Annotated in this window: 54 protein-coding genes, 1 pseudogene and 1 riboswitch; of the genes and pseudogenes, 22 read left to right on the top strand and 33 right to left on the bottom strand. The window is 61.3% G+C overall.

The window, feature by feature from the left end; all coding sequences use genetic code 11:
• Positions 1-105, top strand: a pseudogene (locus tag HJB83_RS30435) (IS110 family transposase); the annotation flags it as partial.
• Between the two features lie 100 nt (positions 106-205).
• Here HJB83_RS30435 and HJB83_RS30440 read toward each other — a convergent pair.
• Entirely contained in the window at positions 206-628 is a 423-nt protein-coding gene (locus HJB83_RS30440) for a TIGR02594 family protein (protein ID WP_207580916.1), read from the bottom strand.
• 638 nt (positions 629-1,266) lie between these two features.
• Between HJB83_RS30440 and HJB83_RS30445 the strand changes: the two genes are divergently transcribed.
• A complete protein-coding gene (locus HJB83_RS30445; RefSeq protein ID WP_221116770.1) occupies positions 1,267-3,168 on the top strand; it encodes a potassium transporter Kup in 1,902 nt (633 codons plus the stop codon).
• A gap of 68 nt (positions 3,169-3,236) precedes the next feature.
• Here HJB83_RS30445 and HJB83_RS30450 read toward each other — a convergent pair whose 3' ends face one another.
• Both HJB83_RS30450 and HJB83_RS30455 read right to left on the bottom strand, forming a co-directional pair.
• Positions 3,237-4,817: a Na+/H+ antiporter gene (locus HJB83_RS30450; RefSeq protein ID WP_221133133.1), complete on the bottom strand. Its 1,581-nt coding sequence runs from the start codon at positions 4,815-4,817 to the stop codon at positions 3,237-3,239.
• 15 nt (positions 4,818-4,832) lie between these two features.
• Complete coding sequence (locus tag HJB83_RS30455; RefSeq protein WP_207580918.1) at positions 4,833-5,069, bottom strand: hypothetical protein; 237 nt, start codon at positions 5,067-5,069, stop codon at positions 4,833-4,835.
• Between the two features lie 75 nt (positions 5,070-5,144).
• Here HJB83_RS30455 and HJB83_RS30460 point away from each other — a divergent pair, with 75 nt between their 5' ends.
• Together HJB83_RS30460 and HJB83_RS30465 are read left to right on the top strand one after the other, a co-directional pair.
• Positions 5,145-5,921, top strand: a complete 777-nt coding sequence (locus tag HJB83_RS30460; RefSeq protein WP_207580919.1) for a protocatechuate 3,4-dioxygenase — start codon at positions 5,145-5,147, stop codon at positions 5,919-5,921.
• A 191-nt stretch (positions 5,922-6,112) separates the two neighbouring features.
• Positions 6,113-6,391, top strand: coding sequence for a nodulation protein (locus tag HJB83_RS30465; protein WP_207584333.1), 279 nt, complete (start codon positions 6,113-6,115; stop codon positions 6,389-6,391).
• A gap of 24 nt (positions 6,392-6,415) precedes the next feature.
• Here the strand turns inward: HJB83_RS30465 and HJB83_RS30470 are convergent, their stop codons facing one another.
• The 8 genes from HJB83_RS30470 to HJB83_RS30505 all read right to left on the bottom strand — a co-directional run bounded on the left by HJB83_RS30470 (position 6,416) and on the right by HJB83_RS30505 (position 16,940).
• Positions 6,416-7,906 carry a right-handed parallel beta-helix repeat-containing protein gene (locus tag HJB83_RS30470; RefSeq protein ID WP_221133134.1) on the bottom strand — a complete coding sequence of 497 codons (1,491 nt, stop codon included), beginning with the start codon at positions 7,904-7,906 and terminating at the stop codon, positions 6,416-6,418.
• A gap of 554 nt (positions 7,907-8,460) precedes the next feature.
• The gene (locus HJB83_RS30475; protein ID WP_207580921.1) at positions 8,461-9,948 is read right to left on the bottom strand and encodes a right-handed parallel beta-helix repeat-containing protein; all 1,488 of its coding nucleotides are present in this window, start codon (positions 9,946-9,948) and stop codon (positions 8,461-8,463) included.
• Positions 9,949-10,257: 309 nt separating this feature from the next.
• Positions 10,258-11,466 carry an ABC transporter permease gene (locus HJB83_RS30480; RefSeq protein ID WP_221116767.1) on the bottom strand — a complete coding sequence of 403 codons (1,209 nt, stop codon included), beginning with the start codon at positions 11,464-11,466 and terminating at the stop codon, positions 10,258-10,260.
• Between the two features lie 4 nt (positions 11,467-11,470).
• Complete coding sequence (locus HJB83_RS30485; RefSeq protein WP_221116766.1) at positions 11,471-12,610, bottom strand: FtsX-like permease family protein; 1,140 nt, start codon at positions 12,608-12,610, stop codon at positions 11,471-11,473.
• Positions 12,607-13,305: an ABC transporter ATP-binding protein gene (locus HJB83_RS30490; RefSeq protein WP_221133135.1), complete on the bottom strand. Its 699-nt coding sequence runs from the start codon at positions 13,303-13,305 to the stop codon at positions 12,607-12,609. Before HJB83_RS30490 ends, HJB83_RS30485 begins: the two co-directional genes overlap by 4 nt.
• Positions 13,306-13,505: 200 nt before the next feature.
• The gene (locus tag HJB83_RS30495; RefSeq protein WP_221133136.1) at positions 13,506-14,750 is read right to left on the bottom strand and encodes an efflux RND transporter periplasmic adaptor subunit; all 1,245 of its coding nucleotides are present in this window, start codon (positions 14,748-14,750) and stop codon (positions 13,506-13,508) included.
• A gap of 176 nt (positions 14,751-14,926) precedes the next feature.
• Positions 14,927-15,970: an AraC family transcriptional regulator gene (locus tag HJB83_RS30500; protein WP_221116765.1), complete on the bottom strand. Its 1,044-nt coding sequence runs from the start codon at positions 15,968-15,970 to the stop codon at positions 14,927-14,929.
• A gap of 178 nt (positions 15,971-16,148) precedes the next feature.
• Positions 16,149-16,940 carry an SDR family NAD(P)-dependent oxidoreductase gene (locus HJB83_RS30505; protein ID WP_221133149.1) on the bottom strand — a complete coding sequence of 264 codons (792 nt, stop codon included), beginning with the start codon at positions 16,938-16,940 and terminating at the stop codon, positions 16,149-16,151.
• Positions 16,941-17,038: 98 nt separating this feature from the next.
• Here HJB83_RS30505 and HJB83_RS30510 point away from each other — a divergent pair, with 98 nt between their 5' ends.
• Positions 17,039-17,956, top strand: a complete 918-nt coding sequence (locus HJB83_RS30510) for a LysR family transcriptional regulator (protein WP_207580927.1) — start codon at positions 17,039-17,041, stop codon at positions 17,954-17,956.
• A gap of 131 nt (positions 17,957-18,087) precedes the next feature.
• Here the strand turns inward: HJB83_RS30510 and HJB83_RS30515 are convergent, their stop codons facing one another.
• The 14 genes from HJB83_RS30515 to HJB83_RS30580 form a co-directional block, all read right to left on the bottom strand.
• On the bottom strand, positions 18,088-18,717 hold the full coding sequence (locus tag HJB83_RS30515) for a dienelactone hydrolase family protein (protein WP_311043802.1): 630 nt from the start codon (positions 18,715-18,717) through the stop codon (positions 18,088-18,090).
• Positions 18,718-18,726: 9 nt separating this feature from the next.
• Positions 18,727-19,104 carry a cytochrome C oxidase subunit IV family protein gene (locus HJB83_RS30520; protein ID WP_207580929.1) on the bottom strand — a complete coding sequence of 126 codons (378 nt, stop codon included), beginning with the start codon at positions 19,102-19,104 and terminating at the stop codon, positions 18,727-18,729.
• Positions 19,105-19,111: 7 nt separating this feature from the next.
• Positions 19,112-19,831 (bottom strand): heme-copper oxidase subunit III family protein, encoded by a 720-nt coding sequence (locus HJB83_RS30525; RefSeq protein WP_207580930.1) that lies wholly within the window; start codon positions 19,829-19,831, stop codon positions 19,112-19,114.
• 58 nt (positions 19,832-19,889) lie between these two features.
• On the bottom strand, positions 19,890-20,603 hold the full coding sequence (locus HJB83_RS30530; RefSeq protein WP_207580931.1) for a cytochrome c oxidase subunit 3: 714 nt from the start codon (positions 20,601-20,603) through the stop codon (positions 19,890-19,892).
• Complete coding sequence (ctaD, locus tag HJB83_RS30535; RefSeq protein ID WP_221133137.1) at positions 20,600-22,369, bottom strand: cytochrome c oxidase subunit I; 1,770 nt, start codon at positions 22,367-22,369, stop codon at positions 20,600-20,602. Before ctaD ends, HJB83_RS30530 begins: the two co-directional genes overlap by 4 nt.
• A 65-nt stretch (positions 22,370-22,434) precedes the next feature.
• Positions 22,435-23,253 (bottom strand): cytochrome c oxidase subunit II, encoded by an 819-nt coding sequence (locus tag HJB83_RS30540; RefSeq protein ID WP_207580933.1) that lies wholly within the window; start codon positions 23,251-23,253, stop codon positions 22,435-22,437.
• A gap of 145 nt (positions 23,254-23,398) precedes the next feature.
• On the bottom strand, positions 23,399-23,788 hold the full coding sequence (locus HJB83_RS30545; protein ID WP_221133138.1) for a cytochrome c family protein: 390 nt from the start codon (positions 23,786-23,788) through the stop codon (positions 23,399-23,401).
• Between the two features lie 200 nt (positions 23,789-23,988).
• Entirely contained in the window at positions 23,989-24,912 is a 924-nt protein-coding gene (locus HJB83_RS30550; protein WP_207580935.1) for an MYG1 family protein, read from the bottom strand.
• A gap of 354 nt (positions 24,913-25,266) precedes the next feature.
• On the bottom strand, positions 25,267-25,830 hold the full coding sequence (locus tag HJB83_RS30555) for a hypothetical protein (protein WP_207580936.1): 564 nt from the start codon (positions 25,828-25,830) through the stop codon (positions 25,267-25,269).
• A gap of 101 nt (positions 25,831-25,931) precedes the next feature.
• A complete protein-coding gene (locus HJB83_RS30560; RefSeq protein WP_207580937.1) occupies positions 25,932-26,696 on the bottom strand; it encodes an ABC transporter ATP-binding protein in 765 nt (254 codons plus the stop codon).
• Complete coding sequence (locus HJB83_RS30565; RefSeq protein ID WP_207580938.1) at positions 26,693-27,724, bottom strand: iron ABC transporter permease; 1,032 nt, start codon at positions 27,722-27,724, stop codon at positions 26,693-26,695. Before HJB83_RS30565 ends, HJB83_RS30560 begins: the two co-directional genes overlap by 4 nt.
• A gap of 5 nt (positions 27,725-27,729) precedes the next feature.
• Positions 27,730-28,746, bottom strand: coding sequence for an ABC transporter substrate-binding protein (locus tag HJB83_RS30570; protein ID WP_207580939.1), 1,017 nt, complete (start codon positions 28,744-28,746; stop codon positions 27,730-27,732).
• Positions 28,747-28,919: 173 nt separating this feature from the next.
• Positions 28,920-29,176: riboswitch (cobalamin riboswitch) on the bottom strand.
• A 255-nt stretch (positions 29,177-29,431) separates the two neighbouring features.
• A complete protein-coding gene (gene blh, locus HJB83_RS30575) occupies positions 29,432-30,712 on the bottom strand; it encodes a bifunctional sulfur transferase/dioxygenase Blh (protein WP_221116759.1) in 1,281 nt (426 codons plus the stop codon).
• A 535-nt stretch (positions 30,713-31,247) separates the two neighbouring features.
• On the bottom strand, positions 31,248-31,721 hold the full coding sequence (locus HJB83_RS30580) for a cupin domain-containing protein (protein WP_207580941.1): 474 nt from the start codon (positions 31,719-31,721) through the stop codon (positions 31,248-31,250).
• 200 nt (positions 31,722-31,921) lie between these two features.
• Here HJB83_RS30580 and HJB83_RS30585 point away from each other — a divergent pair, with 200 nt between their 5' ends.
• A complete protein-coding gene (locus HJB83_RS30585; protein ID WP_207580942.1) occupies positions 31,922-32,452 on the top strand; it encodes a 2'-5' RNA ligase family protein in 531 nt (176 codons plus the stop codon).
• A 302-nt stretch (positions 32,453-32,754) separates the two neighbouring features.
• Here HJB83_RS30585 and ilvB read toward each other — a convergent pair whose 3' ends face one another.
• From ilvB to HJB83_RS30600, 3 genes are all read right to left on the bottom strand, one after another.
• Positions 32,755-34,377: a biosynthetic-type acetolactate synthase large subunit gene (gene ilvB, locus HJB83_RS30590; protein WP_246762762.1), complete on the bottom strand. Its 1,623-nt coding sequence runs from the start codon at positions 34,375-34,377 to the stop codon at positions 32,755-32,757.
• A gap of 346 nt (positions 34,378-34,723) precedes the next feature.
• Positions 34,724-35,155, bottom strand: coding sequence for a hypothetical protein (locus HJB83_RS30595; protein ID WP_207580944.1), 432 nt, complete (start codon positions 35,153-35,155; stop codon positions 34,724-34,726).
• A gap of 72 nt (positions 35,156-35,227) precedes the next feature.
• Positions 35,228-35,716, bottom strand: coding sequence for a hypothetical protein (locus HJB83_RS30600; protein ID WP_207580945.1), 489 nt, complete (start codon positions 35,714-35,716; stop codon positions 35,228-35,230).
• Positions 35,717-35,864: 148 nt separating this feature from the next.
• Between HJB83_RS30600 and HJB83_RS30605 the strand changes: the two genes are divergently transcribed.
• The 3 genes from HJB83_RS30605 to ftsZ all read left to right on the top strand — a co-directional run bounded on the left by HJB83_RS30605 (position 35,865) and on the right by ftsZ (position 39,137).
• Positions 35,865-36,533, top strand: a complete 669-nt coding sequence (locus HJB83_RS30605) for a response regulator transcription factor (RefSeq protein WP_221116756.1) — start codon at positions 35,865-35,867, stop codon at positions 36,531-36,533.
• Positions 36,530-37,897, top strand: coding sequence for a HAMP domain-containing sensor histidine kinase (locus tag HJB83_RS30610; RefSeq protein ID WP_221133139.1), 1,368 nt, complete (start codon positions 36,530-36,532; stop codon positions 37,895-37,897). The genes HJB83_RS30605 and HJB83_RS30610 overlap by 4 nt, the downstream gene beginning before the upstream one ends.
• Positions 37,898-38,114: 217 nt before the next feature.
• Complete coding sequence (gene ftsZ / locus HJB83_RS30615) at positions 38,115-39,137, top strand: cell division protein FtsZ (RefSeq protein ID WP_207580948.1); 1,023 nt, start codon at positions 38,115-38,117, stop codon at positions 39,135-39,137.
• Between the two features lie 75 nt (positions 39,138-39,212).
• Here the strand turns inward: ftsZ and HJB83_RS30620 are convergent, their stop codons facing one another.
• A complete protein-coding gene (locus tag HJB83_RS30620) occupies positions 39,213-40,739 on the bottom strand; it encodes an Ig-like domain-containing protein (RefSeq protein ID WP_221133140.1) in 1,527 nt (508 codons plus the stop codon).
• A 250-nt stretch (positions 40,740-40,989) separates the two neighbouring features.
• A complete protein-coding gene (locus HJB83_RS30625; protein WP_221133141.1) occupies positions 40,990-41,814 on the bottom strand; it encodes a helix-turn-helix transcriptional regulator in 825 nt (274 codons plus the stop codon).
• Positions 41,815-41,905: 91 nt separating this feature from the next.
• On the opposite strand from HJB83_RS30625, the gene HJB83_RS30630 reads away from it, so the two are divergent.
• Positions 41,906-42,796: an SDR family oxidoreductase gene (locus HJB83_RS30630; RefSeq protein WP_221133142.1), complete on the top strand. Its 891-nt coding sequence runs from the start codon at positions 41,906-41,908 to the stop codon at positions 42,794-42,796.
• 99 nt (positions 42,797-42,895) lie between these two features.
• Here the strand turns inward: HJB83_RS30630 and HJB83_RS30635 are convergent, their stop codons facing one another.
• The 3 genes from HJB83_RS30635 to HJB83_RS30645 form a co-directional block, all read right to left on the bottom strand.
• Positions 42,896-43,339: an SRPBCC family protein gene (locus tag HJB83_RS30635; RefSeq protein ID WP_207580951.1), complete on the bottom strand. Its 444-nt coding sequence runs from the start codon at positions 43,337-43,339 to the stop codon at positions 42,896-42,898.
• A gap of 116 nt (positions 43,340-43,455) precedes the next feature.
• Complete coding sequence (locus HJB83_RS30640; RefSeq protein WP_221116752.1) at positions 43,456-43,869, bottom strand: GFA family protein; 414 nt, start codon at positions 43,867-43,869, stop codon at positions 43,456-43,458.
• Between the two features lie 50 nt (positions 43,870-43,919).
• Entirely contained in the window at positions 43,920-44,612 is a 693-nt protein-coding gene (locus HJB83_RS30645; protein WP_207580952.1) for a type 1 glutamine amidotransferase domain-containing protein, read from the bottom strand.
• 223 nt (positions 44,613-44,835) lie between these two features.
• Here HJB83_RS30645 and HJB83_RS30650 point away from each other — a divergent pair, with 223 nt between their 5' ends.
• The 12 genes from HJB83_RS30650 to HJB83_RS30705 all read left to right on the top strand — a co-directional run bounded on the left by HJB83_RS30650 (position 44,836) and on the right by HJB83_RS30705 (position 56,954).
• Positions 44,836-45,837, top strand: coding sequence for a LacI family DNA-binding transcriptional regulator (locus HJB83_RS30650; protein ID WP_207580953.1), 1,002 nt, complete (start codon positions 44,836-44,838; stop codon positions 45,835-45,837).
• Between the two features lie 111 nt (positions 45,838-45,948).
• A complete protein-coding gene (locus HJB83_RS30655; RefSeq protein WP_207580954.1) occupies positions 45,949-46,983 on the top strand; it encodes a sterol desaturase family protein in 1,035 nt (344 codons plus the stop codon).
• Positions 46,980-47,291, top strand: coding sequence for a MocE family 2Fe-2S type ferredoxin (locus HJB83_RS30660; protein ID WP_207580955.1), 312 nt, complete (start codon positions 46,980-46,982; stop codon positions 47,289-47,291). The genes HJB83_RS30655 and HJB83_RS30660 overlap by 4 nt, the downstream gene beginning before the upstream one ends.
• A gap of 151 nt (positions 47,292-47,442) precedes the next feature.
• Entirely contained in the window at positions 47,443-48,648 is a 1,206-nt protein-coding gene (locus HJB83_RS30665; protein WP_221133143.1) for an NAD(P)/FAD-dependent oxidoreductase, read from the top strand.
• Positions 48,645-49,532 (top strand): sugar phosphate isomerase/epimerase, encoded by an 888-nt coding sequence (locus HJB83_RS30670; protein ID WP_207580957.1) that lies wholly within the window; start codon positions 48,645-48,647, stop codon positions 49,530-49,532. Before HJB83_RS30665 ends, HJB83_RS30670 begins: the two co-directional genes overlap by 4 nt.
• A gap of 145 nt (positions 49,533-49,677) precedes the next feature.
• Entirely contained in the window at positions 49,678-51,330 is a 1,653-nt protein-coding gene (locus HJB83_RS30675; RefSeq protein ID WP_207580958.1) for a bifunctional diguanylate cyclase/phosphodiesterase, read from the top strand.
• A gap of 77 nt (positions 51,331-51,407) precedes the next feature.
• On the top strand, positions 51,408-51,914 hold the full coding sequence (locus HJB83_RS30680; RefSeq protein ID WP_207584336.1) for a hypothetical protein: 507 nt from the start codon (positions 51,408-51,410) through the stop codon (positions 51,912-51,914).
• Positions 51,911-53,083, top strand: a complete 1,173-nt coding sequence (locus HJB83_RS30685) for a methyltransferase domain-containing protein (RefSeq protein ID WP_221133144.1) — start codon at positions 51,911-51,913, stop codon at positions 53,081-53,083. Before HJB83_RS30680 ends, HJB83_RS30685 begins: the two co-directional genes overlap by 4 nt.
• On the top strand, positions 53,080-55,443 hold the full coding sequence (locus tag HJB83_RS30690; protein WP_207580960.1) for a SpoIIE family protein phosphatase: 2,364 nt from the start codon (positions 53,080-53,082) through the stop codon (positions 55,441-55,443). The genes HJB83_RS30685 and HJB83_RS30690 overlap by 4 nt, the downstream gene beginning before the upstream one ends.
• A 3-nt stretch (positions 55,444-55,446) precedes the next feature.
• Complete coding sequence (locus HJB83_RS30695) at positions 55,447-56,007, top strand: slr1658 superfamily regulator (protein ID WP_207580961.1); 561 nt, start codon at positions 55,447-55,449, stop codon at positions 56,005-56,007.
• 7 nt (positions 56,008-56,014) lie between these two features.
• Complete coding sequence (locus HJB83_RS30700) at positions 56,015-56,353, top strand: slr1659 superfamily regulator (protein ID WP_207580962.1); 339 nt, start codon at positions 56,015-56,017, stop codon at positions 56,351-56,353.
• Positions 56,354-56,528: 175 nt separating this feature from the next.
• A complete protein-coding gene (locus HJB83_RS30705; RefSeq protein ID WP_221133145.1) occupies positions 56,529-56,954 on the top strand; it encodes a pyridoxamine 5'-phosphate oxidase family protein in 426 nt (141 codons plus the stop codon).
• Positions 56,955-57,165: the final 211 nt, after the last annotated feature.

Here is a 57,165-nt window from a genome sequence, read left to right on the forward strand (position 1 = left end):
GGCAAACCGAAAATGGTCATCCGCATCGCGCTCGCCCGAAAACTCCTGGTCATTCTCAATGCAAAAGCACGAGATGCGCGAAGAGAATTCGAACATGCAACTTGACAGCCCAGATAGTCGCTCATCCTTGCTGAGGTGCCCGCAGGGCCTCGAAGGACGAGGTCGGCCACCGGCCACGCGCGCGCACTCGGCCTGCAAGCCGGCATCATCGTCGCACTGCGACGACCGAACTGGCGCGATACCTGGACAATTGCACCCGGTTGGATTGATTGCCTCCGAACAGGTAGACGTACTGTCGGCGCTGGTCGATGTGATCGAACAGGCTGACATGGAAGCGTCGGCCGCTTCGGATCACCACCACGTCTCCCCGCCTGGCTGAGCGGAAGAAGACCGGCCTGCCGAAATTTTTCCAGGATATCGCCATATTAGGATTGGGCGGCGGCTGCCGGAAAGATCGCTTGGCGACAAAGGCCAGGAACGCCCCGCACCACGAAACCCTGCGGGGATTGATGCTGAGGAAGGAAATGGAGCGTTCGTGCATGCTCTTGTACTTGGATGCCGTGCCCAGCATGTCCGCCTCACAGGGCACGGCAAGCACCGTGAGGACGATGACGAGAATAACTTTCATAGTTACCCACCATTGTTTGTATAATGTTGAAATTCAGAAATGTGGCAAAGAATAAATCAGGAGCGGCAACGTAGGTGCCAATTATGGCGTGATTTAGAAACAACTAATACTGGCATTTTGGCGGCAAGAATTTGTCCGAAACGAGACCAAAAATCACCCAGTGCAAGCCATCGATCTCGGATGGACACGACCATCGCAAACCCGGCAGAACGCATATTTTGCAGGCAAGTTGGCTAGACATCCGCTATCCGAACGAGGTTCATTCAGAGGCGACGCACCGCACCCCGCAAGTGCTTGAGCGCCAAGATCATTCGCCAGGGAGTTGACGATAGTGTGCGATTTTGGTTGTCACCTATACGAGCTACATTCAAGATAACTATGAATAATACTTTAGATGCGCCAAGTAATACAGTGCACATGGCTCCAATCACCCAGCAAAAGCCGGTAATCACCCCTGCCGGCTACGGACATGAATGCCCCAGGACAACCGACAGCCGCCGCGCGTGTTAACCGTATGGTTGCACCGGTTTGGGCGTCCTGACTGCTCACAAAAAAATCGCACGCCACATCAATTTACTTGCCGTTCTGCAATGCGGCATATGTTTGTGTTCAAGGCCAGGTGGCATGAGCGGGGAACCATGACGTCGACACATGCAGACAGAACGGGTGAAGGTACCGGCCGAAAGGGCTTCGTCGGGTTGGTCGTCGGCGCGATCGGCGTCGTATATGGCGATATCGGCACCAGCCCGCTCTATGCCCTTCGTGAGGCGCTGAGGCCCTTTGCCGCCGATGGCGTCCACGAGGCCGAGGTCGTCGGCCTCATTTCGCTGATGGTCTGGACGCTGACGATCATTGTGACCTTCAAATATGTGCTCTTCCTTCTCAGAGCGGACAATGATGGCGAAGGCGGCACGCTTTCGCTTCTCGCCCTGCTGATGAAGAAGATGGGGCGAAACGTGCCTGTGCTCTTTTTCGCCGGGCTGATTGGAGCGGCTCTGTTCATCGGCGATGCGATGATCACGCCTGCTCTGTCGGTCATGTCGGCGCTCGAAGGCCTGAAGCTCGTCACACCGGCCTTTGCCGAATACGTGCCGCTTGCCTCGGCTGCGATCATGATCGTTCTGTTTGGCGTCCAGTCGCGGGGAACGGCTGCCGTCTCGATGTTTTTCGGGCCGATTACGGTGTTGTGGTTTCTGGCCATGGCGGCGGGCGGTCTGATCCATATCGGTGACGACTGGACAATCCTGGAGGCGCTCAATCCGATCAATGCATTCCTGTTCCTCACCCATGCCGGCACCGTCGGCCTCATCGTGCTCGGTGCCGTCTTTCTGACCGTCACCGGCTGCGAAGCGCTCTATGCCGATCTCGGGCATTTCGGCCGCCGCCCGATCCAGACGGCATGGTTCGTGCTCGTATTTCCGGCATTGCTCCTCAACTATCTTGGCCAAGGCGCGCTGGTTCTCGCCCATCCCGAAACGGCGGCCAATCCGTTCTTTCTAATGTATCCCGATTGGGCCTTGCTGCCGGTGGTTCTGCTTGCGACGATGGCGACGATCATCGCCAGCCAGGCTGTCATCACCGGCGCATTTTCACTGGCCCGCTCGGCGGTTCACCTCGGCTTCCTGCCGCGGTTGCGGATCAAGTTCACATCGGAGACCAACACCGGCCAGATCTACGTGCCGAGCGTCAATCTTCTCCTGCTGATCGGCGTCTTGATGCTGATCTTTTCCTTCCGCGACTCCGAGTCGCTGGCGACGGCCTACGGCATCTCGGTGACCGGAACCATGGTCATCTCGACCATGCTGGTCTTCCAGTTCCTCCGGGCCGTCTGGGGCTACTCCCTCGTGCTCGCCGCCGTCGTGCTGCTGCCGCTCTTCCTCATCGAAGTCCTGTTCCTGGCAGCCAACCTCTTGAAAATCTACGATGGCGGCTGGGTTCCGGTCGCCCTTGCGCTGGCGATCATGATCCTGATGTGGACGTGGACCCGAGGGCAGGCCTATCTGAAGCGGCTGCGTGCCAACAACGAGATCCCGCTCGATTCCTTCATAAGGTCGATCGAACGAAAGTCGGACCATTCGCCGGTCACCGTTCCGGGAACGGCGATTTTCCTGACCAGCGTTCCGGATCGGACGCCGAATGTTCTGCTCCACAATCTCAAGCACAACCACGTGCTCCACCAACAGAACGTCATCCTGAGCGTCTGGACCGAAGACGAACCTTATGTTCCGGACAGCCGCCGCATTAAGATCAGCCAGCTCTCGCCGCGCTTTGTGCGGCTTGATCTCACCTTCGGCTTCATGGACGACCCCGATGTCACCCGAGCGCTCGCCCTCTGCCGGGAGGGAGGGTTCAAGTTCGAGATCATGAAGACCTCCTTCTATCTCGGCCGCCGGAACCTCGTCAGGACGCCGAACACCGGACTGCCCGGCTGGCAGGAGCGCATATTCATGGCGCTGGAAGGCTTGGCGATCGATCCCTCCGACTATTTCAACCTGCCCTCGAACCGTGTCGTCGAGCTCGGTGAACAGGTTGCCATCTAGAGCGTGGCAGCGAAGAGAGCTCCGACAGTTGGCCCGCTTCGCGAGCTCCACGCGTGAGACACTGAACGTCAGGCCTTGGCCGAGATCGCGCTCAGCTCCTCGAGATCGAGATCGCGTTCCAGCTCGTCCAGCGTCTCGTCATCGATGTCGCCGGCGCGGTGGAGACGAATGAGTTCCCGTCGCCCTGTCGCAACCGCTTCGAGAACGACGTCAAAATGAGCATGGAGCAGCGGCACGTAATGCTCGGTTCTCTCGGCGTAGTCGACGATGGCTGTCGCCCTGCGCTGATAGCGCTCCAGCAATTGAGGGTGGATGAGCTTTCCCTCTGCGTCATATGCCAGGTTTTGGACGATCCCGAGCTGCACCTGTGCCATGGCGGCTTCGGCCTGGCTCATTGTCAGGCGCGCTCTTTCCGTCTCCGGCGCCAGCCGCGCCCAAGCAATCACCCGCCCCAATGTCGTGCCCTGCACCAGCACGGTTCCGAGAATGACGGCGAAGGACGTGGCGAGGATGAAGTCACGGCCCGGGAAATCCTCGGGCAGGCTCAGCGCCAAAGCGAGCGTGACCACCCCGCGCACGCCTGCCCAGCTCAGAACGGTCGCCCCGCCTGCTCCGAGCGGCCGGGCACGCGTGAACCCGAGCGCTGCACACGACCTGATGACGAGATCGGAGGCGAAGACCCAGGCGAAACGCGCGACCACGAGTGTCACGAGGATCGCCAGCATCGGCAGTCCCATCGTCGCGATCACAGTGTTAAAGCCGCCGCCGCGTTCGACGACATCCCGGAGCGACAGCCCGATCAGTGTGAAGACCGCCGCCTCCATAAGGAAGATCATCACCGTCCAGAACGAGGTGCCTCGCATGCGCGTCGCCGCTGAAAATACAGTGTGCTGGTGCCAGGAAGCGATCAGGCCCGTGGTAACGGTGGCGATGACGCCGGAAACATGCAGCAGTTCGCCAAACAGATAGGAAATCCAGCCGAGCAACACGGTGGCGGCGATGATAAGATAGTCGTCGCCGAGATGCCGGATAAGTTTGACCCACGCCGCTCCGATCACGATGCCGACCATGGCGCCGCCGAGCGCCAGCACGAAGAAGTTACCAACCGCCTCCCCCGCGCTGAAGGCTCCCGTTGCGGCGGCGGCAACGGCAAAACGGAAGAGAACCAAGCCGCTCGCATCGTTGAGCAGGCTCTCGCCTTCCAGCAGAATCTGAAGGCGCCTTGGCAATCTTACGCGCTCCAGCACGGCGCGCGCTGAAACCGCGTCCGGCGGCGCAACGATCGCGCCCAATGCCGCGCAGGCGGCCCAGGGAAGTGATGGAAAGATAAGATGGACGACAACAGCCACGACGGCGCAGGTGAAGAGTACCGCGCCGACGGCAAGCGAGGCGATCCCGATCATATGGCGCCGCAGCCGCGACAACGCAATTGACCAGGCGCCATCCATCAGCAGCGGCGGCAGGAAGATGACCAGCACCAGCTCGGGATCGACTGATATCGCCGGCAGCCCCGGCACAAAGGCCAGCAAAGCGCCCCCGGTCAGCAGCGCGACGGACGGCGGCAGTCCGAGCCTGTGGGCAGCATAGTGCAGCGCGATGATCGCCAGAAACATCGCGATAACAAGCTCGAATAAGTGGGTTGGTTCCATGTGCCCTGCCCTGGCTCAGCAACGAATGTCGGATGCCTGCTCCAAAGAGTTACAGCGACGTTGCGCATCTGAAAAGACGCGCCGCGCTGTAAAGGTTGCAAGATCGGAAATGGCTGTTTTGGTCCAGATGCGGCCGAAGATAATTTCCGCCTCTGCCATCAGCGGCCGACCAAGGAGGATATCTGGCAAGCCTATAAGACGCAGCGGGAGCTCGTTGATGGCAAGATTGGAGACTTCGGCCCAGGTTGCCATCAATCATTGTCTGGATTTAATTGGAACTTCCTGCGCATCCTCCTTACACGCTGCGTCTTCAAGAAAGGAAGACATATGAAAAGGCGAACCCTCGTGCTTGGAGGTGCGACTATTGTCGCTTCAACCGTGGCTGCGGCAGCCATCTGGCCACGGCGGCATATCACCGTTGCCGCCAGGACATTCGACTGGAAGGGAACGGATTTCCTGAGCGGCGGCACAAAGTCGGTCGCATTGGAAAAGTTGCCTGCGCCGCTCTTCCGCAGCCGTCCGAATTGCATCGTGACCACCGCCCAGACCCTTGGCCCCTGCCACGTCAACAATATTCCGGCCCGTCAGGACGTCTCGGAAGGAAAGGCGGGGCTGCCGTTGCGGCTGGCCGTGCGCATCGTCCATGCCGCCGATTGCCGCCCGGTCGAAAATGCCGATATCGAGATCTGGCATACCGATCATCGCGGCGTCTATTCCGGCCGCGAGGCGGCCGACATGTGTACGCTCGGCGACGCCGAGGCGGTCGGCGGGCTCGCCTTTCGCGGGCGCCAACTGACGGATGCTGAGGGGCAGGCAAGCTTCCTGACGGCCTATCCCGGATGGTACAAGGGCCGCACGCCGCATGTTCACTGCCGCATCCTGGTCGAAGGCAAGGAGCTTCTCGTCAGCCAAATCTATTTCGACGATACGCTGAGCGACATCATTTATGGCGAACATCCGGACTATCTTGGACGCCCTCCCCGCGATACCCGCACTGAAGCCGACGGCCTTATCCCAGAGGATGCCGCCGATCACATGTTCGATTTCGAGAAGCTCGACGGCGGCGTGCTTTCCGCCACCATCACGATCGGCCTCTCCTCCTGAGCGGACAACCCAGGGAGAAAGCCGCCAATCGCCAGCGGTTGACCAAGTGCCTTTCCAATTCTGGCGCGCAATGCCGGGCTCAGCGGAAGACACGCGGCGCTAATCTAATTCCGCATCCGGCATGAAACCAGATGCAGCATTCCTTCGTACTAACTCTCGACAGCAGAATACAGGCAGCGAGGGTCGATGGCATGGTCAGGAATGAAGGTGTAGCACACATCACCCGGCAGGTCGCCGAACAGGGGCTGGCCAGGCTGATGATGAGGCTGCCCGCGACGAGGGCAACGATCCGAGCGGCCGCGGCGAGCCAGCCCCATCTTTACGAACTGTGCGGAGCCTATGGCGAGGCCTGCGCCGTCCTCGATCGCATGCGCAAGGATATGTCGGCCGATCCGGCGATCATTACCGAATACGAGATCATCTGCGCGGAAATCGAAATCGACGTCACCGGGATCCTGCTCGGCGACTGATGAGTTTGCCGCCGGCATCCCCCGTCACGTCAGCACGCCATCCACATGGATGGAAATGCTCAGCGTATCCGTGTCGAAATGATGCGCGACCCCATCGGAGATCTTATAGAGGAAAGTCTCGCTCACGTTTCCGCTAAGCCCGGCAAGCTTCGTCGTGTCGAGCGTGTAGCTATAGTCGCCGTGATCGTCGACATGGATGCTGCCGTATTGGCCGGTCAGCGTCAGGCCATCCTTGCCGACGACCTCGCCCCCGAAGCGGCGAAGCAGCAGGGTCCCATTGGCCGAGCTGTCGTTTTCAAGGAGATTGCCATGATGGGCGCCATCCGTGTCGGCTGAGATTTTCAGGCTGTCATGGGTTGCGACAATCGCCGGGGCCGCGTCCACGTGCGTCGTATCTGCCGCAGTGAGACTATCGTGAGCGAAAAGCGTCGCCTGGGCCTCGTCGAGCGTCGTGTTGTTGCTGACCGGAAAGGTGTTCGCCGCGATGATTGCCGGCGATATGCTGTAGGGCGTAACGTCGCTTGCGATGACATTATCGTGGAAGGCGCCGGATGCAGGTCTGTCGACCTTCAGCGCTGCCTGCGACAGGTCGTCGAAGACGTTGTTATGGATATCGATATCTTCACGAATATAACTGGTGGTGCCGGCAGCGCTGACCGCCACGCCCCATACGCCGTCATGGATATAATTGCCCGAGATATCATAATCCCGCGTATCGCCCTGGTCGCCGAGACCGATGGCGTAGGACCAGCTGTAACCGCCATATCCTGAAATGTCGTTGTCATGGATGGCAATATTCGTGCCCGCCTGAGCGCTCACCCCGAAGCCGCCGCCAACCAGCGTGTTATCCTCGATTAGGGCATTCACAGGCCTGATGAGCGCCAGCAGGCCCTTTGTGCTGATGGCACCCGTCTGGTCGAGAACATTGCCGCTGATCAGGATGTTGCTGCTGTCGTTCATCTGCACGGCGTCTGCCGCAGTTCCATGGGCGTTGGTGACGGTATTGTTGATGAGGGTGACGCCGTTGATCTTCTCGATCCAGATGCCGTCGCCGTTCACGTCGTTGATCGTGCTGTTTTCGATGGTGATGTTCGAGCCGGTTCGGAAGGTGACGGAACCGGCCTTGCCTGCCAAGCCGGTGTGATCGACCTCGACATTGCGCACCGTCCAGTTCGAAACACTGCCGCCATAGATGGCTGCACCGCCGGTATCCGAAATCTTGATGTTCTCGATGACGATATTGGAGGCATAGAGGCTGTGAATGCCGTCGCCGGGACTGTGGATGACGGGCGCATCGCCGACCCCGTAGCTGCCGATGGTGATCGGGGCGCTGACGGTGCCGGAATATTTGAGGTCGAGCTGGTCGTTGTACACGCTACCGGCAGCGAGCAGCACACTGTCGCCGGGCTGTAGCTTCAGATTTTCCACCGCCCAGAAGGACGCAAAAGGCGTGTCCTCGCTCGTTCCGCTGTTGCTATTGGCCCCTGTTGCCGAGTTCACATAATAGACTGTCATATCGCCTTGTTCTCGCATTGTCGCGCAGCCCTCTGGATGAGCGGCGACGAGTGGATCGGATGCGGTCGGGGCGAAAGGCTGGAGGGCCTTCTATGCCATACGGCGATAGACAGGCCTTTGGCCTGCCTTGCTCCCGAGAAGCCTGGCGGTGGCTGCATCCTCAATAATACAACTTAAACGTAAACAATATATAAAATAACGACCGAAAGGTGAATGAACGGTAACCTACCTTTTATTGACGGTCAGGCGAGGTACCCAGCAGACCAGTTCTCTTCGGTGGTCGCCCTCGTCCTCGGAGCCCAGGCCCCATCAGGATGAGGCCGAAGAGAAGGTGTGGCTTACCAATCGGTGCACCATTTAGAAGGCACACCGGTCAGCCCTCATGCTTGAGGCACGTAGCCAGCGGGGCGAAGCTTCGAAGGACGAGGGCGGGGTGGCTGAGCGCCCCTAACTCCATCTGAAATATTCGATAGCACTGGGGGTGGCCGCCCTCGCCCTGCGAGGCCCCTTCGGGGCACGTCAGGGTGAGGGCGGCGAGAGGCCGTCCCCTACCCTCAGCTCAGCAAGCCATCCGTATGGATGAAGACAGTCAGCGTATCCGCGTCGCTATGATGCGAGGTTCCATCGTCGACACCATAACTGAAGGACTCGCTCACATGTCCGCTATGGTCGGGGAGCTTCGTGTCATCGAGCGTGTAGGCATAGTTGCCCTCTCTGTCCACGTGGATGGAACCATAGTCCCCGGTCAGAGTCAGTCCGTGCTTGCCCACGCTTTCGTCTCCGAAGCGGCGAAGCACCAGGGTGCCGTTGTCCGAACTGTCGTTTTCGAGAAGATTGCCATGATGGGCGGCGCCCGTATCGGTCAGGATCTTCAGGTTATCATGAACAGCGGCAATCGCCGGATCCGCGGCCGCGTCCGTCACTGCGGCAGCCTTGGTATTCGTGCTTGCAAGCGCCGTCTCGACATTTGCGACCGTATGGTTGTTACTGACGGAAAAGGTGTGCGCGTCAACGACGGCGGGCGACAGGCTGGTGGCATTGACCCCGCTCTCGATGGTATTGTTGTAGAACGTGCCCGATGCCGGCCGGTCTACTTTCAGCGCTGACTGCGTGAGGTCGTCGAAGACATTGTCGTGGACCTTGATATTCGTGAGGGTATAGCTGGTGCCGATGGCGCCGCTGACGGCCACTCCCCAGGCGCCGTCGTGAATATGGTTGCCCGATATGTCGTAATCTCGCGCACTACCCTGATCGCCGAGACCAACGGCGAAAGACCAGCTGTAACCGTGAAATCCGGATATGTCGTTGTCGCGGATGGCGACATTCTTGCCCGCGGGCGCACTGATGCCGAAGCCACCCCCGGTGAGCGTATTATTCTCGACCACCGCATCCGTGGCCCGCACCAGCGCGATCACCCCCTTCGGGCTGCTGGCATCAGTCTGGTCGAGATGATTGCCCTTGATCAGAATATTGCTGCTGTCGTTGACCTGCACGGCATCGGCCGTCGAGCCATTGGCGCTGGTGACGGTATTGTTGAGAAGTTTGACGCCGCTGACCTTTTCGATCCAGAAGCCGTCGCCTTTGACATCCGATATCTTGCTGTCTTCGATCGTGACGTTCTTGCTGTTCCTGAAGGTGACGGCACCGGCGTTTTCCGACATTCCCGACTTGGCGATCTCGACATTGCGGACCGTCCAGTTCGTGACATCGCCGCCATAAATGGCCGCACCGCCCGTGTTCGATATCTTAAGGTTCTCGATGACAATGTTCGACGCATAAAGACTGTGGATACCGTCACCGCCGCTATGGATGACAGGTGCGTCCCCCGTCCCGTAACTGCCGATCTTGATCGGCGCGCTCGCGCTGCCGGAATTTTTGATATCGAACTGCTCATTGAACACGCTGCCCTTGGCGAGAAGCACGCTGTCGCCGGCTTTCAGCGTCAAAGATTCCACTTTGGATAAAGTCGCAAAAGCTGATTTCTCGCTCGTTCCGCTGTTCTGATTGGAGCCGATTGCTGAATTCACATAATAGGTTGTCATATCGCCGTGTTGCCTTGTTGGTCGGATCGCTATGAGCCGCGAGAATCGAATCGGTATCGGTCGATCCGACGCAGCGGGGGCAACCGGCCACGGCAAGAAGGCGACAAGATGTTGTCAATGCGGCAGCGAGAAGGTTCGCGGGCCTTCTTCCACAGGCAAACACCCCAGTCGACTAAGATATTGGAAAGATGCAACTTATCCGAAAAATATCCGGCGCGGTAATTGCATGAACCGACGGCGTCGCACGGTTCTGTGATGACTGGGCCGCAAAGCGCGCCGACCGAGGGCGGGTGACAATCACGGCGCCTCCTACCCCCTCGCCCGCAACGCCGAACTCAGCGGCAGCCGGGCAGCCGCCAGCGCCGGCAAGGCGCCGCCGAGGATGCCGATCGCAAGCCCCAGCACGCCGGCAGTCAGGATCACATCAAACGTCACATCGAGTTGGAACGCCATTTTGGTGTTGTTGGCGCCCATTGTGCTCGCCTGCCAGCCGTTAAAGGCAAGGCGGGAGGCGAGGATGCCGAAACCCGCGCCAGCCACGGAAAGTAGCCCCGCCTCGAACCAGGTGGCGGCGAAGGCCGGCAGGCTGGAAAACCCGAGCAGGCGCAGCGTGGCGATCTCGACGCCGCGGTCGGAGACCGAGTTCATCATCGTGTTCAAAGCGCCCGCCGTCGCGCCGATCGCCATCAGCAGCGCGATTGGCCAGCCAAACAAGCGGATCAGCCTCTCGGTCCGCTCGGCCTGCGCGGCATAGAGATCGGCCTCCGGGATGGCGGTGAGCGGCGTGCCCGGTATATCAGATAGGCGCTGGCGCAGCGTCGCCAACGCTGTTGCGGAGTCGACGCCGGCAAGCTTCACGCGCAGGCTCTGCACCTGCCCCTGTCGGTCGAAGGCCGATTGCACCGCGTCCAGATCCGCCCAGATTTCGGATTCGAAGGCGCTGCCGCCGGCGGTGAATTGGCCGGCGACGGTCCAGTCGACCGCGCCGAACCGTACCGTCTGGCCGACGCCAAAGCCGGGGAAAGCCTCTGCGATGCCGGCGCCGACGACGATCTCGCGCGCGCCTGATACAAACAGCCGCCCTTGCGAAAGCCGGGCGCGGCCCCGGAGATCGATCCCGGCCCGGTCCATGCCCCGCAGCGACAGCGTCTGCTCGGCACCGTCGCTCCCCTTTACATCGATCGGCACGATGGTCTCGCGCGACAGCGCCAGCCCGCCGGCGCCATCGCGCGCAATCCCGGTATCGCCGCTCATGGCAGTCAGGCTGCGGATCGCATCGGCCGGCACGTCCGAGCCGGTCTCCTGATTGGTGCCGCCGCCGAGGATGATGGCGATATCGGGCGAGCCGGCGCCGGCAAGAGCGGCCTCGAAGCCGCGCGCCATCGCCAGAAAGCCTGACAAAACAGCGACCACGAGGGCGACCGACAGCACCATCGACAGCGAAATCCACAGCCGCCGCGGCAGGCTTCCGAGGTTGACTCTGATCATGAGAAAGGTCTGCTTGAGCGCTGATGACATTGGATTATCTCGTTCTGAAGGCGTTGACGATTGGCAGGCGCATGGCGTTCAGGGCCGGCAACAGCCCGGTCAGCAAGCCAAGCCCCACAATGATCGCGGCGGACTTGAGCAGTACCTCAAAGCTGAAGACGAGGCCGAATTCCGGCCCGATGGAGAAAGTTGCGAGCTTGGCGAGGAGGAGCCCACCGGCGCCACCGACGGCGAAGATGAACAGCGTCTCGCCGAGAATGAGCGCCATGATCGCCCCGCGAGAAAAGCCGAGCACCTTCATCACGCCGATCTCGAAGCGGCGCTCCCTGATGGCGAAGAGCATGGTGTTGACCGATATCATCAGGATCGTCACGAAGGCGGCGCCGACGACGAGGCTGACGATCAGCCCGACATCGGCAAACTGCCGCAGAAAGGCCTCGAGGAACTGCTTTTCCGATTGCGTCCGGGTCTGCGCCGCCGAATTGGTAAAGAGCGCATCGATGCGCGCCGCCAGCGGGCCTGAGGCGACACCTTCGCGCGGGCGCACCACGAAGGCGTCGACCGTATCCTTGTCGCGCGCGCGGGCGGCATTGACCATGTCGTAGCGGGCGAGCATGAAATAGGTGTCGGTTCCGGCATCGGAACCCTCGAAGATGCCTGATATGGTGAAGCTCCAGTTCCGGCTGCCGTCGGCCTTCATGATCTGGCTGGTGACGCCGATGCGCTGGCCGACCGACCAGCCCTGCGCCTCAGCCAATGCCCTGCCGACGAGCACCCGGTCGCGACCCTCTTCCAGCGCCGCGATCAGCTCTGGCGTCAACCCGAGTTCGGCGCCATTGGCGGCGGCAATCGCCTGCGGATCGACCGCGCTGACGGCCACGACATTCTTCTCGACCTCGACGAAGCCTCGCATGCGCGCCGTATAGGCGACGGCCGCGACATCACCCTCCGCGGCGATTCGGTTGAGATAAGCAAAAGGCAGCGGCAGCCCCCGGCCTGATTTGTTGAAGACGCCGAGCAGATTGTCGCTGGCGCCGGCCGCGCTCTGGCTGCCGGTGACGAAACTCGCCGTCAGCCCGTAGATCAGGAAGGCGATGCCGACCGAAAACATCAGCAAAACGGCGCGTAGCCGTTTGCGCCAGGCATTGCGCCGCATGAGCTCGACGAAGGTCATCGGCTTTCCCCCTCGACGAATTCGCCCTTGTTGAGATGCAGCGTGCGCCGGGCAAAGGCGGCGGCCTCGGGATCATGCGTGACCATGATGATGGTCTTCTGAAGCTCGCGATTGAGGAAGCCCAGCATCTCCAGGATATCATTGGCCGATTTCCGGTCGAGATCGCCGGTCGGCTCGTCGCAGAGAATGAGATCGGGATCGGAGACGATGGCGCGCGCAATGCCGACGCGCTGCTGCTGCCCGCCCGACATGCTCGACGGAAATTGCCGCTGCCGCCCGGTAAGCCCGACAAGATCCATGACCGTATCGACGCGCGCGCGCCGCTCCTTGCGCCCCAGCGGCTTAAGCAGCAGCGGCAGCTCGATATTCTCCGCCGCATTCAGCATCGGCAGCAGATTGTAGAATTGGAAGACGATGCCCATGCTGTGCGCCCGCCAGGCGGCTCTCGCCGCCTCGCCCATCTGCTCGAGATGGCTGCGCCCGATCCGGATCTCACCGGCGTCAGCGCTGTCGATGCCGCCAAGCATATTCAGCAACGTCGATTTCCCCGAACCCGACGGCCCCATCACCGCGACGAAATCGCCGCGCGGAATGGAAAGGTCGAGCCCCGAGAAGACCGGTATGGTCTCCGCCCCGATCCGGAACGCCTTCCTGACGCCGGCAAGCGTAATATAGGGATCTTGAATGTCGGTCATACTCTGCTCCTTGGTGGTTCGTTGATCCGTGGCCGGGAACCGGTGGCCGCCCTCGTCCTTCGAGGCCCCCCTGTGGGGCACCTCAGGATGAGGTCGGAGAGACGTCGCGGTTTGCGGCGCCGGAAGCCAAACCGCACGGCACACGATCAGCCCGCCGCCACGCGGCACACTTTCCAGCCACACGGCACAACAACCAGCCCTCATTCTGAGGTGCGCAGGCCAAAGGCCGGAGCCTCGAAGGACGAGGGCGGATGATGGGCACCAGCGGCCGACGCACCCACACCCGCGGCATCACCCACCACCAGCCGGATGCGCGCAGCCATGGCGGGCCGCATGCCTGGCGGCGGAGACGCCAGCGACAGGCGCAGCGTCACCGTCCCCTTCTCCCGCGAAATGACAGGCGCGATCTTCGACACCTCGACCGCAAAGGGCTGGCCGGGAAAGCCGTCGAGCACTGCCTCGCCTGACAAGCCCGGCCGCATCAGCGCGATATTGACTTCGGCCACATCGGCATCGATGACCAGGCTCGCCGTATCGGTAATGACGAGCAGGCTTTCATCCTCCCGCACGCTGTCCTCGCGTGACAGCACCGTGTCGCCGACATGCGCGTCGAGCCGAGTGACGGTGCCGGAGATCGGCGCACACACGGTCAACGCCTCCACCTGCTCATGCGCCTTGTCGATCTCGAGCTGCGCCTTTTTGACATCCTGCCTTGCCTGCAGGGCAGCGTTCTCGGCCCTGTCGACAGCCGTCCCCGCCTCCTCCAGCGCCTGCGCCGACATGGCATCGCGCCCGGCAAGCCGCTCGGCGCGTGCAAGCGACGACTGCGCCTGCACAAGTTCGATATTCCTGGCATCAAGTGCCAAAGCCGCCGCCCGGCCGGTAATCTCCACGCCCCGAAGCGCAAACTGGGCGCCTGCATCGTCAAGCCGCACCAGCACCTGCCCCGCGACGACGCTATCGCCCGCCTCCACCCCGACCGCGACAATCCGGCCCTCATATTTGGAAAAGACGGTGGTGATAACGAGTGCGGTGACATAACCGGAGCCGGTGATTTCCCGGGTCGAAGCAGTCGTGCCCTTCGCTCCATCCTCGATCGGAGTCCGTACCCCCTCAACGGCGGCACCGCGCCTGGCTGGCGCCTCCACCCCATCGGTGGATATCCCAAGGTCGCTGCCCGAAAACCCCGCAAGCGCGGTCTCGATGCGCTGCAGCGCCTCGGATCCATTGAAAAGAACCGTCGCCAGCGATGCCGCCGCCGCGATGACGAGCATTGCGCCGGGGGTCGCGCGCCGCCGGGCATGAGACTTCGGCGGCTCTGTCTCGAAGGCCGCGGGCTCGATCGAAAGCGATCTGAGCTTGGCGGCAAGGTCTCGGTCATGTTCGGATGTGGTGTTCATGCCGGCAAACATCGCCGACCCGGCAGAAATCGCGACCTGGAACACGATCCAGGGAGTCCTCGATCGCGATTGTGTACGTGGGAGTGGCCGGCCTCGTCCTTCGCGGCCCCTGCGGGGCGCCTCAGGATGAGGGCGGAGAGAGGTCGCGGTCGGCTCACCGGCAGCCGCCATCGCTTCCCTAGAGGCGGCCTGGAACTCGTCGGCTCAGGCTGAACATCCTCTCACCCCTTCCGCTGCCGCCATGCCAGCGGCGTCATATCAGTCACCCGGCGGAATTCGCGGTTGAAATTGGATTTGGTCTGGAAGCCGACCTCGAACATTACCTCGGTCACCGGTTTCTCGGTGGCGGCGAGCAGCCGGCAGGCCTCGCCGATCCTGTAGTCGTTGACATATTGCGAGACGTTCTTGTCCATTGCCCGGTTGATCGCCGCCGAAATCTGCCGCGCCGGGATGCCGGCCTTGCGGGCCAGCCGGTCGAGATTGAGATTGGCGTCGCGATAGAGTTTCCTTGCCTCCATCAGCGCATCGACCGCAGCGATCGTCTCCTTATCCTCGCTCGTCTCCGGCCGCAGGGCTGTCTCCACCGTCTCGGCAGGCGCCCGGCTTCGGCTGGCGACGGCGGCCGCGATACCGAGGATGACGAGGACGGCGAGATTTCCTATACTGATCAGCGTCAGCGCGCGCTCGCTGTGTGCCGAGGTAAGGTCGAGGAAGACGAAGGTATCGACCGCGGCCGAGAGACACAGGGCGGCGGCCGTAAAGATGATCGCCCGATAGGCCGGCACCGCCCCTTCGAAGGGCGCCAGCCGCAGCGCATCTGCGCCAGGGCGCATCAGAAGCAGGATGACCAGGGCATAACCGACGAAAACAAGCACCAGCGCGATATCGATCGCATCCCGCCAGAAAGCCGTCAGAAGCAGGATAACGACGGCGGGCACGGCATGCAGCGCAATCCGCACCGGCAGCGGCCGCCGGCTCGTCCGGACCAGCCGGGAAACCCCGGCATAGGCGAGCGGCGGCACTATCGCCGCGATCACCGGCGCGACCATCCCCACCGTCTGCACCCCATAGCCCCAGCGCAAGCCGGAGAGCACGGATTGCAGCGCGGCGAGCAGGATAAGCGCCAGAAACGGCCGGTTCGGCGCAGCCTCCTCGTCCTGCCTGAGGACGGTAACGAAGAGGACAAGCAGCAGAAGGGCAACGGCGAAGGGAAGCGGAATAAACAGCATGGCCTGATAGGATCGTGGCGAATAGATGGTCATCATTGCCGAGATCCTCGCCCGAAGCGACCTCCATCACGTTTTAGGTAGGGATTTTTGGCTCCGCCTCTCCGCGCTCATCCTGTGCTCGTCAGCAATCCGGCCGCGGCCACGGCCGCCTCCTTGCTCCGTTCGGCAAAGGTGACGGCGGTGATCGTCAGCAGTGTATCGGTCACACCATCCCTTATGCGATGGTGTTGACGAGGCCGCCTTCGGCCCGGAGCGCCGCGCCATTGGTAGCAGACGAACGGGGGCTCGCGAGATAAGCGACCAGGCTTGCCACTTCCTCGGCCTCCACCATGCGCTGCAGGATCGAGGCGGAGCGTGCGGTTGCGAAGAATTCGGCCTCGATCTGCTTGATGGGCGCGGAAGGATCGCTCGCCTGGCCGCGCAGGAAGGCTTCGATGCCGTCGGATCGGGTCGGCCCGGGCAGCACCGAATTGACGGTGACGTTGGTGCCGCGCGTCAACTGTGCCAATCCACGTGAAATCGAAAGCTGCGCTGTCTTGGTGGTGGCGTAATGGATCATATCCTGCGGGATGGCGAGCGCGGATTCGCTCGAGATGAAGATGATCCGGCCCCAGTTCCGCTCCAGCATGCCGGGCAAATAGATGCGTGACAGGCGCACGCCGCTCATCACATTGACTTCGAAGAGATGGCTCCAGTCGGCATCGCTGATGTCGTTGAATGCTTTGCTTTCATAGATGCCGAGATTGTTGACCAGGACATCGATGGAGGGTGCCGCCTTGGCGATCTCGGCAACCCCCTCACCGGTACCGGCATCGGCCAAAATCCCGCTGACGCCCTTGGCGCCCGATGCCGTGATATCGGCGATGGCAGTGTCGAGCTTGCTCCGGTCGCGGCCGGTGATGATAACACGTGCGCCTTCGGCGGCCAGCGCGCGGGCGATTTCCAGCCCGATGCCGGCGGTGCCGCCGGTGACGAGTGCAGTCCTGTCAGTCAGTTTCAAGTCCATCATGAGGTCTCCAAATTGCGTTCTGGACCAATTTATGATCTGAGAAGACAAAGAACTATTGCCTGAAATGGACATGCACCTGTGAACGAGGTTCCTCAATGATGCGCGTTCTGATGGAGCGTTCAGGCGAGATGGAAGTCTTTGCCCGCGTGGTCCAGGAGGGCGGCTTTTCGGCCGCAGCCCGCAGCCTCGAAATCACTCCGTCCGCCGTCAGCAAACTGATCGCCCGCCTGGAAGCACGGCTCGGAACGCGCCTGTTGCTGCGCACCACGCGCGCCCTGACGTTGACGGAGGAAGGCGAAGCCTATCATCGCGCCGCACTCAGAATCCTGCAGGATCTGAACGACGCCGATCAGGAAGCGGCGGGCGGCGCTGTTCGCGGCCGGCTGCGCGTCAGCGTCACCGTGCCCCTCGGAACTATGTTCGTCGCACCCGCCATGCCTGATTTCGTCGCCCGCAACCCCGATCTCATCGTCGAGCTGAGCCTCACCGACGGCATCGTCGATCTGGTCGCTGAGAAGACCGACGTTGCCATTCGCATGGGAAACCTTCCGGATAGCGGCCTGATCGCCCGCAAGCTCGGCCAGTCCCGGCGCGTCGTCTGCGCCTCGCCATCCTACCTTGCGCTGAAGACGCGGCCGCAGATCCCGGCCGATCTCGAACATCACGACTGCCTGACCTTCAGCTTCCGCCGCGCCCGGCCGTCATGGCCCTTCCGCTGCGACGGCAAGGATATCGAACAGCCGGTGTCGGGAAGCCTTGTGGTCAACAACGGCGAGACGATGAAGCAGATGGCGCTTGCCGGCGCTGGCATCGCCCGTCTCGGCCGGTTCCACGTTGCGGCCGAAATTGCCGAGGGAAGCCTTGTCGCCTTGCTGGAGGATTGCAACCCGGGAGACTTGGAACTGATTCACGCCGTCCACGTTGCCGGTGGCCCCATCCCCCATCGCGTTCGCGCCTTCATCGACCACATCGTCGGGACGCTGAAGGCCTCGCCGCTGCTGCATGCGGATTGATTGCTCGATGAGCGACAGGGTGACGCCGGGATGGGGCCGTTCAATCGCCCGAGCATCGCCTCTCCATGCGTGCGCCGACGAAGATGTCTGACCTCCCGGAGGTCACACCTACGACAGGGCCGACGCCAGGATCAGAGGCGATGCAGGAACTCAAGCACGCGGGTGGTGAGGAGCGCAGTCGCATCCGCGTCATAGGATGGCAGCGAACTGTCGGCGAAATAGTGCTGATCGCCGGGATAGAGGAAAAGCTCTGCGTCCTCGACCTTCGCCACGATCTCGCGGGCGGCGTCGACGTCACCCTCGCCGACAAAGATCGGATCGTTGTCCATACCATGGATCTGCACCGCAACGCCGTCCGGCCAAGGTCCAAAAGCCCATTCGCCGCTGATCGGCAGGCAGGAGTAAAAAAGCAGGGCCCCGCGGGCGCCCCGCCGTGTTTGTGCCAGCTTCTGCGCCGGCAGCACCCCGAAGGAGAACCCGGCATAGACCAGTTCGGGAGGCAGTTGGTCGGCGACCCGGACGCCGCGCTCCCTGATGGCGTCGAAGCCGATCTCGCCAATATGGGCAAGCCCCTCCTCGATGCTGTGGAATATGCGTCCGTCGAACAGATCAGGCGTGTGCACGATGTGGCCGGCTGCCCTGATCTCGTCGGCGAAGGCGCGCACTCCGGGGGTCAGCCCTTGTGCGTGGTGGAACAGCAAAATCTCGGCCATAATTGCTTCCGGTTGAAATAGTCTATTCGATAAAAATTCGGAACCGATGACCGATATCTACGGCCCAGCCCCAAAGAAGGCGAGCCGGGTGAAAATCGTATAGTCCGCCTCCGATACCATCAGCGCGACGAAAACCAGCACCAGCACCGGCGGCAGCAGAATGGCGTAGACCAGCGCCAGCCGTTCCCAGGCCATGTGCATGAAGATGGCGACGATCAGCCCGGCCTTCAGCATCATGAACACAAGGATCAGCGTCCACCTGAGATAGCTCTGGATGCCGAGATAATCGACCATGTAGGAACAGGCGCTGAGCACGAAGAGCAGGCCCCAGACGAAGAGATAGAGCCGGATCGGGTGCTGCTGTCCCGGGGCTTGTGAATGCGGTGTTTGTGCATGCGCCGTTTGGGTGTGTGCATGCGCCGTTGTCTCGTTCATGACGACCTCACCACAGATAAAAAAACGCGAAGATGAAGACCCAGACCAGGTCGACGAAGTGCCAGTAGAGGCCCATGATCTCGACGGCCTCGTAGCGCCCTCTCCGGCTGGTGAAGAAGCCGCGGCGCTCCTCGTCGAAATCGCCCCGCCAGACCTTGCGGGCGACGATGAGGAGGAAGATGACGCCGATCGTGACGTGGGTGCCGTGAAAGCCGGTGATCATGAAGAATGTCGATCCGAACTGTGCTGCCCCCCACGGGTTCTCCCAGGGGCGCACGCCTTCGGTGATCAGCTTGGTCCATTCGAAGGCCTGCATGCCGACAAAACATGCTCCGAGAAGTGCGGTCAGCAGCATCAGCATCGCCGTCTTATGGCGGTCGCGGCGATAGCCGAAATTGACCGCCATCGCCATGGTGCCGCTGCTTGAGATCAGCACGAAGGTCATGATTGCGATCAGAATCAGCGGAACATCCTCGCCCCCGATATGGAGCGCGAAAACCTCGCTCGGATTGGGCCATGCGACCGGCGTCGACATACGGGCGGTCATATAGGCGATCAGAAAACAGCCGAAGACGAAGGTGTCGCTGAGGAGAAAGATCCACATCATCGCCTTACCCCAGGACGCCGTCTTGAAGGCGCGCTGATCCGAGCTGAAATCGGCGGCGATACCGCGCAGACCGACCGGCCTGAGGTCCGGCTCGCCGTGCGTCTCGATAGTCTGTGCCATCTGCAACCTCCTAGTTCGGCCCCTGGTTCAGCCCCTATTTCAGCCCCTATTTCAGCCCCTATTTCAGCAATGTGCGGCAGAGATCGACGAAATCATTCGCCCACCCGGCAAAGAGGGCAAAGAGCAACAGCCAGACGGCGAGCATGAAATGCGAATAGATGGCGGAAAGATCGACGCTGAGGCGTAGCCTGTCCGGCGCGACGTCGGTTGAGAATGCCCTGACGGTCGTGTGCGAGAGCACGGCAAGCCCACCGAGGATATGCAGTCCGTGCAGGCCGGTCAGCATGTAGAAGAAGCTGTTGGCGGGATTGTCGGCAAGCACGTAGCCGGCTGCAGTCAGTTCCCGCCAAGCCTGGATTTGTCCGACGAGGAAGAAGACCGCAAGCGCAAGTCCCGTCACAAGCGCTGGCCGCAGGGCTTCCATGCGGCCGTGCCGCGCTTCTCGTTTGGCCCATTGCAGCGCGGCACTGCTCAAGGCAAGTGCTGCCGTGTTCACCCAGAGCAGGCGCGGAACCGGCATCCCCCACCAGTCCGCCGACGCCATGCGCATGAAATAGGCGCTGACAGCAAGGCTGAAGAGCGCGCCGACGACGCCGAGAAACACGAACAGGCCGATTTTCACCGCCGGCACGGGTGGCCGATCGGCGCTATGATGATCCGGCAGTTGCATGGATCCGGCTTCCAGCCAGGGCTTCGAGGTCAGCCGCTGCCCGGAAAGCCACCAGAAGATGATGGCGCCGACTGCGGCAAGGAAGAGCAGGATGACGTTCATGCCGGCACCTCCCGGGTGATGCCATCGCTTGCCGGCACATTCTGCGGGATGAAATCCTCGGCCGCCCCTGGCACGCTGTAATCATAGGCCCAGCGGTAGACGACAGGCAGGTCCTTGCCCCAGTTGCCGTGCGCCGGCGGCGTCTGCGGCGTCTGCCATTCGAGCGTCGTTGCCCGCCATGGATTGCCGCCGGCCTCGCTGCCCCGGAAAAGGCTCCAGACCAGATTGAACAGGAAGACCATCTGCCCGGCCCCGACGATCAGCGCCATGACCGTGATGAAGATGTTCAGCGTATGGGCCGAAGGTGGAACGAAGGCCGTCTCCCCGAGCTCGTAGTAGCGACGCGGCACGCCGAGCAGGCCGAGATAATGCATCGGAAAGAAGATCGCATAGGTGCCGAGGAAGGTGATCCAGAAGTGGATCTGGCCGAGCGCCTCGTTCAGCATGCGTCCCGTCACCTTCGGATACCAGTGATAGATCGCCCCGAAGATGACGAGGATCGGCGCCACACCCATGACCATGTGGAAATGCGCGACGACGAACATCGTATCCGACAGCGGCACGTCGACGACGACATTGCCGAGGAACAGACCGGTCAGGCCGCCATTGACGAAGGTAACGATGAAGGCGAGCGCAAAGAGCATCGGCAGCGTCAGATGGATGTCGCCGCGCCACAGCGTCAGCACCCAGTTGTAGACCTTGATCGCCGTCGGGACAGCGATAATCAGCGTCGTGGTGGCGAAGAAGAAGCCGAAGGCCGGGTTCATGCCGCTGACATACATATGGTGCGCCCAGACGACGAAGCTGAGCGCGCCGATGATGACGATCGCCCAGACCATCATGCGATAGCCGAAGATGTTCTTGCGCGCATGCGTGCTGATCAGGTCCGAGACGATGCCGAAGGCAGGTAGCGCGACGATATAGACTTCGGGGTGCCCGAAGAACCAGAACAGGTGCTGGAACAGGATCGGGCTGCCGCCGCTATGCTGCAGTTGCGTGCCCATTTCGACGATGGCGGGCATGAAGAAGCTGGTGCCGAGCACGCGGTCGAACAGCATCATGACGCAGGCGACGAAGAGCGCGGGAAAGGCCAAGAGCGCCATCACGGTGGCGGTGAAGATGCCCCAGACGGTGAGCGGCATCCGCATCAGCGTCATCCCCCGCGCCCGCCCCTGCAGCACGGTCACCACATAATTCAGGCCGCCCATGGTGAAGCCGATGATGAAGACGATCAGCGAGGAGAGCATCAGCAGGATGCCCCAGTCCTTGCCGCCGGGCGTGCCGGAGAGAACGGATTGCGGCGGATAAAGCGTCCATCCAGCCCCGGTCGGACCGCCGGGGGCGAAAAAGCCCGCAACCAGGATCAGCACCGCGAGCAGATAGATCCAATAGCTCAGCATGTTCGCGTAGGGGAATACCATGTCGCGCGCGCCGACCATCAGCGGAATGAGGTAGTTGCCGAAGCCGCCGAGAAACAGCGCGGTCAGCAGATAGATCACCATGATCATGCCGTGCATCGTGATGAACTGGTAATAGTGATCGGCGTCGATGAAGGCGAAATGGCCGGGGAAAGCAAGCTGCAGCCGCATCAGCCAGGAGAGTACCAACGCCACCAGGCCGATCGAGATGGCGGTGATCGAATATTGCACGGCGATGATCTTGGCATCCTGGCTGAACACATATTTCGTCCACCAGCTTCTCGGATGGTAAAGCTCGACATCCTCGACTTCGGCGGATGGAATGCTGCCGGATGGAATCTCGACCATGATCTCTCTTCCCTTTCCCCGCCGGTTAACTGAGCCATCAAGCGGCTCCGGCGGCTGCGCCGAAGTCAGTTTGCCTGCGGCGGCTCTCCCGATGACGCCGTAAGCTGGGTGAAAGTCTGTTGCTGCCCGAGCCAGGTCTGGTAGTCCGCGTCGTCGTCGACGACGACGGTGCCGCGCATTTGCGGGTGGCCGACGCCGCAGAGTTCGGCACAGAGGATCTCGAAGGTCCCAGTCCGCGTCGGCGTCAGCCAGAAATAGGTGATCATGCCGGGGATCATGTCCATCTTGGCGCGGAATTCCGGCACGTAGAAATCGTGGAGCACATCGACGGAGCGCAGCAATATGTGCACCGGCTTGCCGATCGGCAGATGCAGCTCACCGCCCTCGATGATGACGTCGTCGAGGCCGCTTGCGTCGTTCTTGTCGAGGCCGAGCGGATTGTCAGGAGTGACGTTGCGCGTCTCCGCACGGCCAAGCTTTCCGTCCGCGCCCGGCAGGCGGAAGCTCCACAGCCACTGCTGGCTGACGACCTCGACCGATGCGGCATCGGCGGGCACCGTGATGAACTGGTTCCACACAATGAGGCCGGGCGCCAGCATCGCCGCGACGCCGACCGCCGTTCCCCCTGCCAACAGCAATTCCAGCCGACGGTTTTCAGGCTCATAATGCGCCCGGTTGCCGGGCTTGTGGCGGAAGCGGAACACGCAGTAGGCCATGAACGAAATCACCGCTACGAAAACGGTGCCGGTGATCCAGAAGGTGATGACGAGGGTACTGTCGATATAGGTCCAGTTGGACGCGATCGGCGTCCACCACCACGGGCTCAGCACATGGAACAGCACCGAGCCGACGACAATCAGGACGAGGATCAGCACGACAGCCATTTCCGCTCCTCCTCGAGCAGGTTGACCGTGAAACCGCATTCCGCAGAAAGTCCGTGTTTATTATCGCACAGATAGAAAATATCGGCAATTACGGCAATTTAGGCATGCGCCGTCGGCCGCGACCCGTCATTTGGAGTATTCAACCTCACTGGGAATATTGCTTGAGATAGGCGATGAGATCGGTGATCTCCTGGTCGTCCTTCAGGCCGACAAACGCCATCTTCGTGCCCTTCACCTTCGCTCTCGGATTGTGCAGATAGTCACGCAGCACCGTCTCGTCCCAGACGAGACCGCCTTCGCCTGCCGCCTTCATGCCGGCCGAATAGGCGAAATCAGGATGCGTTCCCGCCTTCCTGCCAAACAGCTTGTTCAGCGACGGGCCGACCTTGTTCGTATCGGACTCGGCGATATGACAGGTCGCACATTTTTTGAAAACGGTGGCGCCCGCCGTCGCATCACCCTCCTGCGCCCCGGCGACAGCAGGGAAAAGGGCAGTCACAGCTGCACCAATCAGCAGAACAACACGGTAATCCATGGCAAACCTCATCCTCCTCAAGGTCGCCAGCCACTCACACCGTCCATTATCTCTCGCGTGTGGGTGGTGGTTGTTATGGCCCAAAGCTTAGTCCTTCGCGGATGCAAGTCAATCGCTTCCACATTTGGGTCACCTGAACGCCTCTGATACCAGGTGGACCCGACGCGGATAACTGCCACGCCAGCTGACGCCCTTTTTGACTACTCCCCGATCGAGAGCGCTTCCTTTACCGCCAACTCGGCCATGGCAAGCGTCGCCTCGCGGGTTCTGGCGGCGGCGATGAAGCGGCCGTTGTGGCAGAAGGTCGCACCCTCTATGCCGCAAACCGCCTCCAACTCTCCATTAGCAAGACCGGCCCAGGCTGCCGGCAGATCGGCCCTGAGCTCGAAACCCTGCTCGGCACGGCGGATGCCGGTCACGCACCAATCTTTTTCGCGCGGGTGGACGACGAACAGCAGGTGATCGGCGCCGGCCTTGACGATGGCGGGACGGAAGGGCATTCCTCTTGGCAATTCCAGAACACGCCCTTGCCCCGCAGCCTCGATCGCCCGATGCACCATCGCCTCGGCCCGCAGTTTTGCGGCACTCTGGGCGATCCTCGCCTCAACGAAACTGCGGGCAATGGCAAGAGCCGCATGGAAGGCGCGATCGTCTGCCTCGGGGTCCGCTTCGTCGAAAACCGGTTTCAGGGTCTCCAGCAGCGCCGGCAGCGTTAGCCCCGCCAGCGGTCCCGAGGGGCTGAGCGCACCGTTGTCGGTCAGATCGATCGGCAGCACGAAGCCGGCATCGAAAGAGCCATGCACCACATCGACATGTGTTTCGGGAAGGCCGGAGGCTGCGAGATAATCACGGCCGTAATGCTTCCAGATCAAGCCGAACGAGCTGTAAGGCTGGCCATCGTCGCGCAACGGCGCGCCGCGCTGGTGGTGATCGAATATCCCGGCATCGGGGTCGTAGACGCCGCCGACATCGTAGATGATCCGGTCTTTGCCCGGCGTGATCCATTCCGGCGCCCGGCTGCGGACGATGCGCGCCTGCGGGAAAAGCCGGGTCAGGATGACGCTCGACAGCAATTCGTCGGCATGGAAGCCACCGGAATGGGTGACGAGAAAATTGGGGATCATGAAAGGCCTTGTCGTTTTCGGCGGGTCCGCCTGGGTCAGCACCAGATAGCGGTTGGCGGATATAACGACAAGCCTCTATGGGATGAGGCTCTTGGACTTTGGCGTATTGGCGCCTGCAGTGACTGCCGCGGTGGAATAGCAAGAGCAAACCCCCGGCATCCCCGAAGCCTGGGCGCGGAAACCTCCAACGCCCCTCATCCTGATGCGCGTAGCCCACAGGGCGAAGCCTCGAAGGACGCGCTGCAGCGCTGCTCCTTCCGCTGGCGCACCCACCTCGCCCTTCGAGGCCTGTAAAGGTCGGCCGAAACAACTGCGCAGCGGTTTTGGCCGAACGACGTGCATGAAATCAGAGGCCTAAGACAGCGCCGGTCCCGGCTGTCTTGCAACCAGCGCACGGCCACCCGCCGCGCCGGCATGAAGGCAGATGAGCCCGATCGCAGCGATAGAATTGATCAGCAGGACATTTGCCACGACCGACGCCGAAAACGCGCTCTCGCCTGACGGAAGCACCGCCGTTGCGGCAAAGAGTACGCCTTCATAGGCAACGAAGCCGGCCATGAAGGCGCCAGCCGCGGTGACGGCAAGGTCCGCCGCGAGACGAAGCACTCCGAGCGCTGCCGCCAGAGATGCGATTGCAGCGATACCGATCGCCAAGCCCCAGGCATAACTGTCCCAAGTCTGGGGATAACCGAGCAGGAGATATCCGACCATCTGGTTGGCGAGCCAGGCCAGCAAAACCGCCGTCACCGCCATCCGCCGAGGAAGAATGACCGCTGACACCGCCGCCAAGGCCACGAAGGGCGTCACGCAGGCAAAAAGCAGGCTGAGAGCGACGCTAGCACCTGAAATGATGACGACCCAGGCGACCGCGAAACCGGGAACGACCGGGCGCAGGGGAAACTGATTTCTTTCGAGCATCGCGAAACTCCGTTCGACCGGGCGCGCGCGCCCCAGGAAATCATACGCCAGTCCTGGAAAAATGCCAGTAAGCCTCTCCCTGAGAACGAATTCCCAGCCGCTCAATCCATGACGTATTGGATATGATGCCGGCCATGCACGGCCGATTTCTGGACATGGGCGCGAACGCCGAAAACACGGGCGATCATATCCTCCGTCAGCACATGCTCCGGTGCGCCCGAGGCGACGACCTCGCCCTTCTGAAGCACCGCCAGGCTGTCGCAGAACATCGCCGCCAGGTTGAGATCGTGCAGCGCGACGATGCAGGTGATGCCGAGTTTCGAGATCAGTTGGAGAATGTCGAGCTGATGCTGGATATCGAGATGATTGGTCGGCTCGTCGAGCAACAACTCGCTCGGCGCCTGCGCCAGCGACCGCGCGATATGGACACGCTGGCGCTCGCCGCCCGACAGCGTCTGCCAGAGCTGGCCCGCCCGCTCCCCCATGTCGACCCGTAACAAGGCCTCATCGACCGCGGCATCGTCCTCCGCGCCCCAGGGCGAGAGCAGCCCGCGATGTGGCGTGCGGCCGAGCCGCACCGCGTCGCGCACCGTCAGCTGCGTATCGGTCGTCGACTGTTGCTCGACGAAGGCGATGCGCCGCGCAAGGGCTGCGCGTGACAGCGAGGCGATATCGTCTTCGCCCAGCCGGATGACGCCACTGCGGACCTTCCGCAGCCGGCAGATCAGCCTGAGCAGGCTCGATTTGCCGGAGCCGTTCGGCCCGAGCAGACCGAGCACCTTGCCCTTTGCCACCGTCAGGCTGACGCCGTTGACGATGACCGTGTCGCCGGCGGCGAAACTCACCGCATCGATGGTAATGCTCATGCACTCCTCCGGACGCGATAGAGGATGACGGCGAAGGCCGGCGCGCCGAAGAGCGCCGTGACGACGCCGATCGGCAGGACCTGCTGCGGGATGATGATGCGCGAGACGATATCGGCGCCGACCATGTAGATTGCGCCGCCGAGCGCCGTTGCCGGCAGCAGCCGCCGATGGCCCGGCCCGACGAGAAAGCGGGCGGCATGCGGAATGACGAGGCCGACGAAGCCAATCGAGCCCACCACGCTGACGACGCTTGCCGTCATCGCCGCCGTCAGGCCGAACAGCAGGATCTGGACGCGGCGCACGGCAATGCCGAGCGAGGCCGCCGCATCCGTGCCGAAGGAGAAGGCGTCGAGCGCCCTGACATGGGCCATGCAGATGACGAAGCCGGCAAGCGCGATCGGCACCGAGAGATAGACATCCGGCCAGCGCACGCCGCTGAGCGACCCCAGAAGCCAGAACAGGATGCCGCGCGCCTGCTCGGCATTCGCCGATGTCGTCACTATGTAGGAGGTCAGCGCATTGAAGAGCTGCGAGCCGGCGACGCCGCAAAGGATGATGCGCTCGCCGGTTCCCCCCGCACCCGTCGCAAGGAAGCCGATCAGCAGAAAGGCGATGACCGCGCCGATGAAGGCGCCGCTCGACAGGCCGAAAACACCGTAGCCGAAGCCGAGGATCATCACGCAGACCGCTCCCGTCGAGGCGCCGGCAGAGATGCCGAGCACGTAGGGTTCGGCCAGCGGATTGCGCAGCAGCGCCTGCAGCACGGCGCCACAGAGCGAGAGCGACGCGCCGGCGCTGGCCGCAACCAGCGCCCGGCTCAGCCGATAATCCCAGACGATGCCCTGGTGGATGCGGCTGAGCTCGAAATCCGTGCCGAACAGCCGGTTCGACACCGCCTCCGCCGTGGTCGCTAGCGGGATCGCGATCTCCCCAATCGAAACAGCGAGACTGATCATCAGGCCGAGAAGCAGAAAGGCAGAAATGGTGAGCGCGCCAAGCGCCCACCATCCGTGTTGTCTGACCGACATTGCCTTCACTGCGAGAGACCGAAGGACTTGATGCCGTTCGCCAAGGTCTCGATGCCGTCGATCGTACGGATCGTCGGGTTCATCGATTGCGCGTCCATCATCACGAAGTGCTCGTTCTTGACCGCGTCAAGCTCCTTGGTCACCGGGTCGTTCTCGAGAAAATCGATCTTGACCTTCGGATCGTCGGCGGCGTAGCGGCGCCGGTCCATGGTCGCCAACACGATAACCGCCGGGTTCGCCTGAGAAATGGTTTCCCAGCCAACCAGCGGCCATTCCTCTTCGGTTGTCACGACATTCCTGGCGCCGATCGCCTTCAGGATATAGGCAGGCGCGCTGTTCTTGCCAGCGATGAAAGCATCGCCATTGACTTGCTTGCTGGAGAACCAGAAGACGATGGGCAGGTTCTTGCCCGATGCGCCTGATATCGACGCGACGGCATCCGCCTCGCGCTTCTTCAACTTGGAAATCAGCGCATCGCCGCGCTCCTTCACGTCGAAGATCTCCGAGAGCTCGGCGATCTCACGGTAGACCAGCTCCATCGTGAACAGCTCCTTGCGCACACCGTCGCCGCCATCGGTGTTGACCTTGGCGACGCAATCGGCCGGCGCGAGATAGGTATTGATCCCGAGATCCTGGAACTGCTCCCGCTTGCCGACGGAGCCCTGCGCGCCGACATGCCATTCGAACTCGGCCGCCACCAGGTCGGGCTCCCGCCCAACAACGGATTCGAAGCTCGGATCATTGTCGGCGAGACGCTTTATCTTGCTGTTAGCCTCGGCATATTGCGGCAGGACGGGACCGACCCAGACGGCCGTACCAGCAATCTTCTCGGCAAGGTCGAGCGAGAAGAGAATTTCAGTCATGCCCTGGCCGATCGAAACGATCTTCGACGGCGCCTTCTGGAACGTCACCTGCTGACCGCAATTGGTGATGGTCAAAGGATATTGGGTGGCGGCAAGGCTCGGTGCCGCAAGGCCGATCAGCCCGAAGGCAAATGTCATGGTGGCGAGAATCTGGCGCATGAAAAACCTCGATTGAAGAGAAAAAGCATGGTTATGCCGCACCCGCGGCCGAAGGCACGGTGATACGTGCGCTAACCGCAGGAGGCCCAATCGAGACGGATGCATGCCGAAATTCGGCGAAGGTTCAGAAGGTCAATCATGTCTGTTCCTTGTCCGGGCATCCCCGCCCGGTTGATTGGATCGTGATTGACGGCAGGTCTCCTGGCTTGCGGATATCCGTCGGTTCATCCGCCTTCCCGCGATATCTCGCAGTGGCAGGGCTATAAGCCCTTCAGAGATGGCCAGTCGCTGGCCACACCTGAGATGATCGACAATCCGCATACAGTTGCGGGGGCAGCCACGGTCTCGGTCCCTGCTGGGTCGTCCTTACCGTGTTCCCTATTAATCCCCTTGGAGTCATCTTCAGGGAACCGTCGCCCCCAGTTACGTCGCCTGCCCGCAAGACGTCAATGCCTATTGCGGAGGATTGGGTTCGTGCGGGTGAAAAATAGAGACGGAACGTAGGGGGCCTGTTGGCCGGTGTAATACCTGCATCCTCGCCTCCTCAGGATGAGGCTCTCTTGAGCGTTGGCGCCGCTTTCTCCCGTTCCCGCTGTCGTGAGCGCGGCATCCGCCAACGTCCCTGATGCTGATGTGCGCAGCCCGAGAGGGCGAAACCTCGAAGCACGCCGCACGCTACTTCTTGCTACAACGCATCCAGCGGTATCTTCAGATACCGCCGCCCATTTCCCTCCGGCTCCGGCAATCTGCCTCCCCGAATATTCACCTGTAGCGCGTGCAACATCAGTTTCGGCTTCGGCAGCGTGCGGTCGCGCGCCTGGCGCAGCGCCACAAAGCCGGCCTCGTCGATGCCTGATATATGCGGGTTACCGTTTTTCTGGGCGGCCACCTTGCTTTCCCAGCGCGCGTGGCGTCCGCCGGGCTGATAGTCGTGGCCGGAAAAGAGCCGGGTCTCATCGGGCAGCGACAGGATGACCTGGATCGAGTGCCAGAGGGCGCTGGCGCTGCCGCCGGGGAAATCCGTGCGCGCCGTGCCGGAATCCGGCGTAAATACGGTGTCGTGCACGAAGGCGGCATCGCCGATCAGATAGGTCACCGAAGCAAGCGTATGGCCGGGCGAAAACATCACACGGGCTTCAAGCCCACCGATCTCGAAGGTGTCGCCATCGGCAAACAGCCGGTCCCACTGCGAGCCGTCGGTTTCGAGTGCCGGCAAGTTGTAGATCTCCTTCCAGAGCACCTGGACGTCGGTGACATGGGCGCCGATCGCCGTCGGCGCGCCGGTCTTTCTCTTGAGGTAATGCGCGGCGGAGAAATGATCGGCATGCGGATGCGTGTCGAGGATCCACGCGACCGTCAGCCCCTCGCTGTCAATATGAGCGAGGATGGCGTCGGCATTCGCCGTTCCCGTCGCGCCCGACATCTCGTCGAAATCGAGCACCGGGTCGATGATGGCACAGCGTTTTGTCACCGGGTCTGAAACGACATATTGCACGCTGCAGCTGCGGGGCTCGAAGAAAGCCTTCACACCAGCCGCCTGCCCAGCCCGCTTTTCCAGCCAGCGGCGTGCGCCGGCAAGATCGAAGCCGAGTCTTTGGCCGAAGACCTCGACCTCTCCGGGCTGCATCCGCCCGTCGAGCACCTCTCCCAGCACATAGAGCGTCAGCGCCCGTGTGCCGCTCTTGCAATGAGCAACGACCGGCCCCTTCGCCTGCGTCATCGCCATCTGGAAAGCGCGGATATCGGCCTCGGTGATCTCGGCCCCTTTCACCGGCACGAAGCTGTAGGCGAGCCCCGCGGCAGCAGCAGCAGCCTTTTCCGCGGCATTGCCAGGCTGCCCCGGCTCCTCGCCATCCGGCCGGGCATTGATGACGCCGGCAAAGCCGTTTGCCGCAAAAGCGGCAAAGCCCGCGGCATCGGGCTGTCCCGTCACCGATATCAGCTCATTGACCCTCACGGATGTCATCGAAGCCCCCATGCTACCTGCATCATGCAGTATCGCATGTATATCGATACAATCTCACAAGTATATTGCCGAGCGCAAGAATAGCCGCCTGGCGTTCCCCGCGCCTGCGGCAAGTCCGCAAACCTGAATGATGCCGGCTACGCCATCGAAGCCGCCTTCAACCGCGCCTTCTCCCGCGCCTTCGCCATCCCGCCGGTCGCCTGGCGGGCGATGGCGCGGGAATAGAGCGAGAGTGGGCGTCAGACATCGAGCCGATAGCATTCACCTGGTCGGCAAAGCTTCCGCATCCTGCCCTTTTCCGCCAGCCCCGGCGCCCCCCAAGAGAGCCTCATCCTGAGGTGCCCCGAAGGAGCCTCGAAGGACGAGGCGGGCGCTCGGCGCGGCGGCAATATTGATGCGGAGCAGTGCCGCCGCGTGTCCTTCGAGGCTCCGCCCTGCGGGCTCCGCACCTCAAGGATGAGCAGCGTTGGAGGACGCCGCCCCCATAAGCTCCGTTGTCAATCTTACGCAAGGCCGCGATGGTCGATCAGCGCCATCATGGGCTCTTCAATCCGAGCGCCAGCGTCATGTCGTTGATGATCCCCAATCGCGCTTCGATCACCGCGATTTTCGCGGGCGTATCAGCACCGAAGGCGTCGATATCGATGAACAATTGCTCACATCCGCCCGGCGTCACCATGCCGAACATCTGACCGGGTTCGTCGCTTATGTTTCGCCAGCTGTGCTGTACATGCGGCGGCAGAACGACGACGCTTCCCGCAGGCGCATCGAACTCCTCGTCGCCGCATTGAAATTGGTAGAGCCCATGGATGACTCGAAAGACTTCCGTCTCCCGCGTATGCGTGTGCGGGGCCGGACCATGACCCGGCGGGGTGAAGGTTTCCCACATCCCGAACGCGCCGCCGGTCTCCTTGGCCGTGGCATGGATGACGATCCTCGCGCCGAAGGGCGTTCTCGCCAACCGCTCCTTACCGGGCAAAGAAACCACGGCGCTCCTGAAACTCGACATTTCTACCTCCCTCGGCAAGCTTTTGCCAACGGCCGCGTCGTCACCCCTGCTGCGCCTCGTTCAAGCATCCCATGATAGTCGAATCCCCGCGGCGGAAAAACAGACAAAGCCGCCCGATATCCTGCAATGCCGGCGGCTGCTCGACATCGGCAACGATGTAAAGCTATGGTTCAGCCGGGATGGACTGATAACGCTCGCGCATGTCTTACGGGGTCAGCCTCAAATGTCTGAACGAGACCGCGTCACCGGTTTTCAAACTCTGGGAGGAAGCCGCTGTATTCGAAGAGATCGCTTCGATGCGGGCTTTGAACTATCCTCGCCACCTCACCCTCGCCGTCTATCAAGAGCTTGCTTCCGATCGGTTGGCCGAGGCGTTCGAGCGTGTTTTCCGCACGCGTTCGACCGTGACCGTGAACTTTTCGGGTGCCAGTTATTTCGAGAACGAGTTCATCGTCTTATGGGCGCGTCCGATTGCGGACGACGCGCTTTTCCAGTTGCACGCGGCACTGCACCAAGAGATCGATCCCGCATGCTGTCACGAGCACTATAGGCCCGGCAACTGGGTACCTCACTGCACCGTCGCCGCAAAAGTGCCGAAGGCAAAATCAGAGATCGCGATCAACTGGGCGAACGAAAACCGGATGCAGTTCGCGGTGAATTTCGATGCCGCAGACTGTGTCCGATTTCCGCCTGTGGAGCTAATGAGCGAGATCGCATTGACGCAGCAATGACGGCCGGCGGCGCAAGGCGACCTGCTTGATACGACAGCTTTCAGTGGTCGATGCAGAGGATGAATGCCGGGCGGAGTCTGGCCGTTGGCACACCGCAGGACCTTCCGGTGACACAAGCCGCGCCCTCTCTCCACCCTCATCCTGAGGAGCCCCGTAGGGGCCTCGAAGGACGAGGGTGGCCAGTGGCGGTTCATCTGGCGGTGGATGTGGACTTAAGCGCCGAGCCACCCGCCCTCGTCCTTCGAGGCTCCGGCCTTTGGCCTGCGCACCTCAGGATGAGGGCTGATCGGTGTGCCGCTGGGTTAAGTTGACGGTGTGCCATGCCAGTGGGCACTGTCGGCGACGCGGCAGTCGAACAGAACAGGCATGTCCACCTCGATCATCTCCAGGATTGCATCGTCGAGTTCGGCCAGCCTCTCGCAGCGAATGCCATGTCCGCCATAGGCTTCGGCAAGCTTCACGAAATCCGGGTTTCCGTGCTGGCGCTGCGTTCCCTGATCGCCGCCATTGAGAATGAAGATCTTGATCGGCGCGTTGTGCTGCACGGCGGCCGACATTTCCTTCATCGTCACCTGCACGGAGGCATCGCCGGCGATGTCGATGACAAGGCTGTTGGGATTGGCGATCTGCACGCCGAGGGCGGCGGGCAGCCCGTATCCCATCGTCCCCAGGCCGCCTGACGTCACCCAGCGGTTCGGTCGCTCGAAGTCGTAAGATTGCGCCGCCCATATCTGATGCCGGCCGACCTCCGTCGTGATGTAGGTATCCCGATGCTTCGTCAGTTCATAAAGCCGCTCGATGGCATATTGCGGCATGATGACGTCCTCGCGCTTCGCATAGGAAAACGATCGGCGCGCCCGCCAGTCGGCAATCGCGCTCCACCACTCGGTCAGCCGCGCCCGGTCCGGCGCCTGCGGCAGCGCCCGCCACAGGCGAACGAGCTCGGCCAGCACACCCGCGGCATCGCCCCGGATGGCGATATCGGCGCGCACAGTCTTGTTAAGCGAGGAAGTATCGATATCGATCTGGATCTTCCGGGAATTCGGTGAGAAACCATCGACGCTGGCGGCAAGCCCGCCATCGAAGCGCGCCCCGATGCAGAGCATGAGGTCGCAGTCATGTATTGCCATGTTGGCCTCGTAGGAGCCGTGAAGCCCGGCCATCTTCAGCCAGTTCGGGCTGGAAGCCGGATAGGCGCCGAGCCCCATCAGCGTCGACGTGACGGGAAAGCCGGTGAGATCGACCAGTTCACTCAGCAGTTTTGACGCTTCAAGACCGGAATTGATGACACCGCCGCCCGCGCAGATAATCGGCTTACGTGCCGTCGCCATCAGAGCCGCCGCAGCCTCGATCTCCCTGATGTCGCTTAGGCGGTCCGGCTGATAGCTCGTCCTCGGGGCGACTGCCTCAGGCGGTGTATAATTTCCGCTCGCAAACAGCACATCCTTCGGCATGTCGACCAGAACGGGGCCGGGCCGGCCCGATCCGGCGATGCGAAAGGCTTCGTGGATGGCCGCCGCCAGATCATTGACGTCGCCGACCAGCCGATTGTGTTTCGTGCAGGCGCGGGTAATGCCGACGGTATCGCATTCCTGAAAGGCATCGGAGCCGATCAGCGACGTCGGCACCTGGCCGGACAGGCAAACGAGCGGCACGGAATCCATCAAGGCATCCTGAAGGGGCGTGATCGCGTTGGTGACGCCGGGGCCTGAGGTCACCAGCATGACGCCGACCTTGCCCGTCGAGCGGGCATATCCCTCGGCGGCATGGCCGGCTCCCTGTTCATGGCGAACCAGAATGTGTCTGATGTCTTCCTGCTGGAAAAGCTCGTCGTAGATCGGCAGCACCGCAGCACCCGGATAGCCGAATATATGCTCGACGCCATTGTCTCTCAGCGCCTGGAGAACGATTTCCGCGCCGGTCATCTGCGCGCGCGGGGTGTCGATGGAATGACGGGATCTCATGGTTCCGTTCCTTGATCAGTGTGATGATGTGTGGAAAGTCCGACGAGGCCCGCGCCCAAATTCAGGGCATAAAAAAAGGCCCCGTCAGGAGCCTGCTTACCGCGCATGGGTGCTTTCGCTGGATGGTTACACCATCCTGCCCATGCGCCCGATCACCACTGCCAGAACCAATGCGATTTTCATAGCGTCACAGCTAAAGGCAAATCGGCTCGTCGTCAATGCTTCCGAAGGAGACGAAACCGCCCGCGCGAGAAGGCGGGCGGTTGCATCATCGTGTGATGTCCTGGCTATGCCGGGGTGTTCAAGATTAGTTCTGGCCCTGCAGGCGGTCCATGACCTGGAGCAGCAAGTCGGCGCAGGCCTTCATCGGTTCATCCTCGGCGCATTTCAGATCGATCCGGGTGGCCCCATCCTCGATCCGGAAATGCGCGGCCTTGGACGGCGGCGGCGGTGGCGGGCGATGACCGCGGAAACCGCGGAAACCCCTGTCGTCGCGGAAACCCATATCGTCTCTCGAACCATGCCACCGGTCATCGGGACGATCTCCCGGCCGCGCATCCGGCCCACCCATCATCGGCTCGTTATCACCGGAAGCAGGCGGTGGCGGTGGTGGTGGTGGTGAGGCCGGGTCGGCCGCCACGGGCGGAGCTCCGGCGGGTGGCGGGGCGGGCGGTTGTTGGGCGAAGGCGGTGCCGGCCAGTGCGGCAAGAGCAAGGCCTGATAGGAGAAGTCTTTGCATGGGAATTGTTCCTTTGCGGGAATTGAGAAGCACGTTTGTAAACACCGCAACGCGGCTTTGGTTCACGGCCCGTCAAGGCCTGTGATCGAAATCCTCAAATGGTCGATGCGGCGGACCTTTCGGCGGGCGCAGCGCTTCGGTTCGTCCGTCCTGGCGAACGAGATAGCTCGCATGCACGAAGCCATCGTCGAAGCGCCCCTGCACGGTGACGGCCTCGTCTCGGGTAACGAGCGCGCCACCCTCGCCGGCTCGGCCTGTTTCAACAAGCGCCTTGCCGCTATCGTCCTGCAGCACGAACTTGTTGCCGTAGATCTCGGCGACCTTGCCCTTGATCGTGACGAGGCTCGATGCCGGCATGGCCGAAATCGCCACCGGCGCCAGCGGCGCCATCTCTGGCATAGGACGCATCATTTTCACCGCGCCCGCACCCCCGACAGCACCGATGACAAGCGCCACGGCGGCAGCAATGACGGGGATCGCCAGCCGTCGCCGGCGCTGTCCTGGCGGGACGGGCGTGGCTGCGCCCTCGGTATGCACGTTGTCCTGGTCTTCATTCGGCATATATCTGTTCCTTGCATCAGTAGTGGTCGCACTCTAGCCGTTCCACCCCGTCGCCCGCCTGAACCTCTCCGTTCAGATTGAGTTAAGCTCGGCCCGATAGTTTTGGTCCGTCCCCAAAGATGCCCGGCCCCGATGAAAGCCCTGCCCCATGCGCGTACTGCTCGTCGAAGATGACGAAGACCTGAGCGGCCGGATCGCCGCCGTGCTGCGATCGGAAAACTTCGTCGTAGACATATCGCGCAACGGAGAAGACGCTCTCCACGCGGGGCTGACCGAACTCTTCGACGTCGCGATCCTCGACCTCGGCCTGCCGAAGATCGACGGCGTCAGCGTGCTGAAGGGCTGGCGCGAGGGCAGCCGCAACCTGCCGGTTCTGGTGCTGACGGCGCGCGACGGCTGGCCGGACAAGGTCGCAAGCTTCAAGGCCGGCGCCGACGATTTCCTCGCCAAACCCTTCAAGGTGGAAGAACTTGTTTTGCGCCTGCGCGCCCTGGTGCGCCGGGCAGCCGGCCACGCCGCCGCGCGGCTTACCTGCGGCGCGCTGGTCTTCGATGCCCAGCTCGGCACCTTCGAGCTCGACGGCCTGCCGCTGAAGCTGACGGCGTTGGAATGGCGGGTGCTCTCCTGCCTGATGCTGCGCAAGGAGATGGTCGTCGACCGGCGCGAACTGACCGAGCGCGTCTATGACGGCGATGCCGAGGTCGACTCTAATTCCATCGAAGTCATCATCGCCCGGCTGCGCAAGAAGCTCGGGAGCGACCGCATCGAGACGGTGCGCGGCCGCGGCTATATTCTGACGTCGGCAGCGGCGTCATGAAGGCTTCGTCTTTCAAGCCGAGATCGATCGCCGGCCGGCTGCTGATGTTCTCGGGCATCTTCGTGACGCTGGCGCTCGCTGTGGCCGCCCTCGTGCTCTGGCTAGCGCTGAAGACTGTGGTGCGCGAGCAGGTGGACCAGCGTCTGGACACACAGATCGGCGCCCTCGCCGGCGCCGTGATGCGCGACGCAGAGGGAAGGATCACCCTGTCGGCGCCGCTCGATGCGCCGCCTTTCGATCGCCCCTCATCGGGCTGGTACTGGCAGGTCGACGCCGGAGAGCAGCGCCTGACCTCCCGCTCCCTGATGAACGGCACGATAGACGCACCGCCGCCACGGCAGGACCTGCGCCATGTGCTGACGGGCATGCCGACATCAGGCAGGGGCGGCGATCGCGGAAGAGGGCCGCTCTACCTTCGCCAAGCCGTGCGCAGCATCGACGGCATGACGCTGACCATCACCGCGACGGCGCCGATGATCGCCCTCGTCGGCCCGGCGCTTCGCGCTCTCTTCTGGCTGGTTCCCTGCATGCTGCTGCTCGGGTTGGTGCTGATGACGGGCACCCTTTGGCAAATCCGCTTTGGCTTGCGGCCGCTGACATCCATGGCGACCAATATCGATGCCATCAACCGGGGAGAACGCGCCCGCCTGCCGGAGGAAGCGAGCGCCGAGCTTGCGCCGCTGTCGCTGAAAACCAATGCGCTTCTGGCGGCCAATGAGGAGAGGCTCGCGGCAACGCGCATGCAGTTCGCAAACCTCGCCCATGGCCTCAAGACCCCGGTGGCGAGCCTGCTGCTGGCGCTCGACGATAAAAACGACCCCAAAGGCGCATTGCGTAGTCTGGCCGCCCGGATCGACAACCGGATCAAGCACCACCTCGCCGCCGCCCGCCGGGTGATGGCCTCGTCGAATAATGTTGCCAGCACCGACATGGCGGCATCGCTCGCCGATCTCTACCGGGCGATCGGCCAGATCCATGCCGAGCGTAGGATTGCCTTCGACAGCGACATCCCCCCGGGCCTGCGGGTCGCCTGCGACGAAAGCGATGTCGAGGAAATGCTCGGAAACCTGATCGATAACGCTTTCAAATGGGCTGCCTCGCGCGTCACCATCCGCGCCGGGCGCGACGGCCCGATCGCCCGCATCACCATCGAGGACGACGGCCCGGGCATCCCCGCCGACCGCCTCGCCGCCGTGCTGCTGCCGGGCGTGCGGGAGGACGAACGCGTCCCTGGCAATGGTTTTGGGCTGAGCATCGTGAACGAGTTGGCGGGGCTTTATGGCGGGTCGCTGGCGCTCGAGGCTGGGGCGGTGGGGTTGGTGTGCATATTGTGTTTGCCGGTGGCGGTGGGAGTGGCGGGGTAAGGTCGAGGTGGAAAATTGAGCGCCTCAGAAGCATAACTGTCCGTTCTCGACATGATGCTCCCGCCCTCAAAGCCGCGACCCGCCCCTTTACCGATCGCCGCCGCTGTCGACGAGACGTCTTTCGCCTCGCCTCTGCCTTGTTGGACGGCTATCCTAAGCGACGATTCGCTATCCGCGACGAGGGCGTGGCGTGAACGAAGCATCAAAGGAGAGCGCGATGACGGACGCCAAGGGCGGCATTTCGGGACTGCGGCCGCACATTACTGTGATCGGCGTCGGTGGTGGTGGTGGTAATGCGATCAACAATATGATCGCGGAAAACCTGGCAGGCGTCGAATTCGTCGCCGCAAATACCGACGCGCAGGTCCTCGCCACCTCCAAGGCGACGCGCCGCATCCAGCTCGGCGCCAATGTGACCGAGGGTCTCGGCGCCGGTTCCCTGCCGGAGGTCGGCCATGCGGCGGCTGAGGAATCGATCGATGAGATCATGGATCACCTGGCCGGGTCGCACATGTGTTTCGTCACCGCCGGCATGGGCGGCGGAACGGGCACGGGCGCGGCACCCGTCATCGCCCGCGCCGCACGTGCGGCCGGCATCCTGACAGTCGGCGTCGTCACCAAACCCTTTACCTTCGAAGGCAACCGCCGCATGCGAATGGCGGAGATCGGCATCGAGGCGCTTCGCCAGGCAGCCGATACGGTCATCGTCATCCCCAACCAGAACCTCTTCCGCATCGCCGATGCGAAAACCACTTTTGCCGATGCCTTCATGACGGCCGACCGCGTGCTCTATGCCGGCGTTGGCTGCATCACCGATCTCATCGTCAAGGAAGGCCTGATCAACCTTGATTTCGCCGATGTGAAATCGGTCATGCGCGGCATGGGCCGCGCCATGATGGGCACTGGCGAAGCCTCCGGTGAAAGCCGCGCGATGAAGGCGGCGGAAGCGGCAATTGCCAACCCGCTTCTCGACGATATCTCGATGAAGGGCGCCAGGGGCGTGCTGATCTCGATCTCCGGTGGTTCGGATATGACACTGTTCGAAGTCGACGAAGCGGCAAGCCGCATTCGCGACGAGGTGCAGGAAGACGCAGACATCGTCGTCGGCGCCATCTTCGACCGCAGCCTTGACGGCAGGTTCCGCGTCTCGGTCGTGGCAACCGGCCTGGAAGGCAGTGCCATGCCCGCCTCCGCTTCTCAACCAGTCGTAGAGCAGATCCAGACGCGCACGCTGCAATAGCGCCGCCGCTGATATCATGGCTAAACGTCGCCCAGTACAACGAACGGACGGGGCGACGTCACGCGGTTAAGGCCGTCAGACAAACAATATGTCCGAGATGTTGTGCACCACGGAGATTTCGTCGGTCTCAGTGTTGGTGATGTAGATAGAGTCCGCCGCCGCGTCATAGACCACGTTGGTGGTGGAGTCATCTCCCGATATGGCGATGTTGACATCGATTGTTGTCTTGACCCCGGTTTCGAAATCGAATGCCGTGCCGATATGCTCGCTTCCGAAGGAATCGCCGAAGAAGAACGTGCCGTCGACGGCAAAGCCGTATCCCAGCCCGCCGGCGGCGAAAGTCTTGGATTCGATCGGGTTCAGCGTGTCGGGATCGATTTTGGAGACCTGCCAGGTCGCATCATCGATGCGGCCGACGACATAGATGCCGGTCGAATCCTGCATCGTATTGACGGCCGTGAATCCACCCCAGTCGAACGTACCCGCCCCATTCTCGCCGATAAGGCCGGGAATCGGGTCGCCCTGCTGATCGAGCGATCCGTCTGCGGCGTCCCACTTTGCGAGATAGGTCTGATCGGGGAAAGGGCCTTCGCCTTTGACCTCGTTGGTTCTTCCGATGATCTCGCCGCCGCGGACCGAAAAATAGGTTCCGCCGATGTCATATTCGCCAAGGTCATATTCGCCAAGAGAGATGGCGCCGCTGGCATTGTCTGCTTCAAAGGCCGAGGCGTTGTCGTAAATGCTCACCATGGAATCATCCGGGAAACCATGGCCGGAGCTGACGTAAAACTTGCCCGTTTGCGGATCGACCGCGACCCCCTGGAGTTCGTAATGGTCCAGGAAGGGGCGCACCACCTCCGCCTGGGACTCAACATGATTGGTGTTCAACGACTTGCCGTCCGTCACGCCGTCGACGGTCAGCGAGATCACGCCGGCATCCGCGTGACCGGCGCCGTCGGAGACCTTGTAATATTGAAGCGTCTCCGTGACATGCTCGCCATCGTTGAGACCCGCCTTCACGGCGGGATCGAGATCGTAGGTGAAGCCTCCGTCCGCCGAAAAATGGAAGGTGCCGAATTCACCGGCGACGTCGGTGCTCCGCGTGGCGCTTACGCTGATGCCCTCGACTGAGCGCAGAAAGATATGACCCGCCTCCCCGGCAATGTCGTTGGCAAGCACGTTGCCCGCCATCGCGCCGCTTTCGCGGAAGGTAAAGGCATCGTCGACCGCGACCGGCGCACTGGTCACCCCGTGAATGTCTAGCGTGAAATGTCCGACATCCGTATTGCCGGCGCCGTCGGAAATCTTGTAGCCGATCGTCTCTCTCAGCGTCATTCCGTTAAGGAAGCCCGCTTTGGCGGCCTCGTTTAGCGTATAGGTGTATGAGCCGTCAGCCTTGACGTGGAACGTCCCGTGCTCGCCCCCGATATCGGTGACCTGCCCATCCTTCTTGGCGAGAACCCTCTCGCCGTCGAAGAAGTTGAGAAACATATTGCCGTTGGCCGCTGATATATCGTTGTCCAGCAGATTGCCTGAAATAACGTCGCTCTCGTAGACGGTGTGCGAGTCATCGACCGCCACGGGTTTTGCAAACACTGTCATGGATATCTCCTTCAAGATCCATTCGCCTTGGTCGATTGGGAGGAAACAGCCATTGCAGGGGAAGGTCAAATTATTTTCTAGTAAAAGTGGCATTTTAGCTTTTTGCAATTTTGTCATGCCGCAAGAGGTTGCCGAGCGCCAACGCTCAAGAGCGCCTCATCCTGAAGCGTGGAAGCCGAAGGCTGGAGCCTCGAAGGACGAGGCGGGTGCGCGTCGTATCAGTTCCGCACTTAGACCCCGACTAGAATCCTCACCCCACCACCGCCCTAATCTTCTCCGCATCCGCTGCCGTCGCCGGGTTATAAACCACCATGCTGAGATCCGGCCGCCCGTCCACCTGGAAGGCCGAATAATCGAAAGAGAGCAGCCCAAGCACCGGGTGCTTGATGTGTTTGGCGCCCTCGCCATGGGTGCGCACGTCATTGTCGCGCCACATCGCCAGGAATTCCGGGCTCTTGCGGCAGAGTTCGTCGACCAGCGGCTCGACCTCGGCCGCTGCACCCGCGCGGGCCGCGTCCACGCGGAAGGCGGCGACGACGAAGCGGGCGACGCTTTCCCAGTCGTACTGGGCGGCGCGCACGCGTGGATCGAGGAAGATGAAGCGCAGCACGTTGCGCTCCTCGGGCGGCAGCGCGCCGTAATCAGTGAGCAGCACGGTTGCCGCCCGGTTCCAGGCGATCACGTCCCAGATGGCGTTGCGGATCAGCGCCGGGCTCGGGTCCAGCGCATCGAGCACGCCCTGCAGCCTGGGCGTGACGCCCGCTTGCCTGCGGTAACGCACCTCGGGCGGTCGGCCGAGGCCGATGAGGAACAGATGCTCGCGCTCGACATCGGTCAGCATCAGCGCCCGCGAGATCCGGTCGAGCACATCGGCGGACGGCGCCCCGCCGCGCCCTTGCTCCAGCCAGGTGTACCAGGTGGGGCTGATATTGGCTCGGTTTGCCACCTCCTCGCGGCGCAGGCCCGGCGTGCGGCGGCGTTCGCCGGCAAAGCCGAGGGCTGCGGGGTCGAGCTTGGCGCGGCGGCCCTTGAGATAGGCGCCCAGCCGGTTTTCGAAGGTGACGAATTCGCTCATGCTGTTAGCCATTATACCATGATAAGATCACTACTTTACCATGATAGGGCCTTGCCCGATATCTGTCTCCATCGAAAACGGAGATATCGACATGCGCGTATTCGTCACCGGAGCCACAGGCTGGGTCGGCTCGGCCGTCGTCAGCGAATTGATCGCTGGCGGCCATCAGGTGCTTGGCCTCACCCGCTCAGAAAAGGGGGCTGAGGAATTGTCGGCCGCGGGCGCCGAGGTCCATCGCGGCACGCTCGAGGATCTGGAAAGCCTGAAGCGCGGCGCGGCCGAGGCCGACGGCGTGATCCACACCGGCTTCAACCATGATTTCTCGAAATTCGCCGCAAACTGCGCCCTCGACCGGCGCGCCATCGAGGCGCTCGGCGAAGCCCTCCAGGGCTCCAGCCGCCCGCTGCTGGTCACCGCAGGCCTCGGCCATGCGCCCGGCCGCGTCGGCACCGAAAAGGACCCGCCCATGCCGACCACCGAGACCTATCCCCGCGCCTCCGAAATCACCGCGGTATCGCTTGTCGCGCGCGGCGTGCGCGCCTCGACCGTCCGGCTTCCGCCTTCGGTGCACGGCCATGGCGACCACGGCTTCGTGCCGATCCTGATCGATTTCGCCCGGCGAACGGGTGTTTCGGCCTATATCGGCGAAGGCCAGAACCGCTGGCCGGCGGTGCACAGGCTCGATGCCGCCCGCCTCTATCGCCTGGCGCTGGAGCGCGGCGCCGTGGGCGGACCCTTCCTGGCCGTTGCTGAGGAGGGTGTGCCATTCAGGCAGATCGCCGAGGTCATCAGCCGGCGGCTCGACGTGCCCGCCGTCTCGCTGTCGCGGGAAGAGGCGGCAGAACATTTCGGCTGGTTTGTGATGTTCGCCGGCTTCGACGTGCCCACGTCCAGCGAACATACCCGCGCGCTGCTGGACTGGCACCCGACCCAGCCCGGCCTTATCGCCGATATCGACCATCCGGCCTATTTCGGCGGGTAAGGTCCGCCGCGGCGTCGAACGGAGCGCCTCAGAGTGAGGCGCTCTTGTGTGTCGGCGCCAGCCTGTGCGATCCGCTCCCGACAGGCTGCCTGAACCAAGCTATTCCTGGATATCGGGTTCAACCACCCTCGCGAGGTTTTTCAGCGACTCCTGCCAGCCGAGATAGCAAGCCTCAGGCGGGATGACGTCGGGCACGCCTGCCTGGGTAATATCCACCTCGGTACCAACCGACACCTTCTTCAGCGTCACGGTGACCTCCATTTCGCCTGGCAGGTTGGGGTCGTCGAACTTGTCGGTGTAGCGAACGCGTTGGCCTGGGACGAGCTCGCGGAATTCGCCGCCGAAAGCATGGCTGTTGCCGGTCGTGAAGTTGCGGAAAGACATTCTGAACGTGCCGCCGACGCTCGGCTCCAGATGATGTACGGTGCAGAGGAAGCCGTTCGGCGGAAGCCACTTGGCAAGCGCGTCCGCTTCGATGAATGCGCGATAAATCTTCTCCGGGGTGGTCGCCAGAACGCGATGCAGGCGTATAGTGTTCGGCATGTTCGTGATCCTTTTAGATGGACGGAATGGACGAGCTAAGGACGGATAAGATCTGGCCGATCCGACACGGGATTGATCTTTTCTTCAAGAAAGATCGATAGAAGTCGAATCTCCCTTCAGCCCGGCATGCCTTCGAACTGTGGAAGGTGGAGCGGTGTTGCCCAGGCAAGCCGCCGTTTGGTAAACATCTCGACCCCCGGCTGTATCAGCTCGGGCCGATCCAGGCTGCCGAGGGTGACGAAGACGAGGCCGGGGAAACTCTCTAGATTGCTACTGAACAACCTCGCGCCGCAATCCGGGCAGAAATTGCGATCGAGACCCTTGCCGGAATCGGCGATATAGTGAAACGCCTTCGGGCTGCCGGCGGTCAGGGTGAAATCGTCCTGCGGCACGGCAAAAAAGGTGGCGGCTTCGCCGCCCGAGGCCTTCTTGCAATCCAGGCAATGGCAGTCGGCGACGAAAGTCGGATCGGTATCGAAGGCGAACTGCACCGCGCCGCAGGCGCATTTCCCCGTATATTTCCGGCTCATGCCAGGCACCTTTCGTCTGGTGTTGAAATGCTCAAGGCCGCCTGCGGGCGTCAGGCTGCCGCGTGCTTACCGAGCGCATCGAGCAGAAGGCGGGCCGCCTGTTTCGACGAGGCTGGGTTCTGTCCGGTAATCAGCAGCCCGTCCTGGACGACATGCACGGCCCAGTCCTCCATCGCCGAAAACTTCGCCCCCTGCTCTTTCAGCACGTCTTCGAGCAGATAAGGCACGATCTCGACGAGGTGCACGGCCGCCTCCTCGGAATTGGTGAAGCCGGTAACTATCCGCCCCTTCGCGATCGGTCCGCCGTCCGGCGCCTTGACATTGGTCAATATCCCCGGCGCATGGCAGACGAGCGCCAGCGGCTTTCCCGCTGCAAGCGTCTCCTCGATCAGCGAGTGCGCATTGCGGTCGTTCGTCAGGTCCCAGAGCGGGCCGTGGCCGCCGGGGAAAAACACGGTGTCATAATCCGCCTGGTCGATGTCAGACAGCATCAAAGTGTTGGCGAGCGCAGCCGTCGCGGCCGGGTCTCGTTCAAATCGCCGCGTATCTTCCGTCTGAAACGCCGGCTCGTTGCTCTTCGGATCGAGCGGAGGCTGGCCCCCTTTCGGCGAAGCGAGTGTGATCTCGGCCCCGGCGTCACGGAAAACGAAGTATGGGGCAGCGAGTTCCTCGAGCCAGAAGCCCGTTTTCCTGCCGGTGTTTCCCAGTTGATCATGCGATGTGAGAACCATGAGAATTTTCATTTGCCCAACTCCTTCGGTCCGGCCGGAGGACAAAACCTTCCGCGTCCGGTTTACGGTGAAATACGGCCTGCAATCTCATGTTGAACTGGAGAAATCATAGATCGGTCGCCCCTGCGACACAAGTCAGAGCCTCCAAATACCATCTGTGAGAATTGAAGCGAAGATGTAAGAAGAGAAGATCTGACGCGCAGAGATCAACGAGGGCGCGCAAGGGACCTGGAATGTGAGCAAGCCGAATTATCGGGACATCGCCCGCCATGCCGGCGTGGGAACCGCAACGGTCGAGCGGGTGCTGAACGGGCGTGGGGGTGTTCGTCCCGAACTTGTCGAGAAGGTCATATCCGCCGCACGTCGCCTGGATTACCCGCGCAAGCTTCCCGAGACCCATCGCGGCCTGCTTAGGATCGAAGTGCTGATGGTTCGTCCGGAGACCAGCTTCTACCGGCGCCTTTCCCTTGCTTTCGAGAGAATTGCCGCCACCCTCGACCCTTTGGTCGTCGTGCATCGCAGCTTCACCGACGAGATGAACGCCGAGGGAATTGCGCGACGCATCCTGTCCACCGACCTTTCACGGGCCGGGCTGATCCTTGCCGTGCCGAGCAGCCCGGTGATCGGTGCTGCGGTGGAAAAGGTAAATGCGCAGGGCCTGCCGATCGTCCAGGTCGTCACCCGCGCGTCCGAGCACGTCGGAGAATTCATCGGCATCGACAATAACGCTGCCGGCCGGACGGCCGCACTCTATATCAGCCGAATGGCTCCGCGGGCCGGACCTGTCGTTGCAATCTGCCACCCCATCTATCAAGTGCATCGCGATCGGATCCGCGGCTTTTCCAATTACTTTCGTGATTATCCCGGCGCCTCCAGCTTCGAATGGCTGGGATTTGGCGGCGATGAGGAGCGTCTCAGCGCCGATCTCCTGTGGTCGGCGCTGGAAACGTATCCCGGCCTTGCCGGACTGTACAATGCCGGCGGCGCCAACGCCGCCCTGATCGAAGTGCTTCGCCGGCATCCGCGCGGCCGCGACGTGTTCTTCGTCGGGCACGAATTGACCGATTACACCCGAGCGGCGCTGCAGGACGGCATCATGGATGTGGTGCTGGATCAGGCGCCGGAGGCGCAGGCGCGGCGCGCGCTCGATCTCGTTCTGAATAGGATAGGCTTGACCGATATCAAACCGGACCAGGCACCGATCCGTTTCATCACCATCACCAAGGAAGGGCTTTGATCTAATCAGATCAAGGAAGGCTTCGGCATTCACCAGCGCCCCTGCTATTTTCCAGTCAGCACAGATATGTGGGCGACGCGGAAACATCCGGCGTGCCCTAAGGAGATGCCAATGGATGATCTGAAATTCGGCAAGCGCAACAAGCGCGGCGACTGGGCGCCGGACCAGCATGTGGAGAACGCGCCGCTTTTCGTCTTTCCGCCGCGGCTGATGGTGGTCCTGAAATGGCTGCCGCATTATTTCCTTCCCTGGAACCTGATTTTTGCGGTTTCTGCGCTCGCCTACTGGGCCTGGATCATTCCCCCGGTCGACACGATGAAATCGCTGAGCCTCGGCTGGACCGCCTGGCTCTATGCGGTGAACGCCATCGCGGTCTTCCTGTTCTACGGTGCCTTCGAACTGCATCTCTACGTGTTGAAGCGGCAGGAAAACCGCTTCAAGTACAATGGCAAGTTCCCGGCCGACCACAGGAACAACGCCTTCTGGTTCGAACGCCAGAACCTCGACAATATTCTGCGCACCTTCCTGTCAGGCGTGACTATCTGGACCGCCGTCGAGGTCGGCATGCTCTGGGCCTACGCCAATGGCTATGCGCCGTGGCTGAGTTTTGCGGAAAATCCATGGACGCTGGCACTCGTGGCGCTCGTGGTGCCGATCATTCACGAGTTCCACTTTTTCTGCATACACCGGCTGATCCACACGCCCTTCCTCTACAAATGGGTGCACTCGGTCCACCACAATTCGGTGAACCCTTCGCCCTGGTCGTCGCTGTCGATGCATCCGATCGAGCACCTGCTCTATTTCGGAACGGCGTTCTACCATCTGTTCCTGCCCTCCAACCCGATCATCATGCTCTACCAGCTGCATTATGCGGGCTTCGGGGCCATTCCCGGCCATGTCGGCTTCGACAAGGTCGAGATCGGCAAGGAGAGGCTGGTCGATAGCCACGCCTATGCGCATTACCTCCATCACAAATATTTCGAGGTGAACTACGGCGACGCGCTGATCCCGCTCGATAAGTGGTTCGGCACCTGGCACGACGGTTCGCCCGAAGGCGAGGCGCAGATGCAGGAACGCTACCGCAGGCGCAAGGAAAAACTCGCAGCCCGCAAGGCCCGCCTGGAAGTCGGGGGAGCCGCCGAATGAACTGGGTTTCAGCTGGCAAGCTCGACGAGATCGAACAGGAAGGGGCCATCCGCTTCGACCATGGCGGGCGCACCTACGCGATCTACCGTGGTCCGGATGACAGCGTCTACTGCACCGCCGGCCTCTGCACCCACGAGGCGATCCATCTCGCCGAAGGATTGGTCATGGATTTCGAGGTGGAATGTCCAAAACATTCCGGCGCCTTCGACTATCGCACCGGCGAGGCCATCAGGCTTCCGGCCTGCGAGAACCTGAAAACCTATCCGGCAGAGGTGATCGACGGAGAGGTTCGTGTCGCCCTCGGCTAGCATGTCGCCCGGAAGTGCGCAGTGGTTCCGGGATAAAGACATGCATGAAACCAAGGCCTAAAGCGTGTCGCATGAATCAAAATCTGATGCGGCTAATCCTGTGCGGCCGGCGTCTCCTCACGAGCGCAGCCGCTCTTTCTATGGAGAAAACATGGACGGTATCGTCATCATCGGTGCGGGCGAATCCGGCACCCGGGCGGCCTTTGCCCTGCGCGAAGCAGGCTATTGCGGATCCGTCACGCTGATCGGAGCCGAGCCGCACCTGCCCTATGAACGGCCGCCTTTGTCGAAGACCGGCAACGGTGCGGTGCAGATGAAGCTGATCTGCGCGGCAGACGCACTGGAAGCGGCCGGCATAACCTATCTCAAGGGCTTGTCGGCTTCGACGCTCGATACCGGCGCCGGAACGGTGCGCTTGAGCGACGGGCGGGAACTGCGTTACGAAAAGCTGCTTCTGGCCACCGGCGCGCGGCCGAGACGGCTCACATGTCAAGGTGCAGCGCGTGCGCTCGACTTCCGCACCCACGCCGACGCCGAAGCGATCTTCTCTCGTGTAGCGCCGGGCGGCAACGTGGCGATCATCGGCGCCGGTCTGATCGGGATGGAACTCGCATCGGTCCTTCGCAGAAAGGACGTCGCGGTCAGCGTGATCGAAGCCGCACCGAGACCTTTGGGCCGCGCCGTCCCCACACGTTTTGCCGAAAAGCTGCACGCCAGACATGCTGCCGAAGGTGTGCGCTTTCACCTCGACCGGAGCGTGGCGGCGATCAGCGACGACGGCGTCACCCTGACCGATGGCAGCCTAGTGCACGCCGATCTTGTCGTCGGCGCCATCGGCGTCCTGCCGGACATCGCTTTGGCGGAAGCAGCGGGACTGGCCACAGGCAACGGGATCCTGACGGATACCTGTCTTCGCACCAGCGCGCCGAACGTTTTCGCGGCCGGCGATTGCGCGGCCGTGGCCCAAGCCGGCGGCGGACATTTTCGCTATGAAAGCTGGCGGAACGCCAGGACGCAGGCCGAAACCGCGGCGCGAAACATGGCCGGAGTCACCGAGACCTTTAGCGCCCTCCCCTGGTTCTGGTCCGACCAATACGATCTTGGCCTCCAGGTGGTGGGGATGCCGCAGCCCACCCATCAGACCGTCCTGCGTTCGGCTGCGGATGGCGAGCTCGAATTCTATCTGGACGCTGGCCGCCTAGTGGCAGCCGCCGGCCTTGGCATCGGCAATGGCCTGGCCAGGGACATCAAGCTCGCCGAGATGTTGATTGCCGCAGCTATCAGCCCCAGCCTCCCGGAACTGGCCGACCCCGGTGTGAACCTCAAAGCGCTTCTGAAAAGCGCACGGGCGGCGTGATGCAGAGGCTGCTGATCTTCCAGTCGCTCTGGGCCATGGAGCGCCGGCACACCGATGGGTTCGAGCGCACACTCGACGACAACATCGCGATGATCTCCGAGGCGGGCTTCGACGGCATCAGCGCACATTACACCAACCGCCGGGATGTCGTGCGCCTGAACGAGTCCATTCGGGGCACCGGCTTAAAGATCGAGGGCGTTTGCTTTCCTCGCAGTGTCGAGGATCTACGTCTGCCGCTGGAACTGGCCGCGGAGTTTCCGGTCAGTCACATCAACCTGCAACCCGATATCCGCCCGCGCCGCATCGATGCCTGCCTGCCGCTTCTCGATGGCTGGATGCGGCTCGCTGAAGATGCCGGCATTCCCGTGTTCATCGAAACCCATCGCGACAGGATGACCGCGGACCTGTTCTTTACGCTGGATTTGCTGGATCAGCGACCCGAACTGCCGCTGCTGGCCGACCTGTCGCATTTCCTGGTCAGCCGCGAATTCGCCTTTCCGGTCGACGAGGAGAACCACGCTCTCATCCGACGCATCCTGCAGAATGCCCATGCATTTCACGGCCGGGTCGCCTCGAGCGAGCAGGTGCAGATCGAAATCTCCTTCCCGCATCACCGGCCCTGGGTCGATCTCTTCCTCGAGTGGTGGGAGTACGGTTTTCGTAACTGGCGATCACGCGCCGCCGATGACGCCGAGCTGGTCTTTATCTGTGAGTTGGGCCCCAAACCCTATGCGATCACGGGCAGAAGCGGCAACGACCAGACGGACCGATGGGCGGAGGCCCTGGCGCTTCGGCAGATGGTGCGTGGGCTGTGGGCTGCCACTGCCTGGTCCCCCATACATCGGCCTTCCAATCATGGAAATCCACCTGCTGGATCAGTGTAGTGTGAACTCACACGGTAAGCGTGTTGGCGAAGGTTTGGGATTGTGAATCAGATATGCCTAATGTAAATCTTGACGTGCACAAGTTGTGAGACAGTTAATTTGCTACGATATCTGGTTAAGGACATTCGCTGGGAGAGGCTTGGAGATGCGGAAAATTCGTGCGGCCAGCCCGGCCCTCGGACAAACACAGCCAGAAGCTTCGAGTTCAATCGACCGGCTTTTGTTCTTTGACCGCGATTTCAATCCCATCGAGAATTTGCTGGGCAATGAGCTGCCTGCTTCTGTCAAGCCGGCAGCGTCACTTTGGGAGCATTTTCCAGAGCTGGACAAATCGGCGATTACGCTTGCTTTCCGCTCATTGGATGACAGCGGCAAGCCTTTGCGGGTATCGGGCGATCTTGGCAGGTCTGGGTCGCACGGGCTGACGATCTATCGGATCGGCGATCTGTTTGCCGTGGTCCGGTCGGAGGAACTCGCCGACGACGAGCGCGCAACCCTTTTGCATCTGGCGACCCACGATCCGCTTACGGGACTGCCGAACCGACGCCAATTCAGTGAGGACCTCACCGAATTGCTGCGGGAGACCGCAGGCTCGAACGAGACACTATCCCTGATGCAGCTCGACCTTGACGATTTCAAGCCCGTGAACGACACGCTTGGGCATCCGGCGGGCGACAAGCTTCTCCAATTTGCTGCAAGGCGTATTCAAGACTGCCTGACCGGTGATGACAGAGCCTATCGACTGGCTGGTGACGAATTCACCGTCATTTCCATGGGCTCGGGACAGCCGGCCAAAGCGCACCGGCTAGCAGAAGTCTTGGTTGCCGCATTCAAGAAACCCTTCACGATAGATGGCATCGCGGTCTTTGTCGGCACCAGCATCGGCATATCCACAGCTCCGCCGGACGGGACAAATCCAGAGCAGCTTATGAAGGCGTCCGACCTTGCACTCTATGCCGCGAAAAAAGAGGGGCGCGGTCGAGCAGCCGCGTTTGATGCCTCAATGCTTGAGTCGCTGGAACAACGCGAACTGCTGCGCCGCAGCCTGCGCATGGCCTTGATCCAACAGCAATTCTTTGTCGAATATCAACCCATCGCCGAGGGCGGCTGCGTTGTCGGCTTCGAAGCATTGCTGAGATGGCACCATCCACTGCTTGGAAAAATTCCACCTGCGGCATTTATTCCGATGGCCGAGGCTGATGGAATGATGCCTGATATAGGTGCATGGGTTTTGGAGCAGGCATGCCGCGAGGCGATGAACTGGCCAGAGAACTACGTCGTCGCCGTCAATGTGTCCGCAGCTGAATTCCTGACCAGCGGCCTCACCGACCGGATATCCCAGACGCTCGACCTGGTCGGATTCCCGCCCGAGCGTCTGGAACTTGAGATAACTGAAAGCGTCCTGCTTGAGCGGACCGTCAACAATATCGACACGCTGAACACTCTCAACGTGCTGGGGATACGGATCTCGCTGGATGATTTCGGGACAGAATATTCCTCCTTGAGCTATCTGAAGACATTCCCTTTCGACACCATCAAAATCGACAAGTACTTTATCACCGATCTGGAAAGCGATCCGAAAAGCCAGACGATCGTCCGCTGCATCGTGAACCTCGCACATGGTCTCGACATGCAGGTGACGGCCGAAGGGGTCGAGACCCCAGGTCAGGCGGAATGGTTGGACAGTGTGGGCTGCGACAGGCTTCAAGGCTATCTGGTGAGCAGGCCGCTTCCGGTCGAGGCGATCAGTGAGTTCATCACCCGCATGGAAACATCCGTAAGCCACGCGCTGCCATAGCAGGAAACCGATTTTTCGCCGTGTTTTGAGAGGGCATGCATCAACCCGAGGCTCCAGGCAAGCTGATGGAGGCTGTATTGGAAGAGGAAGCATCAGGTTTCGATGACCCGGCATTGGCGCCGATGGTATCGCTGGAACTGAACGTTGCGATGTTCAAATCCAAGTGGCAGTTTTGCGACAGGATTACCGAATATCTCTCAGACATTCTCGGCCAAGGTCACAGCGATCCCGCTCGATATTCGAATTTTCTTTCCGTCGCGGCCAACGAGCTCATTGAACTTGCTTTCCGTTCGACAGGTGAGCCGGGAAGGATAAGTTTCCGTCTCTATCGGGGCGCGACGTTCAATCGGCTGAGAATTGCGTTTGCCTGCGAGGAAGCATCTGGCCGTGAGCAGGCGGGTGCGAGATCAGGCGAACGCCAGTCTCTCCCAGGCGCCGGGGCCGACTTGGTCATGAAGTCCGATGGGACGATTTTGCTTAGAGATTTGGCAACCCTATTCCGCGCCGCTATCCGAATTGAGAAAGATGGCGCCCACGGGATCCAGATCATCGCGGATTTCCCTTCGGCCGAGGACTTTCAATGAACCTGCTTGCTCACCCCTTCACCGTCCGTTTCGATCCGACAAATCAGGAGCTGTTGCTGTCTGGCAAGATGCGGCCCGAAAGTGCAACCGAGATTGCCGATGCCCTCAAGCTGGTGCGGCAAAGTTTGGAAAAATACAGCGGCGTCGTTTACCTGAATGTCAAACGTCTGACGCACATCAACATGACGGCCTTCGTCGCTCTGTCCGATATACTGACCGCAAGCTGCCGGACCAAGCCGGAACGGAAGATTGTCATCATCACGTCCAGCGTGGTGGCCTGGTCGACTTCGTTGTTCCAGACGTTGGCGGCATCACAACCAAACCTGTCGGTTGAAGTCTACGATTCGTCATTTTATCCAGGCCAGAGCTTTGTCGAGGATGAGACTTTCATTCCCATTCTCCGCACCCAGACGAAAATGACATGGAGGCACGAGCGCGAACTCCTGCCTCGCCACGGTCTGCGCAGCGGCCTTGTCATCGCGGATATCTGTTGCGGAATTGGCGATTTCGCCGCCTTGGTTCAACGGGAATTCAAACCGGCACGCCTTGTCGCGCTGGATCATTCCGTACGAAGCCTCGAATATGCACGCAGGGTCGCTGCCGACTTCGATCTGCAGGGGATAGAGTACACCTATGGTGACGCGTCCCAAATGCTCCTTCGCGATAATCAATTCGACTTTGTGACCTGCCGACATTCGCTCCAGATTTTCAACCGTCCCGAGATGCTGCTGCGGGAGCTTTACCGTATCTGCAAGCCCGGCGGCCGCGTCTACATCACCAACGAAAAAAATTCGCATTGCCTGGGCGAGCCCCATGCGGAAACGATAAAATGGACTTACGAAGAAGTCGCCAAACTGTTCAGGCACTTCGATATGGATGTCGAGATGGGGCCGAAAAGCCGTCATCTTCTCGCCGACGCCGGCTTCGACACCATCAAGGTCGATAACTTCATGGTCACGAATCTTGACGGGGATCCGCAGGACTTCGCAGACATCATCGAAGCCTGGGAAAATGTCTACGCCGGTGAGATGGCGGTTCGACGGGGCGACTCGTTGGATTTCATTCGCAGGTTCCGGCAAGGATTCAAAGATCACGTCTTTGCTGCCCTTCACCCCAAGGGTTATGCAGGCTGGCCGATTTGGGCGGCTTCCGGCCGAAAGCCGTTATGATGGACGGCAAATCATTGTCGAAAGGACCGATAAGACTGGGCTCGTTTCGAGCAAAGTTCATCCTGGTTGTCGGTGGGGCTGTGCTCTTTGACCTGCTGGTCAGCGGTGGACTGGCGCTTTGGAACGTTCAGAGGCTATCGCGTGACGCAACGCTCGAGGTCGGCCAGGGTCTTGAAGCTGCAAGCCAGGAATATATCCGCACATATGCCGATTCGACTGCAGCACAGGTGAGTTTGCTGCTGCGCCAGGTTCATAGCGACGTCAGCACGCTCGCAGGTGTGCTCCAGGCGCAGATCGACGATCCCGCGCGCAATTCGGACGTCGGCGCGGCAATCGCGCGCACATCTCCCGGCAGCGTCAGCCTCTCTTACGATCAGACGGGGAAGTGGTCTCAAAACGCGCCGGGCTCAGTCTCCGTCGTCAGCGTCTGGGGCTACTTGCTTGGACAAGACCAGAAGCCGAGACCCGACGTTGAGACCGATATCCAGGCGAGCGCGGTTCTGGATCTTGTAGCGCCGAGCTTGCTGCAGCACGGTGCTTCGAAACTGCAGATGTATTACATCGGATCGAAAGAACGACCGATTTTCAGAACGGCGCCCTATACCGACCAGGCTCAGACCTTCGACCGGCTCTATCCGGGTCACAACGAGGCGAATTTCTGGGACTTCTTTTTTCCCGGCCTTTACGAGTCCTGGCAGGGCTGGGCCAAGGATATGAAGACGCGGCCGGTCGCGGCCGACATCACCCAGACCGCGCCCTATACGGACGCCATCACCGGAAAGCTGATCGTCAGTTTCTTTCATCCACTCTGGACAGCCGACAGGAAGGATGTCGCCGGGACGGCCGGCGCCGACATCACACTCGACCAGCTGGCGCAGACGGTTGAAAATGTCAAAGTGGCCCAATCCGGCTTTGGCTTTCTCGCCATGTCCGACGGCAATGTCGTCGCGATCAACAGCACGGGCGAAAAAACTCTCGGTCTGCGGTCCGCCAGCGATGCGAGCGGAACCGGGGTGACCGGCCTGGAGCGCTCGCTGAAGGGCAGCGCCCAGCCTGCGATCGCCAAACTGGCGCTTGACCGCGAACAGGGCATCCAGCATTTGCTGTTGCAGCAGGACGGCAACGAGGTGCCCTATATCGTTATCGTCAAGAAACTGCCTGCGACCAATCTCTGGGTCAGCGGCCCGGTTCGGCAAGAAGCGATGCTGCTTGGCGTGGTTGTGCCCGAGCGGGAAATCGATGCCTCGCTCTATGCCGCCCAGGCCAAAATTTCCGACGCGACAAACCGGATCGTGCTCTACCAAATTCTGGCAATCCTGATGTCACTGCTGATCGTGACGATCGCGGTATTTGCGGCCTCGAAACGAATAACCGGCGGAATCAGCGCGCTTGCCGGTGCCGCCAAGCGGATTCAGGCGAAGGACTATTCCGTCAGGGTCGCAATAACAAGCAAGGATGAGGTCGGCGAAGCCGGCGAAGCATTCAATCGGATGGCCGAAGAGATCAGCTATCACACCGAAAATCTCGAGCAGCTCGTCGAAGAGCGAACCGCGCAAATCGAAGACGCAAAGGAAGAGATTTCGACGTTGAACGCACAGCTCCAGAGAGAAAACAGACGTCTTGGCACGGAACTCGCCGTCGCCGAGCGGATTCAGCTCATGGTGCTTCCGCTGGATCAGGAGCTCGAGGAGTTTCAGGCGCTCGAGATCGCAGCCTATATGAGGCCGGCGGAAGAAGTCGGCGGCGATTATTACGACGTATTGAAGAACGGAGGTCGGTTGAAGATCGGCATCGGCGACGTTACCGGACACGGGCTGGAAAGCGGCGTATTGATGTTGATGGTTCAGTCCGTCGCCCGCGCCCTGCAGGAAGCCGGAAACACCGATGCAGTGAAATTTCTCACGGATCTGAACAGCGCCCTGTTTAAAAATATCGTCAGGACGAAAATCGACAAGCACCTCACTCTGGCGTTTCTTGACTACGACGGAAAAGAGATGATCCTATCGGGACAACACGAGGAAGTTGTCGTCGTTCGGGCGAACGGCGAGGTTGAGCGCATCGACACCATGGATCTGGGCATACCGATCGGGCTGGAAGCCGATATCTCCGCCTTCATCAAAACCCGTGAAATCGCGTTCGAAAAAGGCGATCTCATTCTCCTGCATACGGACGGCGTCACAGAAGCCGAAAATGACGCCGGAGAACTGTTTGGCATCGAACGCCTGTGCCGCGAAGCAGTTCGCTTGAAGGATCTGAGCGCTGAGAAAGTCGTTTCTGAAATTGTCGCGACACTCATGCTCTTTATCGGATCGCAGAAGATTTACGACGACATCACGCTACTCGCAGTGCGGCATAGGTGAGACATGAGGCCAACGGTATACGGCAGCGAATCCTTGGCCGGCATAAGTCTGGATTCGGGCACGCGCCTGACCTTAACGGATGGCCCCCTTCAGCTTGGATGGAAACACTCCGGAATGACGTCGGACTTCATAGCGGAGGTTATGGCTCTGCGGTATTCGGGCTCGAAGAAGGGCTACGTGCAGGCGCATCACGACATCGGATACCTCAGCAACGAACTGATCGAAAACGCCGTGAAGTTTCGACAGCCTGGTGAGATCCTTATTGAAGCCGGCATATTCGACGGATCATTTTTGATAAGGGTGCAGAACACGATCGATGGCGTGACATCCTCTCGCTTTCAGCAGCTATTGCATCGCCTCCAATCGAGGGACCCCGGAGAACTTCTTCTTGAGCAAATCGAAACCAACGCCATATCAACAGCAAGCGGTTCCGGCTTGGGGTTACTCACACTTCTGAGCGATTACGACGCAAAAATGGCATGGGCATTCGAAGAAAGTGAAGGTGAGCGTATCATACTGACGACGACTGCAGCCGTGGCGATGCCGCCCTCCTCCAATCCGTGAGCGAAGAATGGAAATCAGCGACGAAAACTTCCGCGTATGGGCGGAACAAAACGAAGTGTATTTCGATGGGGTATTTCGGCTGGCAGGACCGGACGCCTATGCGCCCATCTACTCATTGATAACAGGCCTGCTCCACGAGGGGCACAAACAGGTGACTTTCAACCTGACCGGTCTCGAGTTCCTCAATTCCTCCGGCATAAATCTCCTGGCCAAGTTGACCATTGAAGCTAGAAAGATGGGCGACCTGCTGCTCGTCGTCAAAGGCACCCACCAATATCCTTGGCAAGCGAAATCCCTGCCGAATCTCAAAAAGCTGCATCCGCTTCTCGATTTGCGATTGGCATGATCCTCCTTCGGCGAAGGCTAATCACCGTAAACGGTGTTTAGCCGGCACCTTCCAGATCGCCGCATGGTTGACGCTGACCTTGACACCCTCCATTGCTGTGTCCCGCTGCGTTGGGAGGGGAGCGCGTATTCGCATCCTGCCGGTAACTCTCCCAGCCATCCACGAGGATGAAGCGATGGACGACATTCAATCCAAACGAATGATTCTCGAATTCCTGAGGAAGCACTCGTTGGCTGTGATCGCGACATCTCATCGAAATGGCACGCCTGAAGCTGCGGCCATCGACTTTTCCGTTCGGGACAACCTTGAAATCGTGTTCGATACCTTTGAACACACTCGCAAATTTGCAAATATTTCGGAGCAGAGCAGCGTCGCACTCGTCGTCGGCTGGGACGACAATATTTCGGTTCAGTATGAGGGCGATGCCATGAAGGTTTCCGCTTCCGATATTGAGAGATACCAGGAAGCGCATCTTAAAAGCGTTCCAGTTGAGAGAGAATTTGTCGAGAAGGGTGCTGTGATATTTAGGGTCAACCCTCGTTGGATACGATATTCGGATTTCACTAAAGAACCTCCAGAGGTTATCGAGGTTCACTTCTGAAGGCTGACCGATCCTCTTCACCCCTTGCTCCGCAATCGGCGCAAGTCCCGTGCGGGTGATCACCAGTTTGCGACGCGTGTGCCCAATAATAGGCCAGCCGAATGTCCGGCCCGAATCTCAAAAAGCTGCATCCGCTTCTCGATTTGCGCTTGGCGTGAATTGAGCCGAGGGAGGAAGAGGTGGCATCCACGCCCAATCCTCCGCTCATTGG

Origin of the sequence: Rhizobium sp. NZLR11, assembly GCF_019685115.1 — a bacterium.
Lineage (GTDB): Bacteria > Pseudomonadota > Alphaproteobacteria > Rhizobiales > Rhizobiaceae > Rhizobium.

Coding starts and splice junctions, on each gene's coding strand:
- HJB83_RS30440 (WP_207580916.1), bottom strand. CDS start 628: ATGAAAGTTATTCTCGTCATCGTCCTCACGGTGCTTGCCGTGCCCTGT.
- HJB83_RS30445 (WP_221116770.1), top strand. CDS start 1,267: ATGACGTCGACACATGCAGACAGAACGGGTGAAGGTACCGGCCGAAAG.
- HJB83_RS30450 (WP_221133133.1), bottom strand. CDS start 4,817: ATGGAACCAACCCACTTATTCGAGCTTGTTATCGCGATGTTTCTGGCG.
- HJB83_RS30455 (WP_207580918.1), bottom strand. CDS start 5,069: ATGGCAACCTGGGCCGAAGTCTCCAATCTTGCCATCAACGAGCTCCCG.
- HJB83_RS30460 (WP_207580919.1), top strand. CDS start 5,145: ATGAAAAGGCGAACCCTCGTGCTTGGAGGTGCGACTATTGTCGCTTCA.
- HJB83_RS30465 (WP_207584333.1), top strand. CDS start 6,113: ATGGTCAGGAATGAAGGTGTAGCACACATCACCCGGCAGGTCGCCGAA.
- HJB83_RS30470 (WP_221133134.1), bottom strand. CDS start 7,906: ATGACAGTCTATTATGTGAACTCGGCAACAGGGGCCAATAGCAACAGC.
- HJB83_RS30475 (WP_207580921.1), bottom strand. CDS start 9,948: ATGACAACCTATTATGTGAATTCAGCAATCGGCTCCAATCAGAACAGC.
- HJB83_RS30480 (WP_221116767.1), bottom strand. CDS start 11,466: ATGTCATCAGCGCTCAAGCAGACCTTTCTCATGATCAGAGTCAACCTC.
- HJB83_RS30485 (WP_221116766.1), bottom strand. CDS start 12,610: ATGACCTTCGTCGAGCTCATGCGGCGCAATGCCTGGCGCAAACGGCTA.
- HJB83_RS30490 (WP_221133135.1), bottom strand. CDS start 13,305: ATGACCGACATTCAAGATCCCTATATTACGCTTGCCGGCGTCAGGAAG.
- HJB83_RS30500 (WP_221116765.1), bottom strand. CDS start 15,970: ATGATGACCATCTATTCGCCACGATCCTATCAGGCCATGCTGTTTATT.
- HJB83_RS30505 (WP_221133149.1), bottom strand. CDS start 16,940: ATGGACTTGAAACTGACTGACAGGACTGCACTCGTCACCGGCGGCACC.
- HJB83_RS30510 (WP_207580927.1), top strand. CDS start 17,039: ATGATGCGCGTTCTGATGGAGCGTTCAGGCGAGATGGAAGTCTTTGCC.
- HJB83_RS30520 (WP_207580929.1), bottom strand. CDS start 19,104: ATGAACGAGACAACGGCGCATGCACACACCCAAACGGCGCATGCACAA.
- HJB83_RS30525 (WP_207580930.1), bottom strand. CDS start 19,831: ATGGCACAGACTATCGAGACGCACGGCGAGCCGGACCTCAGGCCGGTC.
- HJB83_RS30530 (WP_207580931.1), bottom strand. CDS start 20,603: ATGAACGTCATCCTGCTCTTCCTTGCCGCAGTCGGCGCCATCATCTTC.
- ctaD (WP_221133137.1), bottom strand. CDS start 22,369: ATGGTCGAGATTCCATCCGGCAGCATTCCATCCGCCGAAGTCGAGGAT.
- HJB83_RS30540 (WP_207580933.1), bottom strand. CDS start 23,253: ATGGCTGTCGTGCTGATCCTCGTCCTGATTGTCGTCGGCTCGGTGCTG.
- HJB83_RS30545 (WP_221133138.1), bottom strand. CDS start 23,788: ATGGATTACCGTGTTGTTCTGCTGATTGGTGCAGCTGTGACTGCCCTT.
- HJB83_RS30550 (WP_207580935.1), bottom strand. CDS start 24,912: ATGATCCCCAATTTTCTCGTCACCCATTCCGGTGGCTTCCATGCCGAC.
- HJB83_RS30555 (WP_207580936.1), bottom strand. CDS start 25,830: ATGCTCGAAAGAAATCAGTTTCCCCTGCGCCCGGTCGTTCCCGGTTTC.
- HJB83_RS30560 (WP_207580937.1), bottom strand. CDS start 26,696: ATGAGCATTACCATCGATGCGGTGAGTTTCGCCGCCGGCGACACGGTC.
- HJB83_RS30565 (WP_207580938.1), bottom strand. CDS start 27,724: ATGTCGGTCAGACAACACGGATGGTGGGCGCTTGGCGCGCTCACCATT.
- HJB83_RS30570 (WP_207580939.1), bottom strand. CDS start 28,746: ATGCGCCAGATTCTCGCCACCATGACATTTGCCTTCGGGCTGATCGGC.
- blh (WP_221116759.1), bottom strand. CDS start 30,712: ATGACATCCGTGAGGGTCAATGAGCTGATATCGGTGACGGGACAGCCC.
- HJB83_RS30580 (WP_207580941.1), bottom strand. CDS start 31,721: ATGTCGAGTTTCAGGAGCGCCGTGGTTTCTTTGCCCGGTAAGGAGCGG.
- HJB83_RS30585 (WP_207580942.1), top strand. CDS start 31,922: ATGTCTTACGGGGTCAGCCTCAAATGTCTGAACGAGACCGCGTCACCG.
- ilvB (WP_246762762.1), bottom strand. CDS start 34,377: ATGACCGGCGCGGAAATCGTTCTCCAGGCGCTGAGAGACAATGGCGTC.
- HJB83_RS30595 (WP_207580944.1), bottom strand. CDS start 35,155: ATGCAAAGACTTCTCCTATCAGGCCTTGCTCTTGCCGCACTGGCCGGC.
- HJB83_RS30600 (WP_207580945.1), bottom strand. CDS start 35,716: ATGCCGAATGAAGACCAGGACAACGTGCATACCGAGGGCGCAGCCACG.
- HJB83_RS30605 (WP_221116756.1), top strand. CDS start 35,865: ATGCGCGTACTGCTCGTCGAAGATGACGAAGACCTGAGCGGCCGGATC.
- HJB83_RS30610 (WP_221133139.1), top strand. CDS start 36,530: ATGAAGGCTTCGTCTTTCAAGCCGAGATCGATCGCCGGCCGGCTGCTG.
- ftsZ (WP_207580948.1), top strand. CDS start 38,115: ATGACGGACGCCAAGGGCGGCATTTCGGGACTGCGGCCGCACATTACT.
- HJB83_RS30620 (WP_221133140.1), bottom strand. CDS start 40,739: ATGACAGTGTTTGCAAAACCCGTGGCGGTCGATGACTCGCACACCGTC.
- HJB83_RS30625 (WP_221133141.1), bottom strand. CDS start 41,814: ATGAGCGAATTCGTCACCTTCGAAAACCGGCTGGGCGCCTATCTCAAG.
- HJB83_RS30630 (WP_221133142.1), top strand. CDS start 41,906: ATGCGCGTATTCGTCACCGGAGCCACAGGCTGGGTCGGCTCGGCCGTC.
- HJB83_RS30635 (WP_207580951.1), bottom strand. CDS start 43,339: ATGCCGAACACTATACGCCTGCATCGCGTTCTGGCGACCACCCCGGAG.
- HJB83_RS30640 (WP_221116752.1), bottom strand. CDS start 43,869: ATGAGCCGGAAATATACGGGGAAATGCGCCTGCGGCGCGGTGCAGTTC.
- HJB83_RS30645 (WP_207580952.1), bottom strand. CDS start 44,612: ATGAAAATTCTCATGGTTCTCACATCGCATGATCAACTGGGAAACACC.
- HJB83_RS30655 (WP_207580954.1), top strand. CDS start 45,949: ATGGATGATCTGAAATTCGGCAAGCGCAACAAGCGCGGCGACTGGGCG.
- HJB83_RS30660 (WP_207580955.1), top strand. CDS start 46,980: ATGAACTGGGTTTCAGCTGGCAAGCTCGACGAGATCGAACAGGAAGGG.
- HJB83_RS30665 (WP_221133143.1), top strand. CDS start 47,443: ATGGACGGTATCGTCATCATCGGTGCGGGCGAATCCGGCACCCGGGCG.
- HJB83_RS30675 (WP_207580958.1), top strand. CDS start 49,678: ATGCGGAAAATTCGTGCGGCCAGCCCGGCCCTCGGACAAACACAGCCA.
- HJB83_RS30685 (WP_221133144.1), top strand. CDS start 51,911: ATGAACCTGCTTGCTCACCCCTTCACCGTCCGTTTCGATCCGACAAAT.
- HJB83_RS30690 (WP_207580960.1), top strand. CDS start 53,080: ATGATGGACGGCAAATCATTGTCGAAAGGACCGATAAGACTGGGCTCG.
- HJB83_RS30695 (WP_207580961.1), top strand. CDS start 55,447: ATGAGGCCAACGGTATACGGCAGCGAATCCTTGGCCGGCATAAGTCTG.
- HJB83_RS30700 (WP_207580962.1), top strand. CDS start 56,015: ATGGAAATCAGCGACGAAAACTTCCGCGTATGGGCGGAACAAAACGAA.
- HJB83_RS30705 (WP_221133145.1), top strand. CDS start 56,529: ATGGACGACATTCAATCCAAACGAATGATTCTCGAATTCCTGAGGAAG.